The sequence below is a fragment of the Blastococcus sp. SYSU DS0616 genome, from assembly GCF_054051015.1.
Genome location: NZ_JBJHAJ010000024.1, coordinates 1 through 56,983, shown reverse-complemented (window position 1 = coordinate 56,983; position 56,983 = coordinate 1). Strand labels below are relative to the sequence as shown.

At 74.2% G+C, this 56,983-nt stretch carries 50 protein-coding genes, 1 tRNA gene and 1 pseudogene; 22 read left to right on the top strand and 30 right to left on the bottom strand.

Annotated features, from left to right (window positions below):
* Window positions 1-14: 14 nt before the first annotated feature.
* The 3 genes from ACI79K_RS16550 to ACI79K_RS16540 form a co-directional block, all read right to left on the bottom strand.
* A complete protein-coding gene (locus ACI79K_RS16550) occupies window positions 15-347 on the bottom strand; it encodes a hypothetical protein (protein WP_456590628.1) in 333 nt (110 codons plus the stop codon).
* Window positions 348-433: 86 nt separating this feature from the next.
* Entirely contained in the window at window positions 434-1,324 is an 891-nt protein-coding gene (locus tag ACI79K_RS16545; RefSeq protein WP_456590627.1) for a 1,4-dihydroxy-2-naphthoyl-CoA synthase, read from the bottom strand.
* An 82-nt stretch (window positions 1,325-1,406) separates the two neighbouring features.
* Window positions 1,407-1,883, bottom strand: coding sequence for an NUDIX domain-containing protein (locus ACI79K_RS16540; RefSeq protein WP_456600240.1), 477 nt, complete (start codon window positions 1,881-1,883; stop codon window positions 1,407-1,409).
* Between the two features lie 245 nt (window positions 1,884-2,128).
* Here ACI79K_RS16540 and ACI79K_RS16535 point away from each other — a divergent pair, with 245 nt between their 5' ends.
* The 4 genes from ACI79K_RS16535 to ACI79K_RS16520 all read left to right on the top strand — a co-directional run bounded on the left by ACI79K_RS16535 (window position 2,129) and on the right by ACI79K_RS16520 (window position 5,404).
* Window positions 2,129-2,587 (top strand): MaoC family dehydratase, encoded by a 459-nt coding sequence (locus ACI79K_RS16535; RefSeq protein WP_456590625.1) that lies wholly within the window; start codon window positions 2,129-2,131, stop codon window positions 2,585-2,587.
* Window positions 2,588-2,684: 97 nt separating this feature from the next.
* Window positions 2,685-3,257 carry an LOG family protein gene (locus ACI79K_RS16530; RefSeq protein ID WP_456600239.1) on the top strand — a complete coding sequence of 191 codons (573 nt, stop codon included), beginning with the start codon at window positions 2,685-2,687 and terminating at the stop codon, window positions 3,255-3,257.
* 50 nt (window positions 3,258-3,307) lie between these two features.
* Window positions 3,308-4,243: an alpha/beta fold hydrolase gene (locus ACI79K_RS16525; protein ID WP_456600238.1), complete on the top strand. Its 936-nt coding sequence runs from the start codon at window positions 3,308-3,310 to the stop codon at window positions 4,241-4,243.
* A gap of 27 nt (window positions 4,244-4,270) precedes the next feature.
* A complete protein-coding gene (locus tag ACI79K_RS16520) occupies window positions 4,271-5,404 on the top strand; it encodes a geranylgeranyl reductase family protein (protein WP_456590622.1) in 1,134 nt (377 codons plus the stop codon).
* Here ACI79K_RS16520 and ACI79K_RS16515 read toward each other — a convergent pair.
* The 6 genes from ACI79K_RS16515 to ACI79K_RS16490 form a co-directional block, all read right to left on the bottom strand.
* A complete protein-coding gene (locus tag ACI79K_RS16515) occupies window positions 5,401-6,441 on the bottom strand; it encodes a GGDEF domain-containing protein (RefSeq protein WP_456600237.1) in 1,041 nt (346 codons plus the stop codon). The two genes, ACI79K_RS16520 and ACI79K_RS16515, sit on opposite strands and share 4 nt — an antisense overlap.
* An 80-nt stretch (window positions 6,442-6,521) precedes the next feature.
* Window positions 6,522-7,784, bottom strand: coding sequence for an alkaline phosphatase family protein (locus ACI79K_RS16510; RefSeq protein ID WP_456600236.1), 1,263 nt, complete (start codon window positions 7,782-7,784; stop codon window positions 6,522-6,524).
* 17 nt (window positions 7,785-7,801) lie between these two features.
* Window positions 7,802-9,472, bottom strand: a complete 1,671-nt coding sequence (locus ACI79K_RS16505; protein WP_456597314.1) for an alkaline phosphatase D family protein — start codon at window positions 9,470-9,472, stop codon at window positions 7,802-7,804.
* 98 nt (window positions 9,473-9,570) lie between these two features.
* A complete protein-coding gene (locus ACI79K_RS16500) occupies window positions 9,571-10,419 on the bottom strand; it encodes a hypothetical protein (protein WP_456600243.1) in 849 nt (282 codons plus the stop codon).
* A 419-nt stretch (window positions 10,420-10,838) separates the two neighbouring features.
* Entirely contained in the window at window positions 10,839-13,103 is a 2,265-nt protein-coding gene (locus tag ACI79K_RS16495; RefSeq protein WP_456590618.1) for an immune inhibitor A domain-containing protein, read from the bottom strand.
* Between the two features lie 337 nt (window positions 13,104-13,440).
* Window positions 13,441-13,528 (bottom strand) — tRNA-Ser (locus ACI79K_RS16490).
* Between the two features lie 276 nt (window positions 13,529-13,804).
* Between ACI79K_RS16490 and ACI79K_RS16485 the strand changes: the two genes are divergently transcribed.
* Entirely contained in the window at window positions 13,805-14,881 is a 1,077-nt protein-coding gene (locus tag ACI79K_RS16485; protein ID WP_456590617.1) for an alpha/beta hydrolase fold domain-containing protein, read from the top strand.
* An 85-nt stretch (window positions 14,882-14,966) separates the two neighbouring features.
* Here ACI79K_RS16485 and ACI79K_RS16480 read toward each other — a convergent pair whose 3' ends face one another.
* Genes ACI79K_RS16480 through ACI79K_RS16465 form a run of 4 tightly spaced genes read right to left on the bottom strand, consistent with a single transcriptional unit; the run spans window position 14,967 to window position 18,432 of the window.
* Window positions 14,967-15,815 carry an ABC transporter ATP-binding protein gene (locus tag ACI79K_RS16480; protein ID WP_456590616.1) on the bottom strand — a complete coding sequence of 283 codons (849 nt, stop codon included), beginning with the start codon at window positions 15,813-15,815 and terminating at the stop codon, window positions 14,967-14,969.
* Between the two features lie 27 nt (window positions 15,816-15,842).
* Entirely contained in the window at window positions 15,843-16,616 is a 774-nt protein-coding gene (locus tag ACI79K_RS16475) for an ABC transporter permease (RefSeq protein ID WP_456600235.1), read from the bottom strand.
* Window positions 16,613-17,464, bottom strand: coding sequence for an ABC transporter permease (locus ACI79K_RS16470; RefSeq protein WP_456600234.1), 852 nt, complete (start codon window positions 17,462-17,464; stop codon window positions 16,613-16,615). The genes ACI79K_RS16475 and ACI79K_RS16470 overlap by 4 nt, the downstream gene beginning before the upstream one ends.
* Window positions 17,461-18,432 (bottom strand): ABC transporter substrate-binding protein, encoded by a 972-nt coding sequence (locus ACI79K_RS16465; RefSeq protein WP_456590612.1) that lies wholly within the window; start codon window positions 18,430-18,432, stop codon window positions 17,461-17,463. The genes ACI79K_RS16470 and ACI79K_RS16465 overlap by 4 nt, the downstream gene beginning before the upstream one ends.
* A 205-nt stretch (window positions 18,433-18,637) precedes the next feature.
* Between ACI79K_RS16465 and ACI79K_RS16460 the strand changes: the two genes are divergently transcribed.
* Together ACI79K_RS16460 and ACI79K_RS16455 are read left to right on the top strand one after the other, a co-directional pair.
* Window positions 18,638-19,441: an IclR family transcriptional regulator domain-containing protein gene (locus ACI79K_RS16460; protein ID WP_456590611.1), complete on the top strand. Its 804-nt coding sequence runs from the start codon at window positions 18,638-18,640 to the stop codon at window positions 19,439-19,441.
* Window positions 19,438-20,640 carry an MFS transporter gene (locus tag ACI79K_RS16455; RefSeq protein WP_456600233.1) on the top strand — a complete coding sequence of 401 codons (1,203 nt, stop codon included), beginning with the start codon at window positions 19,438-19,440 and terminating at the stop codon, window positions 20,638-20,640. Before ACI79K_RS16460 ends, ACI79K_RS16455 begins: the two co-directional genes overlap by 4 nt.
* 9 nt (window positions 20,641-20,649) lie before the next feature.
* Here the strand turns inward: ACI79K_RS16455 and ACI79K_RS16450 are convergent, their stop codons facing one another.
* Genes ACI79K_RS16450 through ACI79K_RS16430 form a run of 5 tightly spaced genes read right to left on the bottom strand, consistent with a single transcriptional unit; the run spans window position 20,650 to window position 26,234 of the window.
* On the bottom strand, window positions 20,650-21,687 hold the full coding sequence (locus ACI79K_RS16450) for an ABC transporter ATP-binding protein (protein ID WP_456590609.1): 1,038 nt from the start codon (window positions 21,685-21,687) through the stop codon (window positions 20,650-20,652).
* Window positions 21,684-22,775: an ABC transporter ATP-binding protein gene (locus ACI79K_RS16445; protein ID WP_456600232.1), complete on the bottom strand. Its 1,092-nt coding sequence runs from the start codon at window positions 22,773-22,775 to the stop codon at window positions 21,684-21,686. The genes ACI79K_RS16450 and ACI79K_RS16445 overlap by 4 nt, the downstream gene beginning before the upstream one ends.
* Window positions 22,772-23,770, bottom strand: a complete 999-nt coding sequence (locus tag ACI79K_RS16440; protein WP_456600231.1) for an ABC transporter permease subunit — start codon at window positions 23,768-23,770, stop codon at window positions 22,772-22,774. Before ACI79K_RS16440 ends, ACI79K_RS16445 begins: the two co-directional genes overlap by 4 nt.
* Window positions 23,767-24,708 (bottom strand): ABC transporter permease, encoded by a 942-nt coding sequence (locus ACI79K_RS16435; protein WP_456590637.1) that lies wholly within the window; start codon window positions 24,706-24,708, stop codon window positions 23,767-23,769. Before ACI79K_RS16435 ends, ACI79K_RS16440 begins: the two co-directional genes overlap by 4 nt.
* Window positions 24,705-26,234, bottom strand: a complete 1,530-nt coding sequence (locus tag ACI79K_RS16430) for an ABC transporter substrate-binding protein (protein WP_456590606.1) — start codon at window positions 26,232-26,234, stop codon at window positions 24,705-24,707. Before ACI79K_RS16430 ends, ACI79K_RS16435 begins: the two co-directional genes overlap by 4 nt.
* 137 nt (window positions 26,235-26,371) lie before the next feature.
* Here ACI79K_RS16430 and ACI79K_RS16425 point away from each other — a divergent pair, with 137 nt between their 5' ends.
* Both ACI79K_RS16425 and ACI79K_RS16420 read left to right on the top strand, forming a co-directional pair.
* Entirely contained in the window at window positions 26,372-27,391 is a 1,020-nt protein-coding gene (locus ACI79K_RS16425; RefSeq protein WP_456600230.1) for a dipeptide epimerase, read from the top strand.
* A complete protein-coding gene (locus ACI79K_RS16420; RefSeq protein ID WP_456600229.1) occupies window positions 27,388-28,431 on the top strand; it encodes a DUF1611 domain-containing protein in 1,044 nt (347 codons plus the stop codon). Before ACI79K_RS16425 ends, ACI79K_RS16420 begins: the two co-directional genes overlap by 4 nt.
* Before the next feature lie 6 nt (window positions 28,432-28,437).
* On the opposite strand, the gene ACI79K_RS16415 is transcribed toward ACI79K_RS16420, so the two are convergent.
* The 7 genes from ACI79K_RS16415 to ACI79K_RS16385 form a co-directional block, all read right to left on the bottom strand.
* Complete coding sequence (locus ACI79K_RS16415) at window positions 28,438-28,596, bottom strand: hypothetical protein (protein ID WP_456590603.1); 159 nt, start codon at window positions 28,594-28,596, stop codon at window positions 28,438-28,440.
* Between the two features lie 14 nt (window positions 28,597-28,610).
* Window positions 28,611-29,738, bottom strand: coding sequence for a class E sortase (locus tag ACI79K_RS16410; protein ID WP_456600228.1), 1,128 nt, complete (start codon window positions 29,736-29,738; stop codon window positions 28,611-28,613).
* 169 nt (window positions 29,739-29,907) lie between these two features.
* Window positions 29,908-31,494 carry a fibronectin type III domain-containing protein gene (locus ACI79K_RS16405; protein ID WP_456600227.1) on the bottom strand — a complete coding sequence of 529 codons (1,587 nt, stop codon included), beginning with the start codon at window positions 31,492-31,494 and terminating at the stop codon, window positions 29,908-29,910.
* A 337-nt stretch (window positions 31,495-31,831) separates the two neighbouring features.
* Entirely contained in the window at window positions 31,832-33,046 is a 1,215-nt protein-coding gene (locus tag ACI79K_RS16400) for an acyl-CoA dehydrogenase family protein (RefSeq protein WP_456600226.1), read from the bottom strand.
* A 106-nt stretch (window positions 33,047-33,152) separates the two neighbouring features.
* Window positions 33,153-34,007 (bottom strand): MaoC family dehydratase, encoded by an 855-nt coding sequence (locus ACI79K_RS16395; RefSeq protein WP_456600225.1) that lies wholly within the window; start codon window positions 34,005-34,007, stop codon window positions 33,153-33,155.
* Between the two features lies 1 nt (window position 34,008).
* Window positions 34,009-35,364: a 3-oxoacyl-ACP reductase gene (locus tag ACI79K_RS16390; protein ID WP_456600224.1), complete on the bottom strand. Its 1,356-nt coding sequence runs from the start codon at window positions 35,362-35,364 to the stop codon at window positions 34,009-34,011.
* A 129-nt stretch (window positions 35,365-35,493) separates the two neighbouring features.
* Entirely contained in the window at window positions 35,494-36,789 is a 1,296-nt protein-coding gene (locus tag ACI79K_RS16385) for an acetyl-CoA C-acetyltransferase (protein ID WP_456600223.1), read from the bottom strand.
* Between the two features lie 60 nt (window positions 36,790-36,849).
* On the opposite strand from ACI79K_RS16385, the gene ACI79K_RS16380 reads away from it, so the two are divergent.
* Both ACI79K_RS16380 and ACI79K_RS16375 read left to right on the top strand, forming a co-directional pair.
* On the top strand, window positions 36,850-37,587 hold the full coding sequence (locus ACI79K_RS16380; protein ID WP_456600222.1) for a TetR family transcriptional regulator: 738 nt from the start codon (window positions 36,850-36,852) through the stop codon (window positions 37,585-37,587).
* A complete protein-coding gene (locus ACI79K_RS16375; protein ID WP_456600221.1) occupies window positions 37,584-39,623 on the top strand; it encodes an acyl-CoA dehydrogenase family protein in 2,040 nt (679 codons plus the stop codon). The genes ACI79K_RS16380 and ACI79K_RS16375 overlap by 4 nt, the downstream gene beginning before the upstream one ends.
* A 99-nt stretch (window positions 39,624-39,722) precedes the next feature.
* Here ACI79K_RS16375 and ACI79K_RS16370 read toward each other — a convergent pair whose 3' ends face one another.
* Window positions 39,723-42,470: a SpoIIE family protein phosphatase gene (locus tag ACI79K_RS16370; RefSeq protein WP_456600220.1), complete on the bottom strand. Its 2,748-nt coding sequence runs from the start codon at window positions 42,468-42,470 to the stop codon at window positions 39,723-39,725.
* 178 nt (window positions 42,471-42,648) lie between these two features.
* Between ACI79K_RS16370 and ACI79K_RS16365 the strand changes: the two genes are divergently transcribed.
* The 4 genes and pseudogenes from ACI79K_RS16365 (at window position 42,649) to ACI79K_RS16350 (ending at window position 45,932) form a co-directional block, all read left to right on the top strand.
* Complete coding sequence (locus ACI79K_RS16365) at window positions 42,649-43,746, top strand: EAL domain-containing protein (RefSeq protein ID WP_456590593.1); 1,098 nt, start codon at window positions 42,649-42,651, stop codon at window positions 43,744-43,746.
* 22 nt (window positions 43,747-43,768) lie between these two features.
* The gene (locus ACI79K_RS16360; protein ID WP_456590592.1) at window positions 43,769-43,942 is read left to right on the top strand and encodes a DUF1059 domain-containing protein; all 174 of its coding nucleotides are present in this window, start codon (window positions 43,769-43,771) and stop codon (window positions 43,940-43,942) included.
* A 305-nt stretch (window positions 43,943-44,247) separates the two neighbouring features.
* A pseudogene (locus tag ACI79K_RS16355) lies at window positions 44,248-44,547 on the top strand (HU family DNA-binding protein); the annotation flags it as partial.
* 128 nt (window positions 44,548-44,675) lie between these two features.
* Complete coding sequence (locus ACI79K_RS16350; RefSeq protein ID WP_456600219.1) at window positions 44,676-45,932, top strand: serine hydrolase domain-containing protein; 1,257 nt, start codon at window positions 44,676-44,678, stop codon at window positions 45,930-45,932.
* A 100-nt stretch (window positions 45,933-46,032) separates the two neighbouring features.
* Here ACI79K_RS16350 and ACI79K_RS16345 read toward each other — a convergent pair whose 3' ends face one another.
* The gene (locus ACI79K_RS16345; RefSeq protein WP_456600218.1) at window positions 46,033-46,494 is read right to left on the bottom strand and encodes a MaoC family dehydratase; all 462 of its coding nucleotides are present in this window, start codon (window positions 46,492-46,494) and stop codon (window positions 46,033-46,035) included.
* Between the two features lie 69 nt (window positions 46,495-46,563).
* On the opposite strand from ACI79K_RS16345, the gene folP reads away from it, so the two are divergent.
* From folP to ACI79K_RS16330, 3 genes are all read left to right on the top strand, one after another.
* The gene (gene folP, locus ACI79K_RS16340) at window positions 46,564-47,424 is read left to right on the top strand and encodes a dihydropteroate synthase (protein ID WP_456600217.1); all 861 of its coding nucleotides are present in this window, start codon (window positions 46,564-46,566) and stop codon (window positions 47,422-47,424) included.
* Window positions 47,425-47,560: 136 nt separating this feature from the next.
* Complete coding sequence (locus tag ACI79K_RS16335) at window positions 47,561-47,986, top strand: PaaI family thioesterase (RefSeq protein ID WP_456597344.1); 426 nt, start codon at window positions 47,561-47,563, stop codon at window positions 47,984-47,986.
* A gap of 87 nt (window positions 47,987-48,073) precedes the next feature.
* Window positions 48,074-49,672, top strand: a complete 1,599-nt coding sequence (locus tag ACI79K_RS16330) for a 4-coumarate--CoA ligase family protein (protein ID WP_456597345.1) — start codon at window positions 48,074-48,076, stop codon at window positions 49,670-49,672.
* Here the strand turns inward: ACI79K_RS16330 and ACI79K_RS16325 are convergent.
* A complete protein-coding gene (locus tag ACI79K_RS16325) occupies window positions 49,656-50,681 on the bottom strand; it encodes an AraC family transcriptional regulator (RefSeq protein WP_456590586.1) in 1,026 nt (341 codons plus the stop codon). The genes ACI79K_RS16330 and ACI79K_RS16325 overlap by 17 nt on opposite strands.
* 158 nt (window positions 50,682-50,839) lie before the next feature.
* Here ACI79K_RS16325 and ACI79K_RS16320 point away from each other — a divergent pair, with 158 nt between their 5' ends.
* Both ACI79K_RS16320 and ACI79K_RS16315 read left to right on the top strand, forming a co-directional pair.
* Window positions 50,840-51,523: an NAD(P)-dependent oxidoreductase gene (locus tag ACI79K_RS16320; RefSeq protein ID WP_456600216.1), complete on the top strand. Its 684-nt coding sequence runs from the start codon at window positions 50,840-50,842 to the stop codon at window positions 51,521-51,523.
* A 179-nt stretch (window positions 51,524-51,702) separates the two neighbouring features.
* On the top strand, window positions 51,703-52,695 hold the full coding sequence (locus ACI79K_RS16315; RefSeq protein ID WP_456600215.1) for an NAD(P)H-quinone oxidoreductase: 993 nt from the start codon (window positions 51,703-51,705) through the stop codon (window positions 52,693-52,695).
* A 59-nt stretch (window positions 52,696-52,754) separates the two neighbouring features.
* On the opposite strand, the gene ACI79K_RS16310 is transcribed toward ACI79K_RS16315, so the two are convergent.
* Entirely contained in the window at window positions 52,755-53,975 is a 1,221-nt protein-coding gene (locus ACI79K_RS16310; RefSeq protein ID WP_456590583.1) for a cysteine desulfurase-like protein, read from the bottom strand.
* 86 nt (window positions 53,976-54,061) lie between these two features.
* Between ACI79K_RS16310 and ACI79K_RS16305 the strand changes: the two genes are divergently transcribed.
* Window positions 54,062-54,610, top strand: coding sequence for a bacterial proteasome activator family protein (locus tag ACI79K_RS16305; RefSeq protein ID WP_456590582.1), 549 nt, complete (start codon window positions 54,062-54,064; stop codon window positions 54,608-54,610).
* Between the two features lie 132 nt (window positions 54,611-54,742).
* The gene (locus ACI79K_RS16300; RefSeq protein WP_456600214.1) at window positions 54,743-55,015 is read left to right on the top strand and encodes a hypothetical protein; all 273 of its coding nucleotides are present in this window, start codon (window positions 54,743-54,745) and stop codon (window positions 55,013-55,015) included.
* A gap of 65 nt (window positions 55,016-55,080) precedes the next feature.
* Here the strand turns inward: ACI79K_RS16300 and ACI79K_RS16295 are convergent, their stop codons facing one another.
* Complete coding sequence (locus ACI79K_RS16295) at window positions 55,081-56,721, bottom strand: methyl-accepting chemotaxis protein (protein WP_456600213.1); 1,641 nt, start codon at window positions 56,719-56,721, stop codon at window positions 55,081-55,083.
* Window positions 56,722-56,983: the final 262 nt, after the last annotated feature.

Here is a 56,983-nt window from a genome sequence, read left to right as displayed (position 1 = left end):
GGAGGACCGCCTGGTCAGGCGCCCGCGGCGCTCTCGATGTGCACCCGCAGGTTCGCCCCGTCCTCGGACAGCCAGCCCTGCGCCCGGGCGCCGGCGATCATCTGGTCCCACCGCGCGTCCCAGTCCGGGGCGGTGGCCCGGGGCGCCGCGGCAGCCCGCAGCGCCGCCACGTCGAGGGTGGCCGTCTCGGCGTCCTGCAGCCGGCCGAGGCCCGATCGCTCCAGCGCCTCGGCGGCCTCCTCGTCGGTGACCGCGCCCAGGGCCAGGTGCAGCCGGCCCAGGTCCTCGACGTCGACCACCCGCGCCTCGGGTCGCTCGTCGGCGCCCGTCATCACCTCGACGATCATTTCGAACTCCTCATGGATGACAGGTTATGGCCCCGTCCAGGGCACCGCCCTGGACGTGCGAGGGGTGGGGAGGAGGGGTCCTTCCGCTAGACATGCCAGGGGAAGCGGCCGAAGTCGGGGTCCCGCTTCTCGAGGAAGGCGTCGCGGCCCTCGACGGCCTCCTCGGCCATGTAGGCCAGCCGGGTGGTCTCGCCCGCGAACAGCTGCTGCCCGACCAGGCCGTCGTCGATCAGGTTGAACGAGTACTTGAGCATCCGCTGGGCGGTCGGGCTCTTGGCCACGATCCTCTTGCCCCACTCCAGGGCGGTGGCCTCGAGCTCCGCGTGCGGGACGACGCGGTTGACCATGCCCATGGCGTGGGCGTCGGCCGCGGTGTACTCCTCGCCCAGGAAGAAGATCTCGCGGGCGAACTTCTGCCCGACCTGCCGCGCGAGGTAGGCCGAGCCGAAGCCGCCGTCGAAACTGCCGACGTCGGCGTCGGTCTGCTTGAACCGGGCGTGCTCGGCGCTGGCCAGGGTGAGGTCGGCGACGACGTGCAGGCTGTGCCCACCGCCGGCGGCCCAGCCCGGGACGACGCAGACGACGACCTTCGGCATGAAGCGGATCAGCCGCTGGGCCTCCAGGATGTGCAGCCGGCCGCTCGAGCGACCCTTGTCGTGCTCGTAGCCGTACTTCCCGCGCACCCGCTGGTCGCCGCCGGAGCAGAACGCCCAGCCGCCGTCCTTCGGACTCGGCCCGTTGCCGGTGAGGAGCACGCACCCCACGTCGGTGGAGAGCCGCGCGTGCTCCAGCGCGGTGATCAGCTCGTCGACGGTCTGCGGCCGGAAGGCGTTGCGCACCTCCGGGCGGTCGAAGGCGATGCGGACGACGCCGGCGTCCACCGCCCGGTGATAGGTGATGTCGCTGAAGTCGAAGCCCTCGACCGGCGCCCACGCGGAGCTGTCGAAGATCTCGGAGACGTCGTCGCGGGCGCTCATGCGCCGAACCTAACCCGCGGGGCGGGGTGGACCGGCAGCCGCCGGGTCACCCGCCCCGCCGGGAGGGCCGCCCAGGACCCGGCTACGCGTCGTCGCCGGCGAGCAGCGGCCGCAGCCGGTCCAGCGAGGCGGCCAGCCCCGGGTGCAGGGCCACCGCGGCCAGGCCCGCCAGCGGCACCCACGCCACGCCGTCGCTCTCCCCGTCCAGCCGGAGGTCGACCGCCTCGAACCGGCGCACCGGCCGGGCCAGGACCGTCGTGTACGCCCAGCCCCCGTGGTCGTCCACCGACTGCGCGCCCAGCACGACGTCGCCGGCCGTCAGCCCCAGCTCCTCGGCCACCTCGCGCAGCGCACCGTCGGCCGCCGACTCGCCCACGTGCAGCGCGCCGCCCGGCGTCCCCCAGGTGCCGCCGTGGTGCGACCACCAGGCCCGGTGCTGCAGCAGCAGCTCGACGCCGTCGGGACCGTCGCGGTGGATCAGCAGGCCGGCCGCGCCGGCCCGCCCCCAGTGACGGTGCCCCTGGCTGCAGGCGGTCCAGCCGTCGGTCGAGGCGAGCACCCGCCCAGTGAACCCGCTCGCGCGGGCGGCCGCCGGGGGCACCCCGCCGGAACTCGTGCCCTGCCCACCCCCGCGGGCAGGGCACGAGCATCCCGGGAGAGGACATCCGCACCCGCCGCACCCGCACGCGCGCCGTCGCGCCGGGCCGGGCAAGGTGTGCGGCGGAACCTCTGCCTCTGAGTGCCCTGGTGATCAGAGGCAGAGTGTCCCCAGGAACACCGCCCACCCCAGGGAAGGACGACCACGTGAGCACCACCACGACCATGGCCGAGCTGAACGGGCTGATCGGCACGGAGCTCGGCACCAGCGACTGGCACGAGGTCACCCAGGAGCACGTCAACCAGTTCGCCGAGGCGACCGGCGACCACCAGTGGATCCACGTCGACGTCGAGCGCGCGAAGAAGGAGAGCCCGTTCGGTGGCCCGATCGCCCACGGGTACCTGACGCTGTCCCTGCTGGCCCCGCTCTCCTCGCAGGTCCTCGTCGTCACCGACACGGTGATGGGTGTCAACTACGGCCTGAACAAGGTGCGCTTCCCCTCCCCCGTCCCGGTGGGCTCCCGGGTGCGGCTCACCGCGACCCTGAAGTCGGTCGAGGAGGTGGCCGGCGGCCTGCAGCTGACGCTGGCCGCGGTCATCGAGCGGGAGGGCGGCGACAAGCCCGTCTGCATCGCCGAGCCCGTCTACCGCTACTACGGCGGCTGAGGAAGGACCCCGTCCTCCAGACCGCTCGCAGGCTCGCGGCGGTGCCCGGGACGGGGTCGACGGCAGCTCGCGCCGGCACCCGGCATAGCCTCGTCCGGTGCGGATCGCCGTCTTCACCGGGTCCCACGCGGGGCCACCGGCCCACGCGGAGGCCGTCGCGTCCTTCGCCACCGGGCTGGCCGAGGCCGGCGTCGGGATCGTCTACGGCGGGGGGCGCGTCGGGATGATGGGCGTCGTCGCCGACGCCGCGCTCGCCGCCGGCGGTGAGGTCGTCGGCGTGATCCCGCAGCACCTCGTCGACGACGAGCTGGCCCACCCCGGCCTCCCGCGGCTCGAGGTGGTCTCCTCCATGCACGAGCGCAAGGCGCGCATGGCCGACCTGTCCGACGCGTTCGTCGCGCTCCCCGGCGCCGCCGGCACGCTGGAGGAGCTGTTCGAGGCCTGGACGTGGGGCATGCTCGGGCTGCACGCCAAGCCGGCGGCGCTGCTGGACGTCGACGGGTTCTGGCAGCCGCTGCTGGCCCAGCTCCGCCGCATGGTGGACGACGGCTACCTCGACGGCCCCCGGCTCGACGCGCTGGGCGTGGTCCGCGACGCCGCCGGGCTGCTGCGGTTCGTCGAGGGCTACGAGCACCCGCCGCGGAAGTGGACGGCACCCGCACCGGCCTGACCAGCGCCGTCGTGACTGCAGAGCAACAAGAACCGTGGTGCACTGGGGCCGTGGCAACCGGTCAGGTCCGAGAGTCGCGGATCGTCCACGGGCACAAGCGGGCCTTTCTCCGCGCGGGGGACGGCCCGCCGCTGCTGCTGCTGCACGGCATCGGGAACAACTGCCAGACGTGGGCCGGGGTGATCGACCGCCTCGCCGAGTCGCACACCGTCATCGCCCCCGACCTGCTGGGGCACGGCGACTCGGACAAGCCGCGCGGCGACTACTCGATCGCGGGCTACGCCAACGGCGTGCGCGACCTGCTCGCGGTGCTCGACGTCGAACGGGCCACCGTCGTGGGGCACTCGCTGGGCGGCGGCATCGCCCTGCAGTTCGCCTACCAGTTCCCCGAGCGCTGCGAACGGCTGGCGCTCGTGGGCAGCGGCGGGCTGGGCTCGGAGCTCTCCGCGGGGCTGCGGGCGGCCAGCCTGCCCGGGGCCGAGCTCGTGGTCACCGCGCTGGCCGGGATCTCCGGCCCGCTGCGCATCGGGCTGCGGGCCGTCGACCAGCTCGGGGCGCTCGCCGGCTGGCGGCGGGTGCGCGACCTCGCCGAGGCCGGCGACGCGCTGCTGGCCCTGCAGGACGCCGAGGCGCGGCGGGCGTTCCTGCGCACGCTGCGCGGGGCGGTCGACGTGCGGGGGCAGGCGGTGACCGCGCTGGACCGGCTGTACCTCGCCGACTCCGTGCCGATGCTGGTCATCTGGGGCGGTCGCGACCCGATCGTGCCGGCGCAGCACGCCGAGCCGGTCCGGGCCGCGGTCCCGTCGGCGCGGATCGAGGTGTTCGAGGACGCGGGCCACTGGCCGCACCTCGACGAGCCCGACCGCTTCTGCGACGTGCTGCTGGACTTCGTCGCCACGACCGAACCGGCGCACCACGACCTGGACAGCTGGCGGCGGCTGCTCTCCCAGAACTGGGACGGCGTCCCGCGGTCGGTCGCGCGGTGAGCCCCTCCACTGCCTAGCGTCGGACGGGTGGAGCACTGGGACGTCGTCGTCGTCGGTGGTGGGCCGGCCGGTGCCGCCGCCGCCCTGGCCGCCCGTCGGGCCCGGCCCTCGGCGCGGGTGCTGGTGCTCGACCGCGCCGAGTTCCCCCGGGACAAGGTGTGCGGCGACGGCATCGCCGCCGAGGCGTTCGACGTCCTCGCCGGCCTCGGCCTGCGCCCGGCCGCCCTCACCGCCGGCTTCCCGCCGGTGCCGCGGCTGCGGCTGCGGTCGCCCGGGGGGACGACGGTCGAGCGGGCCACCGCCCGGCCCTCCCACGTCATCCCCAGGGCGGTGCTCGACGCGCGGCTGATCGCGGCCGCCCGCGACGCCGGGGCGGTGCTGCGCCGGCACGTGGTCCGGCGGATCGCGGTGCACGCCGACGCGGTCGAGGTGGACGGGTCCGTCACCGCCGGGGTGCTGATCGGCGCCGACGGCGCGGAGTCGGTGGTGCGCCGGGCGCTGGGCACCCGGCGCAACCGGCCCGACCAGCTCGCCGTCGCCCTCCGCGGCTACGCCCCCGAGCCCCCCGGGCAGCGCGGCGTCCAGGTCATCACGACCACCGACCAGCGCTGGCCGGCCTACGCGTGGTCCTTCCCGCTGGGCGACGGACGGGCCAACGTCGGGTACGGGGAGCTGGTGTCCGGCGGCGCCACCCGGGTCGAGCTCGTCGCCGGGATGCACCGGCTGCTGCCGGGAGCCGAGCCCGAGCAGCTCCGCGCCCACCGGCTGCCGCTGAGCACCGGCCGGCCCCGCCAGCCCGATGGGCGGGTGCTCCTGGCCGGTGACGCCGCCGCGTTGATCAACCCGCTGACCGGTGAGGGCATCTTCTACGCCGTGCTCTCCGGCGCCCTCGCCGGGCAGGCCGCCACCCGGGGGGCGGACGCGGGCGCAGCCTACCGGCGCGCGCTCGCCGACCGGCTCGGCCGCCACCTCCGGCACTCGTCGGTGGCCTCCCGGCTGAGCCGCTGGCCGGCGCTGATGGACTCGGTGTTCCGGGCCGCCGCCGGCTCCCAGGGCGTGTTCGACGACGTGGTCGACCTCGGCCTCGCCGACGGCCGGCTCAGCCTGCGGGCGCTCGCGGGCGCCGCCCGCTCCCTGCGCCTCCCCTCGCCGGCCGGTTAGGCCGCCGCAACCTCCACCCGGCCCCGCCCGGCGCGCTTGGCGGTGTACAGGGCGACGTCCGCGGCGGCGTAGAGCTCACGCAGATCGGTGGCCGCGCCGGCGAGGTGCGACACCCCGACGCTCACCGACATGCCCAGGCTGCTCCCGTCGGAGAGCACCAGGGGCGCCCCGCACACGGCGTCCAGCAGCTGCTCGGCGCGGCGCACCGCGGTGGCCCGCGAGCAGTCGCGCAGCAGCACCGCGACCTCGTCCCCGCCGAGCCGGCTGACCAGCGCGTCGGCGGCGCGGATCTGCTGCTTGATCACGGTGGACAGGTGCACCAGGGCGTCGTCGCCGGCCAGGTGGCCGTGCACGTCGTTGATCATCTTGAACCGGTCGACGTCCATGAGCAGCAGCGCGGTGCCCTGGGACGACGCCGCGCCGGCGCCCCCGGCATCCAGCGCCTCGTCCAGGACGCGCCGCGTGACCAGCCCGGTCAGCGTGTCGACGTCCGCCTGCTCCTGGAGCGCCGCCACCAGGCGCTCCTGCTTGTCGGTGGAGCGGATAAGCAAGCCGCCGATCACACCGAGCATGGCGCCGAAGAACGCGAAGTCGGTGAGGGCACCGCTGAAGGGCGCGGCGTCGAACAGCATGACCCCGCCGGCCGCCACCGCGACGACCGTGGCGACCACCGCGCCCGCCGTCCGCAGGTGGAAGCCCGCGTAGAGCACGACGAACGCCAGAAACGCCTGCGCGCGGGTCGACGTCCCCCCGTTCACGACGGCCAGGACGCACAGCACCGCCACCCCGCCGACGGCCAGGACGACGAACGCGCCGGCGCGGTCCAGGCGCTCCGCGGGCACGCCGTGGAAGAGGGCCGCCACCCCGGCCAGCCCGATCACGCAGGCCCAGACCACCGCCGGGCTCGCGTCGCCGTCCGTGGCGGGCCCCAACAGTCCGACCAGCGCCAGCATCCCGGCGCAGATGGCCAGGACGACGACGGCCGTGCGCGCGGCAGCGGCGGGCTCGCGTGCTCGCAGCGACGGCGGGAAGGTCACCTCCCCCGCATCGGCACGGCGAGCCCGGCAGCGGAGCGCCGCGTCCCCCCGAGGGGTGGGCAACCCCCCGCTGCGATCGGCTACCGCCGCCCGGACAGCCGGGTGAACGCCTCCGTGCGCGCTGCGCCGTCGTACCCGCCCCGCGGTGCACCCAGGCCGAACAGCGCGCCGACGGTCGGCGCGACATCCACCGTGCGCGCGGGCGCCCCGCTGACCGCGCCCGCCCGCACCAGGGGGTGCCCGCCCGCCACCAGGAACGGGATCGGTTCGGTGGCCGGGTGCCCGTGGTTGCCGGGGATGGGGTTGGACAGCGGCGTCGGGTCGGTGAAGCGCCAGCCGGCCCGGCAGTAGGCGACCAGGTCGCCGGCCTCCCGCCCCAGCCGCAGCTCCGCCGGCCGGTGCACCGACAGCACGCCGGGGTGGGCGGAGACCAGCCGCCGCACCTCCGCCAGCCCGGCGGCCCGCTGCGCGGCCGGGCCGGTCCAGTAGAGGAGGTCCGCGCCTCCGTTCTGGGCGATCTGCACCGACTGCCGCAGGTCCGGGCGCGGCCGCAGGACGGCGTCCACCGAGACGAGGTTCGTCGGCACCGACCAGTCCATCGAGTGGTCGGCGAGCACCACCAGCACGCTGCCGGCCCACCGGCCGGTGCGCTGCAGGTGCGCGACGAAGCGGCCCACCTGCAGGTCGGTGCTGCCCAGCGCGAGAGCGCGCGCCACCCGCAGGGTGCTGCCGGTCAGATCGCTGTGGCCGACCCGGTCGATGTCGCCGAGGTTGACGAAGACCAGGTCGGGGTCGGCCTCGTCGACCATCGCGATCAGCGCGTCGGTGGTCGCGGCGTCCGGCGCGTGCCCGGTGACGGGGATGACCGGGAACGGCTCCCAGCGGTAGGTGGCCCGCTCACCGAAGATCCCGTACAGGTACTCCTTCGACAGCACGGTGCCCGTGGTGCGGCCGGTGGCGTTCACCCGCTCCAGCAGCGTGGGGAAGCGGAGGTCCGAGGGGCGGTCCAGGTCGCGGACGGCGCCCTCGGCCCGGTCGTACACGGAGTTGGCCGGCACCCCGGACCGGTCGGGCCGGACGCCGGTCATCATCATCACGTGGTTGGGGATCGTCTCCATCACCGGCAGCGAGCGCGCCGACGGGAACCAGGTGCCCCCCGACTTCAGCCGGTGCAGGTTCGGCGTGACCAGCGGGGTGATCTCCTCCGGCCGCGTCCCGTCGACGACCAGCACGTAGACCCGCAGCCGGTCGGCCGCCCGCGCCCGCGGCGCCCCGAGCGCCGTCGACAGGACGACGGCCGCGCCGCCCGCGGCGGTGACCCGGAGGAACTGCCGGCGGTCCATGCCTTGCACCGGGCCGCTCACGCCAGCCGCCGCGGCGCACGCTCGACGCGGCCGGTGCCGGCCGGCGTCCGCCAGGACGTCGACCAGACCGCGGCCGACGCCGGATCGGTGCGGTCGGTGAGGACGTACCAGTCCATCTGGACCGCCTCCGGGGTGACGTCGAGGACCGAGAAGCCGTGCGAGTCGAAGTCCAGGTGCTTCACGTGCGGATTGGCCACCCGGATCGCGGTCTCCACCGCCAGGGACGTCGTCCGGGGCGGGGCGCCGAGGATGTCGTCGAGGTTGTCGCTGGTCACCGAGGTGCACACGAGCTCCACGCCGAGGCTGTCGCGCGTCAGCGGGTAGGTGGCGTCGTCCGCCGGCAGCTCGGCCGCCCAGCCGGAGTGGATGTCACCGGTGAGGAAGACGGTGCCGCGCAGCGCGCGGTCGCGCAGGTGCGCCCGCACCCGGTCCCGCTCGGCGGGGTAGCCGTCCCACTGGTCGACGTTGTAGGGCAGGCCGGTCACCCGCGGGAGGTCCACGCCGACCAGGCCGGCGATCGCCTGGGTCGCCCGCAGGTCCAGCCCGTTCGGGAACCGCACCGGCGCGATCATCACCGGGTTGCCCACCAGCTTCCACTGCACCGCGTCGTCGGCCAGCCCGTCGAGCAGGAACTCCAGCTGCTCCGGCCCGGTCAGCGTGCGGCCGGGGTCCCCGAGGGCGGGGTCGAGCGGTGAGGCGGCCTGCTGGTCGCGGTAGGTGCGCAGGTCGAGCATCGACAGGCTGGCCAGCCGGCCGAAGCGCAGCCGCCGGTAGAGCCGGCCGCCCGGCGTGTAGCGCACCGGCATCCACTCGGCGTAGGCCTGCTGGGCGGCCCCGCGGCGAGCCGGCCAGGCGCCCTCGGCGCCCTCCGTGTGGTTCTCCGCGCCGCCGGACCACGCGTCGTTGGCGCTCTCGTGGTCGTCCCAGGTGACCACCCACGGCGCGGCGGCGTGCAGGGCCTGCAGGTCGGGGTCGGCCTTGTACTGGGCGTGCCGGCGCCGGTAGTCGGCGAGGGTGACGATCTCGTGCGGCGGGTCGTGCGGCCGGACGACGACGTCACGCGCCTGGTACTCCCCCGGCGCGTACTCGTACAGGTAGTCACCCAGGTGCACCACGAGGTCGAGGTCCCCGCGCGCGGCCAGGTGCCGGTAGGCGGTGAACCAGCCGGCCTGCAGGTTGGCGCAGGAGACCACCGCCATGCGCAGCCGCGGCACGGCGGCACCGGTGGCGGGCGCCGTGCGGGTGCGGCCCACCGGGGAGGTCGCCCCCCGGCAGCTGAAGCGGTACCAGTAGCCGGTGCCCGGCCGCAGCCCGGCGGCGTCCACCTTCACCGTGTGGTCGGTCGCCGGGCCGGTGCGGACCCGGCCCCGGCGGACGACGCGGCGGAAACCGGGGTCGGTGGCCACCTCCCAGCCGACCTCGACGACGGGGCCGGCACCGGAGCCCGGCGTCGACCGGGCGTCGGGCGTCACGCGGGTCCAGAGGACCACGGCGTCGGGCAGCGGATCGCCGGAGGCGACCCCGTGCGCGAACGGCCCGGGGATGCGGGCGGGGGACGGCGCGGCGGCAGCGGGCCCTGCGGACACCGCGCCTGCGACCCCGGCGCCGGTGACGGCGGCCAGCTGCAGGGCGGTGCGGCGGGAGAACGGCGGCGTGCGGGTGATCACGGCCCGTCCATTGAGCGGCCCGGCCCGCGGTTACGGCCCGGACGCAGCGTTCACCGAGCGTTCGCCACCGGTTCCGCGTCGCCTCGTGGGAGCGGCGCTCAGCGCAGCGCGGTCACCAGGGTGACCCCGGTCGCCCCGACGGTCTGAACGACGAAGCCGAGCTCGGCCAGCGTGTCGGCGAGGGCGGCGGCCATGACCTCCTGCACGACCACGTGCGCCGCCTCGCCGCGCGAGTGCTGCACGCCCATCCGGTCGTGCGTCCGCCAGCTGACCAGCACCCCGCAGGACGCGGTCTCGGGCACCAGGCAGACCCCGCCCGACGTTCCGCTCCCGGCGGCGTCGTGCAGCGGCAGCCCGGCCTCGACCAGCGCCGCGGCGACCTCCACGACCAGGGTCGTCAGCGGGTCGGTGTCGGTCAGCAGCGCATCCCAGTCCTCGGGTAGCCGGTCGAGCTGGTCGCCGAGCTCGGTCAGCCAGACCCGGTCCGCCGGCGAGGGGCGCGGGGCGATCGTGCCGTCGGCCCGGGGGACGCCGAACACGGTCACGGCCGCCAGCTCACCCGCCAGCGCCGCCCAGTCGGCGTCGATCCGGTCGGCGAAGGGGCCGGCCACGGCCTGCGCCGACCCGTCGACCAGCCACCAGCCGTTGGCGGCCCCGGGAGTGGGGCCGGCCGGCCGCGCGGGCGCGGGCGCCGCGGCGGGCCGGACGGCGAGGGCGACCGCCTGGGGGCTCCGCTGGGTCCCACGCCCGGCCGGGGCGGGGGCGGCGCGGCGCCCGGCCGGGTGGGTGCCGGCGGCCCGCGCCGCCGCGCGCTGGACCTGCTGGGTGGCGGCCGCGCCGGCGTACTCGTACCGGGCGGTGGAGCTCGCGCCGAGCGCGACCACGACCGCGGTGCACAGCAGGAAACCGAGCACCGCCGCGGCGGGCCACAGCAGCATCGTGCCCATGATCACCGGGAACTCCTCCGTGCCTCGTCGCGGCCGGGGAAGGTGCCGCGATCACGGGAGAAGTTACGGCGCACCGACCCCGCGATCGGCGGGTTCGGCGCCTCACCGGAAGGCCCGTCACCGGATCGTTGCGACCGCCCCTGCCGCGGCACGGTGACCCGTCCCGCGGGCCACCGCCATGTCGACATGCACCGCGTCGACCAGCGTGGATGCCGTCGGCGGGCGGACCGGTCACCCCTCGCCGGCGCTGCCGCCCGGCATGTCGGGCGGCCGCGCCGAGGGGCCGCGATGCGCGCTGCGGGCGCCGTCCCCGGGGTCGCGCGCCGCGCCCGCACGTCGCTGCCCGGCGCACCGTCCCGGGGACGCGGAACGGCCCGCCGGCGGGTGCCGGCGGGCCGTTCGCGTGCTGCGCTACCGGGTCAGTTGACCCGGACCTGCATGAGCGCACCCTGCGCGCTCATGCCGGTGACGGTGATCGTCGTGCCGGTCTTCGGCACGTCGACGCCGGTCCAGCCGTTGGCGTCGGGCTGCTCGCCCGGGGCCACCCACCAGTCGAGCGTGTCGTCGAAGGTGCGGACGGCCGGGAGACCGCCGACCCGGCCGGCCACGCCGGTGTCCGGGTCGTGCAGCGTCAGCTTGTCCGTCGGCTGGAGCCCGAAGGTCGAGTCGTAGGACTGGACCCGCGGCCGCCAGCTCTCGCCGTTGGTGCGGTCCTCACCCTCGTCGTCGGTCGGCTCGTAGAGCAGGCCCGGGTGGGCGTCGACCGGGAGGACGAGGCCCGCACCGGGGTGGGCGCCGACGTTGTTGTCGTTGTACTGGGTGTTCCAGTAGCTGATCAGCAGGCCGTCCTGGTACGGGAAGTGCTCCACCCAGTCCGGACGCCGCGGGTCACCGAAGTTGTACGGCCCCGTCTTCAGCCCCGTGTCGTAGCCGGTGTAGGCCCGGTTCTCGAGGATGTAGGCGTTGAAGTACGAGTTCGTCGTCGTGCCGGTGGTCAGCTCGAAGCCGTCCAGCGTCCAGTCGGTCACCGGTGCGTCGTCGATGGCCACGGCGTCGACCTGCAGGCCCGGCTCGGTGGCCGCGCCGTCGGTCCAGTACCGGAAGCCGACCTGCGCCCCGTCGGGCACGCCCGCCAGGCCGGCCGTGAGCTCGACCCACTCGCCACCGGTGCTGCCGGTGATGCCGTGGCCGAAGTTCTGGCCGTTGGGGTCGGTGGTCGTCGACAGGTTGGTCGGGATCGACGTGAAGGTGGCCCCGCCGTCGGTGGTGTACACCGCGTACGCGTAGTCCCAGTCCGCCTCGATCTCGTACTTGACCTGGGCGGTCAGCTCAGCCGCCCCCGCGGGCTTGGGTGCCAGCATGCTGTGGTCGAGGTTGTCGCCCGAGCCGGAGTACCAGAAGTCCTCGCCCTCGAACGGGGTGCCGATCGTGGTGGTGACCTCGTTGTCCGGGAGGACGACGACGGCGGCCTGGTTCTCCTTGGAGTTGTACGCCGCCGGGCCGAGGCGCAGGTTCGCGCTCTCGCCGGGCTGCACCACCTCGTAGTTGAGCCAGCCCAGCTGCAGCTTCTCCCAGGCGCCCATGTGGATCGGCTGGGTGCCGATGCCGTCCTCGGGGCGGCCGGAGTTGCCGTAGGAGCCGGAGCTCATCAGCGTCCAGAAGGCGGTGCTGTTCTCCGCGCCGCCGCTGTTGCCGGAGGTGTCGTACAGGTCGGGCAGACCGAGGTCGTGGCCGAACTCGTGGGCGAAGACGCCGACGCCGCCGTTCTCGGGCTCGACGGTGTAGTCACCGATCCAGTACTTCGACCCACCGACCTGCGTGCCGCCGAGCGGGTTGACCGCACCGTTGACCGTCGGGCCGGCGGTTCCGATCCGGTTGGTCTGGTTGTACCAGCGGTGGCTCCAGATGGCGTCGTCGCCGAGGACGCCGCCACCGACCTCCTCACCCTCGCCGGAGTGCACGGCCTGGAAGTGGTCGATGTAGCCGTCGGCCTCGTCGAAGTTGCCGTCGCCGTCGGAGTCGTAGCGGTCCCAGACGTCGAACTGCGAGAGGTACTCGTCGATCTGCTCGGCCGTCTTGCCGGCGGCCAGCTGGTTGGCGTACCAGGTGTTGACCGAGTCGTTGATGAAGCCCCAGACGGCGCTGTCGCCCAGGTCGTTGTCGCCGTAGGAGGCGCCGGTGCCGGGCACCTGCACCCAGTCCTCGACCTCGCCGGTCACGGTGTAGCGGCCCGAGGAGAGCTGCTCGTAGAAGTTGGCCACCGAGTTGACGCCCGGCTCGGAGCTGTACAGCAGGGTGTCGAAGTAGCCCTGCGAGAAGTCCGGGGTCCAGATGGTGGTGTTGTCCACCGACCGCTTGGGCTCCGGGATCGAGTTGTGCGGCAGGTCGCTGAACTCGCCGAGGACGGTCCAGATCGCGTCGCTGTCCTCCTGGGCCAGCTCGACGTAGCGGCCCCGGGCGACCTCGACCACCTTGTTGTTGCCGCGCGGCGTGGCCTGCCCGGTGAGCACCTGCTCGAGTGCCTCGGCACGCAGCGCCTGCTGCGTCTCGGCGAGCGGGTTGGGCAGGTCGTGGGCGCGCTGCGGGGTCGCGGGGGCGTCTTCTGCGGGGGGTGCGGCGGAAGCCGTCACGGGAACCGCCATGACCAGGGCGGCACCGGCGACGACGGCCAGAGCTCTCTTCAAGGATGGTTCTCCTGCGTTCGGAGGAAGACCGTCCAGCCGGACGGTGGGGGGCCACCGGCGGCCGCTCGCGGACGGTCGAGCGGGACGTTAGATGCGGCCTGCACGTGTGTCTACATATCGACACCGCCCGGTTACGCAGGGGCCGCACCCCGCGGGGGGCGACTACGGATCCGACCAGGCTCTTTACCGTTGCGAAACAGTTTCCGGACCGCCGGATCCGACCCGGCAGCGTCCCACTGTCTGGGACGATCGGGTGCGGGGTGGGATCCGCCGCAGGTCAGGCGGCAGCGCGGAGACGTGCCGGGGCGAGGTGACGACGCCCTGCGGCACCGCAGCGCGGAGGGCGTGGGATTCGAACCCACGAAGAGGGGTTACCTCTTAGCGGTTTTCAAGACCGCCGCCATCGGCCACTAGGCGAGCCCTCCTGGCGCCGTCGAGGCTAGTGCGTCATCCCGGACGCCCGCTCCCGGCCCACCGCGCCGACCCGGCGCCGGACGCCGTGCGCGGACCGGCAGGAAGCGCGGCTCGATCTGCCGATCGGCACACACGCTCGACTCCCGCGGCGGCGCCGCATCGCCCGGGCCCAGCCGGTTTCCAGTGAGTGGAAGCTGCTCCTCGTGTCCGGCCGAGGGTGTGCCTAGCCTCACACCACCCACGCTCCGCACCGGCAACGTCGCCACCAGGAATGGAGTCCGGATCCCATGCAGCACACCGCACGTGCGCCCCGACGACAGGGCGCGATCACCGCCGCCTGCGGCCTCGCCGCCGCCTCCACCGTCGTGCTGGCCCTGGCCACGCCCGCCCAGGCGGCACCGCCCGCTCCCGAGCCGACCGTGATCAGCGACCTCGCCTACGGCCCGGCCACCCCGGGTAACCTGCTCGACCTGCACCTCCCCGGCACCCCCCGCCGGCACGCCCTGCCGCTGGTCGTCTGGCACTCCGGTTCCGCGTGGTTCAGCAACGACGTGAAGACCGGCGAGCAGGCGCTCGACGTCGTCGAGGAGTTCACCGGCCGCGGCTACGCCGTCGCCACCATCAACGTGCGCTCCAGCGCCGACGCCCGGTTCCCCGAGCAGGGCTACGACGTGCGGGCCGCCGTCCGCTACCTGCGGGAGAACGCCGCGCAGTACGGCCTCGACCCGGACCGCTTCGCGTTCATGGGCAACTCCTCGGGCGGCTGGTCGGCGGCGTTCGCCGCGACGACGAGCGACATCGAGCAGCTGCCCGGGGAGACGGGCGTCGACGGCACCTCCAGCGCCGTGCAGGTGGCCGTGCCGTTCTTCCCGCCGACCGACTTCCTCTCCATGGACACGTTCGCCGCGGAGAACGACCTGCCGATGCAGCCGGGGATCTACCCCCACGATGCCCCGACGTCCCCGGAGAGCCTGCTGATCCACTGCGCCGGCGAGGAGTTCCCGGGCCAGCTGAGCATCCAGGCGTGCCCGGAGGAGACCGAGGCCGCGGACCCGAGCAGCTACATCGAGGGCGAGGAGATCCCGGTGTGGGTGCTCCACGGCCTGGCCGACCCGCTGCTGCCGTACAACCAGAGCCGGCTCGTCTACGACACGACGACGGCCGAGGGGAACGAGGCGAGGTTCACGCTCGTGCCGGACGCCGGCCACTCGGTCGACGACATCATCGGCGCCGAGGTCTCCACGACGTGGATGACGAACCACGCCGGGCGCGAGCGGGTGGTCAACCGCGCCGCACCGACGTGGCACGACATCGACAGGTTCCTGCGCGCCGGCTTCGCCCAGGCGGAGCGCGCCAACCGCTGAGCCCGCGAGAGACGGCGAACGGGGCCCCGGCGCAGCTGCCGGGGCCCCGTTTCGCGCGTCTCGCGCCGGGCCCCTCGGGGAGCGGTCAGAACCCCGAGTGGTCGGGTGCGGCCGGTGCGGGCCCGGTCACCGGACTCGCGGCCACCGGCTGCGCCGGCTCCTCGGCCGGCTCGTCCTTGGGCCGGTGGATCTGCTCGTAGACCCGCGCGCGGAGCTCGGCGAACCGCGGGGACGAGCGGGTGGTGAGCTGGTCGCGCTCGTCGGGCAGGTCGATCACCAGGTCGTCGCGGATGACCGTCGGCGAGTTCGACAGGATGAGCACCCGCTGCCCGAGGTAGACCGCCTCGTCGATGTCGTGGGTGACGAACAGCGTGGTGACGCCGAACTTGTGCCACAGGTCGCGGATGAGGTCCTCGAGGTCGGCGCGGGTCTGCGCGTCGACGGCGGCGAACGGCTCGTCCATGAGCAGCACGTGCGGCTCGTAGGCGACCGCGCGGGCGATGGCCACGCGCTGCTGCATCCCGCCGGAGAGCTGCCACGGGTAGGCCGCGTGCGCCTCGGCCAGGCCGACGGCGGCCAGCGACTCCTCCACCAGCTCGTTGCGGCGGGCGGCGGGCAGCTTCTTCTGCTTCAGCGGCAGCTCCACGTTCTCCCGCACCGTCATCCACGGGAAGAGGCTGCGCCCGTACTCCTGGAAGACCACGGCCATCCCCGGCGGGGGGCCGTTGACGACCTCGCCCTCCATGCGGACCTCGCCGGACGTCGGCTCCAGCAGGCCGGACATGATCTTCAGCAGCGTGGTCTTGCCGCAGCCGGAGGGCCCGACCAGGCAGGCGAGCTCCCCGGCCGGGAGGGTGAACGTGAGGTCGCGGACGGCCTCGACCGTGCGGTCCTTGCTCTCGTAGACCTTCTTGATGCCGCGGACGTCGAGCATGGGGAACCTTCCAGGTGGTGAAGGAGGTCAGGAGGAGCGCTGGGCGCGGCGCAGGCCGTGGTACCAGGCGAGCTGCCGGCTCTCGACGATCCGGAACAGCAGGGCCAGCAGGAAGCCGAGCAGGCCGAGCATGAGCATGCCCGCCCAGGTCTCCGCGATGGCGAAGCTGCGCTGGGCCTGGACGACGGCGTAGCCGAGCCCGTTGGTCGCGGCGAAGAGCTCGCTGATGACCATGAGGATGATCGCGACCGAGAGCCCCTGGCGGAGCCCGGCGAAGATCTGCGGGCTGGCGCTGGGCAGCACCAGGCGGCGCAGCCGGGACCAGCCGCGGAGGCCGTACACGCGGCCGGTGTCGCTGAGCACCTCGTCGACGGCGCGCACGCCCTCGACGGTGTTCAGCAGGATCGGCCACATGCAGCCGAAGGCGATGACGACGATCTTCATGCCGTCGCCGAGGCCGAACAGCAGGATGAAGATGGGCACCAGCACCGGCGGCGGGATGGCCCGGAAGAACTCGAACACCGGCTCGGTCACCGCCCGCACCGTGCGGGAGGTGCCGATGAGCACGCCGAGGGCCAGGGACACCGCGACGGCCAGGGCGTAGCCGGCCGCCAGGCGGTAGAGGCTCGGCCAGACGTCGGCGGCCAGGCGCGGGCCGAGCCACTCCTCGACCAGGCTCTCGAGGATCTCCGACAGCGGCGGGAAGAAGAAGTTGGTGCTCCCGGCGCTGGCGAACCACCAGGCGGTGAGCAGGATGACCGGCAGGCCGAGGGTCATCGCCACGCGACGCAGCACGCTCATGCCGCCACCTCCGCTCGCTGGGACGGGTGCCACGACAGCGCCCGCCGTTCGACGGCCCGGAAGACCAGGTTGACGATCACGCCGAGGATCCCGGTGACGACGACGATCGCGTAGGTGGCCGCCACCGCGCCACTGCTCTGCGCGTTGTTGAGCAGCTGCCCCAGGCCCGGGGTGCCGATGACGAGCTCGGCGGTGACCGCGAGGATCAGCGCCACGGCGGCCCCGAGGCGCAGCCCGGTCATCACGTACGGCAGCGCGGTGGGCCAGGTGACGTGCCGCACCCGCGCCCAGGGGCCCAGCCCGTAGGCGCGCGCGGTGTCCTGCGCGACCGGGTCGACGTCCTGCACGCCGTAGAGGACCTGGATGAGGATCTGCCAGAAGGAGGCGTAGACGACCAGGAGCAGCTCGCTCTCCAGGTCGTTGCCGAACAGCAGGACGGCGATGGGGATCAGCGCCACCGACGGGATCGGGCGCAGGAACTCGATGGTGGAGGCGGTGAACTCGCGGGCGAACCGGAACGTGCCGAGCAGCAGCCCGAGCAGCACGCCGGCCACCGCGGCGATCGCCAGGCCGATCGCCCAGCCCTCGAGGGTGTCCAGGACCGCGGTCCAGAACTCCGGGCGGCCGAACTGCACGAGCAGCTCGGCGCCGATCTCCGAGGACGGCGGGAACCAGCGCCGCGGAACCAGGCCGATCCGCGGCGCGATCTCGACCAGCGCGATCAGCGCGAGCAGGCCCAGCAGCCCCAGGGCCCAGGCCGGCACCTGCCGCCGCCGGCCCGCCTGCGGAGAGCGGGCCGGCGAGGCGGCGGGATCCGCCGACGCCCGGGTGGCGGTCGACCCGGTCACGGCAGCAGGGCGTCCAGATCCGGCGCCTCGTCGAGCAGCCCGTCCTCGACCGCGAGGTCCGCCAGGGTCTGCACCGAGTCGCGGTTGATCTCGGCCGGCCACGCCGGCAGCGTCATCTGCTCGGCGACGGCCGGGTCGATCTGGGTGTACTCGCCGAGGATCTCGCGGACGGCGTCCGGGTTCTCCTGGGCGTACTCCAGCGACTGCGCCATCGCGTCGCTGAAGCACTCGACGGCCTCGGGGTTCTGCTGGGCGTACTGCTGGCTGGTGAAGTACGTGGCCACGGTGAGGTCGTCGGCGGTGTCGACGAAGTTCGACGTGACGACCTGGGCGCCCTCACCGGTCGACAGGGCCAGGAAGGGCTCCACCACCCAGGCGGCGTCGACGTTGCCCTGCTCGAGGGCGGCCGGCATCTCCGGGAACGGCAGCTCGACGAACTGGATGCTGTCCGGGTCGCCACCGGCGGCCCGGACCGACTCGCGCACCGTCGTCGTCCCGATGTTGTTCAGCGTGTTGACCGCCACGGTGCGGCCGGCGAGGTCGGCGGCACCGGTGATGCCGGAGTCCGGGGTGGTGACGACGGCGCCGAAGTCGGCCCCCTGCTCACCGGTCGAGGCGACGCCGTTCGCGACGACCTGCAGCGGCAGGCCCTCGCTGGCGGCGAGCAGCAGCGAGGTGACGTTGCTGAAGCCGAACTGCGACTGGCCGCTGACGACCGCGGGCACGATGGCCGCGCCGCCCTGACCGGTCTCCAGGGTCAGGTCGAGGCCGCACTCCTCGAAGAAGCCCTGCTGGTCACCGAGGTAGATCGGCGCGACGTCGACGATGGGGATGACGCCGACCGACACCTGCTCGAGCCCGCCGCCCTCGCCACCACCGGTGGTGCCGCCCGCCTCCTCGTCGGAGCCGCCGCAGGCGGCGACCAGCATCAGCGGCGCGGTGACGAACGCAGCGACGGTGCGGCGCATGAGATCTCCTTCGATGACGACCGAGCGTCACATGTGTTCGCTCTGCGAACGCATGTGTGCGATGTGAACGAAGGAACGCTGACACGTGAGCGCTGTCACGTCAAACGGTCGTGACCGTGCCGTATCCGTGCGCATACCGCACGCGCGTTCCCGATGCGCACCGTACAGTGATGCCGCTCACCACCGATCCGACCGAAGGAGCGCCGTGACCTCCGTGCCCGACGAGCGGCCGGTGCCCGTCCGGGACGGCACCTTCGTGCAGTCCCTCGACCGCGGTCTCGCCGTCATCCGCGCCTTCGACGCCCAGCACCCGAGGCTCCAGCTGAGCGAGGTCGCCCGCGCCACCGGGCTCACCCGGGCGGCCGCCCGCCGCTTCCTGCTCACGCTGGTGCAGCTGGGCTACGTGCGCGCCGACGGCCGGGAGTTCTCGCTGCGCCCCCGGGTCCTGGAGCTGGGCTACTCCTACCTGTCCGGGCTCACCCTGCCCGAGGTCGCGCAGCCGCACCTGGAGGCGCTGGTCGCCCGGGTCGAGGAGTCCTCCTCCCTGTCGGTGCTCGACGGCGACGACGTCGTCTACGTGGCGCGGGTGCACACCAAGCGCATCATGACCGTGATGATCACCGTCGGCACCCGCTTCCCGGCCCACGCCACGTCCATGGGCCGGGTCCTCCTCGCCGGCCTGCCCGACGAGGAGCTCGACGCCTACCTGGCGCGGGCGGAGCTGCCCGCGCTGACCTCGCGCACCGTCACCGACGCCGCGGAGCTGCGCCGCGTGCTGGCCACCGTGCGGGCGCAGGGCTACGCGATGGTCGACCAGGAGCTGGAGGAGGGGCTGCGCTCGGCCGCCGCACCGGTCCGCGACCGCAGCGGCGCCGTCGTCGCCGCGGTGAACCTCTCGGTCAGCGCCAGCCGCACCTCGCTGGAGCAACTGGAGGACGAGTACGTGCCGCCGCTGCTGGAGACCGCCACCCAGATCGAGCACGACCTCGGCCGCAGCTCCCGGTCGTGACCGGTACCGGCACCCGCACCCGCCCCGCATGGCGGCTGGCCCTGCCGGCCGTGGCGATGGTCCTGGTCGCGCTCTGCCTGCGCGCGCCCTTCGCCGCCGTGGGCCCGCTCCTCGGGGAGCTCGGCGACGAGCTGACGCTCTCCACGGGCGCGCTCGCCGTCGTCACCGCCCTGCCGCTGGTCTGCTTCGGGCTCATCTCACCGTTCGCCCCCGCTCTCGCCGGCCGCGTCGGCGTGCACCGCGCCGTGCTGCTCGGCGTCGCCCTCCTGGCGATCGGGATCCTGCTGCGACTGGCCGCCACGCCCGGGCTCTACGTGGGCACCGTGCTGCTCACCGGGGGCATCGCCATCGCCAACGTGCTGCTGCCCGCGGTCGCGCGTGCGGAGTACGGCGCGCGCAGCGCGGTGGTCGTGGGGATGATCGTCGCCTCCATGGCGGCGTCCGCCAGCATCGGGGCCGGGCTGGCGCAACCGCTGGCCGCCGCGGCCGGCAGCGCCGTGGTCGGCCTGCTGCTGTGGGGCGTGCCGGTGCTGGCCGCCCTGGTCGCCGTGGCCGCGCTCGCCCGTGCTCGGCGCGACGTCCCCCCTCCGCCGCCCGCCCCCTCGGGCGCCCGCACCGCGGTGCTGCGCGACCGGGTGGCGCTCGCCGTCACGCTGTTCTTCGGGCTCCAGTCGCTCTCGTTCTACGCGATGCTGACCTGGCTGGCCGACATCCTCCAGGCCGAGGCCGGCGTCTCCCCAGTCGCGGCCGGCGGCCTGCTGGCGCTCGCCGCCGCGCTGGGCGTCCCCGCCTCCCTGGTGGTCCCGCCGCTGGCCGCGCGGCGCCCCGGCCAGCAGGGGTGGGTGCTGGTCGGCACCGTGCCGGTGATCGTGGCGATCGTGGGGCTGCTCGTGGCCCCGGCCGCGGCCCCGCTGCTGTGGACGCTGCTCTACGGCATCGGCACGGGAGCGGCCTTCCCGCTGGCCATGGCGCTGATCCTGCAGCGCACCCGCGACGTCGCCCAGACCGGCCGGCTGTCCGCGTCGGCGCAGAGCGTGGGCTACCTGCTGGCCGCCACCGGCCCGCTGGGCGTCGGCCTGCTGCACGAGGCCACCGGGGAGTGGGTCCCGGGGCTGCTGCTCCTGCTGGTCGTGGTGGTGGGTCAGACGGCCGTCGGGATCGCCGCGGCCCGCCCCCGGCTGGTCGGCCCCGCCGTCTGACCCCGACCCTCAGGGGTCGGCGGTGACGCCCTCCGGGGTCTTCGTCACCGGGGTGCCGGCGACGCCGTGCAGGTGGCATGCGGCCAGCTGGCCGGGCGACCCGGCCGGCTGCAGCGCCGGGTCGACGTCGTCGCACGGCTCGAAGACGTACGGGCAGCGGGTGCGGAACCGGCAGCCCGAGGGGACGTCGGAGGGCGAGGGGACGTCGCCGTGCAGCACGATCCGCTCCCGCGCCCGCTCCTGCGCCGGGTGCGGCACGGGCACCGCCGACAGCAGCGCCTGCGTGTACGGCATCTGCGGCTCGCTGCCCACGGCGGCCGCGGGCCCGATCTCCACGATCCGCCCCAGGTACATGACCGCGATCCGGTCGGAGATGTGCCGGACGGCGGAGAGGTCGTGGGAGATGAACAGCAGGGTGAGCCCCAGCTGCCGCTGCAGCCGGCGCAGCAGGTTGAGCACCTGGGCCTGCACGCTCACGTCGAGGGAGGCGATCGCCTCGTCGCAGACCAGGAAGTCCGGCTCCCCCGCCAGCGCCCGGGCGATGCCGACGCGCTGGCGCTGCCCACCGGAGAACTCGTGCGGGTAGCGCCCGGCCACCACCGGGTCCAGGCCCACGAGCTCCAGCAGCTCGCCCACCCGCGCCGCGCGTTCGCGCTTGCCCGAGCGCAGGCCGTGCACCTCCAGCGGCTCGCTCACCGTCTGGGCCACGGTGCGCCGCGGGTCGAGGGAGGCGAACGGGTCCTGGAACACCATTCCGGCCCGGCGGCGCATCTCCTTGAGACCGCGGCGGTCCAGCGAGGTGACGTCGGTGCCGTCGAAGGTGATCGTCCCCCCGGTCGGCGGCACCAGCCGCAGCAGCGCGTTGCCCAGCGTCGACTTCCCGCAGCCGGACTCCCCCACCAGGCCAAGGGTCTCGCCGCGCAGGATGTCCAGGTCGACGCCGTCGACGGCGCGCAGCACGCTCGCGGGCGCCCGGCGCAGGCCGCCGCCCCCGACGGGGAAGTGCACCTCCAGGCCGCGGGCGGAGACCAGCACGTCCTCGCTCATGCCGGGCTCCCCCCGTCCGTGCCCTCGGTGCACCAGGTGGCCGCGCGGTGCGGCAGCCCCGCGCCCTTCCCCGACCCTTCGCCGGCGTAGGCGCTCGACGCGGTCGCGCCCACCGGCCCGCCGGCCGCGGCGCGGGAGACGACCGCCAGCGGCGGCTGCTCCGTCTCGCAGCGCGGATCGGCCCGCACCGGGCAGCGCGGCCAGAACACGCAGCCCGGCGGCAGGTCGGTGGGGGGCGGCGGCAGACCCGGGATCGCGGTCAGCTCGGGCACCTCGCCGTCGGGGCCCACCGGTGCGGCCAGGTCGGGCAGCGAGCCCAGCAGCCCACGGGTGTAGGGGTGTGCCGGGCGCTCCAGGACGTCGTCGACAGTGCCGTCCTCCACGCACCGGCCGCCGTACATGACCAGCACCCGGTCGGCGATCCCGGCGACCACACCGAGGTCGTGGGTGATCCAGATGACGCCGGTGCCGTGCTCGGCCTGCAGCTTCTCGACCAGGTCGATGATCTGCGCCTGCACCGTGACGTCGAGCGCGGTGGTCGCCTCGTCGGCGATCAGCAGCGACGGGGAGTTGCTCAGCGCGATCGCGATGACCACCCGCTGGCGCATGCCGCCCGACAGCTCGTGCGGGTAGCGGTCCAGCGCCTTCTCGGGATCGGGCAGGCCGACCTCGCGGAGCAGGTCCGCCGCGCGGGTCCGGGCGTCGGCCTTGGAGACGTCGCCGTGCGCCCGGATGCCCTCGACCAGCTGCCGGCCGATGGTGAGCACCGGGTTCAGCGAGGTCATCGGGTCCTGGAACACCATGCCGGCGCCCGGGCCGCGCACCTGGCGCAGCCGCTCGGGTGACATGGTCAGCAGGTCCTCGCCCTGCAGCAGCGCCCGGCCGGTCACCGTCGCCACCCGGGCGGGGAGCAGGCCGAGCAGCGCCAGCACCGAGACGCTCTTGCCGCTGCCGGACTCCCCGACCACGGCGACCGTCTCCCCCGCGCCGACGGTGTAGCTCAGCCCGTTGACGACGTCGGCCGGCCCGCGCGGGGTGCGCAGCCGCACCCGCAGGTCCTCGACCTCCAGCACCGGCTCGCCGCTCACTTGCCACCCCCGGCCATCAGGGTGCGCTGCCGCGGGTCCAGCGCGTCGCGGAGCCCGTCGCCGAGCAGGTTGAAGCAGAGCACGGTCAGGAAGATCGCCATCCCCGGGAAGAACGCCAGCCACCAGGCCAGGTCGATGTAGCCGCGTCCCTCGGCCAGCATCAGCCCCCACGAGGGGTTGGGCGGCTGGGTGCCCAGACCGAGGAACGACAGCGCCGCCTCGGCCAGCACCGCGAACGCCAGGCTGATCGAGGTCTGCACGATGATCGGCGGCGCGGCGTTCGGCAGGATGTGCCGGGTGAGGATCCGCCAGTCCGAGGCCCCCACCGACCGCGACGCCCGCACGTAGACCTCCTCGCGCACGCCCAGCACGCTCGCGCGGGTGACCCGGGCGAAGATCGGCGTGTAGACGATCCCGATCGCCAGCGCGGTGTTGCCCGACCCGGGTCCGCGGACGGCGAGGACGGCGATCGCCAGCAGCACGGCGGGGAACGCGAAGAGCATGTCCATGAACCGCATCAGGACGTCGTCGACCCACTTGCCGTAGTAGCCGGCGAGCAGGCCGATCAGGGTGCCGACGACGAGCGCGAAGCCGACGGCGAGGAAGCCCACCCGCAGCGACACCGAGGCGCCGAGGATGACCCGGCTGAGGATGTCCCGGCCGAGGTCGTCGGTGCCGAACGGGTGCTCCCAGCTGGGCGACTGGAGCCGGTCGGTCACCGAGATCTCGTTGGCCCCCTCCGGGGCGAACGTGTCGTCGAAGAAGGCCACGACCACGATCAGCAGCAGGACCGCCGAGGCGATCGCCGCCGTCGGGTTGCGCGCCAGCAGGCCGAGCGTCTCCCGCCAGCGCGGGCGGGCCGGGCGCAGCGTGGGCGGCGCCGACCGCGACTCCCGCTGCGGCGATCCGCCCGGGGGCTCCTCGGGGGCCTCCGGGCGGCGCTCGCCGCTCGGCTCCTGGTAGGGCGGCGGCCCGGGGGTCGGCTGGATGCTCATCGGCGGATCCGCGGGTCGATGGCGGTGTAGAGGAGGTCGACGACGAGGTTGATCACCAGGAAGACCAGCGCGAACAGCAGGATGGCACCCTGCAGCACCGGGTAGTCGCGGGCCTGCACCGCCTGCAGGGCCAGCTGACCCAGCCCCGGCCAGGAGAAGACGATCTCCACGACGACCACCCCCGACAGCAGGTAGGCCAGCTGCACGCCGGTCACCGTGACCAGTGGCAGCAGGGCGTTGCGGAGCACGTGCCAGGAGAAGACCTGCCGCTGCGGCAGCCCCTTGGCCTGCGCCGTCCGCACGTGGTCGGCGCCCAGGGCCTCCAGCATGCTGGACCGGACGAACCGGGTGATCACCGAACCGGAGACCACGCCGGTCACCAACGCCGGCATGAGCAGCCGCTGGAACCAGGCTCCGGGGTCCTCGCTGAGCGGCACGTACCCGCCCGAGGGCAGCCAGCCCAGCGTCCCGGCGAAGACCAGGATCAGCACGATCCCCATCCAGAAGTCGGGCACCGAGATGCCGAACTGGCTGATCACGGTGGCGACCCGGTCGACGAGCGAGCGCGGGCGCAGCGCCGAGATCGTGCCCAGCGGGATGGCGATGAGCAGGGCGACCAGGATCGCGGCGAACGCCAGCGTCAACGTGGCCGGCAGCCGCTCGGCGATCTGGGAGGTCACCGTCTCGCCGCTGCGGAAGCTGACCCCCAGGTCCCCGGTCAGGGCCCGGCCGAACCAGCCGAAGAACTGCTCGACCAGCGGCTGGTCCAGCCCCGACCGCTCGCGGAGGGCGTCGTAGCTCTGCTGCGAGAAGCGGGTGCCCAGGGCGAGCCGCACCGGATCGCCCGGTACGAGGTGCACCAGGCCGAACACGATGACGCTCACTCCGGCGAGGACGACCGCCGACTGGCCGATCCGCCGGAGGACGTAGCCGGTCAGGGCAACTCCACGCCTTCGAAGTTGATCGCCTTGTCGGCGCGGATCTCGTACCCGGACAGCCCCGGCGCCCAGGCCTGCACGACGTCAGGGTTGTAGAGGTACACGTAGGAGACGTCGTCGACGATGAGCTGCGCCGCCTGGTCGTAGAGGTCCTTGCGGGTGTCCTCGTCGGTCTCCGTCGACGCCTCGGTGAGCAGCCGGTCCACCTCGGGGTTGCTGTAGCCCTGGTAGTTGTTCGAGCCGTCGGTGATGTGCTGCGAGTGGTAGTAGTCGAACGGGTCGATGTTGCCCAGCCAGCCGAGCATGAAGGCGTCGAAGTCGCCCTGGCTCTGCCGGTCCAGCCAGGTCGCGAAGTCCACGGTCTGGACGTCCACGTTGATCCCGATCGGCTGCAGCTGGCTGGCGATGACCTGCGCGGCGGTGACGGTCTCGGGGAACTCGTCGGTGACCATCAGGCCCATCGTGATGGGCGTCTGGACGCCGGCCTGCTCCAGCAGCGCCTGCGCCTCCTCGGCGCTCGGCTCGAACGGGGCGTAGTCGTAGTAGTAGAAGCTGTCCTCGGGGATGGCGGTCTGGTTGGGCTGCGCCGCCCCGAACCGGGCCGCCTCGGTGACCGCGGCGCGGTCGATGGCGGTGGCGATCGCCTGCCGCACCTGCGGGTTGCCGAAGGGCTCCCGGTCGTAGTTCATGCTCATGTACCAGTAGTCGACGCTGGGCGTGGTGGCCAGCTCGACGGCGTCGTCGCCCTCCAGCGACTCGATCTGCTGCGGCGGGATGTTGTCGGTCCACTGCACCTCGCCGTTCTGCAGCGCGGTGAGCGCCGCGGCCGGCTCGGTGATGTAGCGGAACTCGACCCCGTCGAGCGTGGGCTCCTGGCCCCAGTACTCGTCGAACCGGGTCAGCACCGTGCTGCTCGCGTCCGAGCTCTCCAGCTGGAACGGGCCGGTGCCGACCGCCTCGGTGTTGAGGTCGAACTCCTCGGCCGCGCCCTCGGGCAGGATCGCCATGCCCTTGAAGCCGCCGATCAGCGCCGGCAGGTTGGGCGTCGGCTGGCTGACGGTGATCTCGACGGTCTGCGGATCGGCCGCCTCGACCGACTCCACGTTGGCGAACCGGTACGAGTTGGCGAGCTCCTCGTCGATGATCCGGTTGTACGAGTAGACGACGTCGGCGGCGTCGAACTCGCTGCCGTCGTGGAACGTGACGCCCTCGCGGAGGGTGAACGTCCAGGTCAGCCCGTCCTCGCTGGTCTCCCAGCTCTCGGCCAGGCTGGGCTCCATCGTCAGGTCGTCGGCGGCCGGGACGACGAGGGTGTCGTAGACGTTCTCCAGGATCTGGAACGCCGGGTAGGCCGTCGTCGTGTGCGGGTCGAGCTTGTCGGGCTGCGCGCTCACCGCGGCCACGAGCACGTTGTCCCCGCCGCCGCCACCGCCGCCACCGGTGTCGACGCTCTCCCCACCGCCGCCGCAGGCGGAGAGGGCGAGCGCGCCGACGGCGCCCAGGGACAGGAGTCGGGTGGTGCGCACGGGAACCTCCGGGGTCGGGGCAGGTCGTCCACCTCCGACCTTGACCCCGTCGCTGCCGGCCGACAACCCGAACCGACCGCTGAGCAGGATCGTTGCCTGTTCGAGACATCCCGGCCGTGGCCCGCCAGACTCACCCCGTGGAACTCACCTGCCGTCGCCTGACACTGCGCCTGCGCGACACGTTCACCATCGCCCGCTCGTCGGTGGACACCGAGGAGGTGCTCGTGGTCGGGCTCGCCGACGGGGGCGTCCGCGGGTACGGCGAGGGCGCGCCGGTGGCCTACTGGGGCGAGTCGGTGCCCGCGATGGCCGACGCCGTCGCCGCGGACGGGCGCGCGCTGCTCGGCGACGACCTGCGCGACCTGGAGGGCATCGCCCGCCGGCTGCGCGCCTGGGACGGCCCGCAGGGCGCGAAGATGGCCCTCGACGGGGCGGTGCACGACTGGGTGGGCCGCCGCTACGGCCTGCCGGTCTGGCGGCTGCTGGGGCTGGACGGGGTGCTCCCGCCGACGAGCTTCACCATCGGGATCACGACCGTGGCCGAGACCGCCGCCCGGGTCCGGCGCGCCCCCGGCTTCGCCGTCTACAAGGTGAAGGTGGGCGGGCCGGAGGACCTCGCCCGGCTGGAGGCGATCCGGTCGGTCACCGACGCCCCGCTGCGGATCGACGGCAACGAGGGCTGGACCCTCGACCAGGCCCGCGACCTCCTGCCCCGGCTGCGCGAGCTGGGGGTCGAGATGATCGAGCAGCCGTTCCCGGCAGCCGACCTGGACTCGTTCGCCCGCTACCGCGAGTTGCCCGGCCGGCTCCCGGTCTTCGTCGACGAGGGTTGCAAGGACCTGGCCTCGGTGGCCGGCATCGCCGGTTACGCGGACGGCATCGTGGTGAAGCTGGCCAAGTGCGGCGGCATCCGCGAGGCCCACCGCATGATCGCCGCGGCGGCCGCGCTGGACCTGCGGGTGATGCTCGGCTGCATGATCGAGTCGCAGCTCGGCATCGCGCAGGCCGCCCAGCTGGGCCCCCTCGCCGATCTGGTCGACCTGGACGGCCACCTGCTGATCAGCGACGAGCCGTTCACCGGCCTGGGCTTGCGGGACGGGCGGCTGGTGCTGCCGGACGCACCGGGGCTCGGGCTCGTCACGGAGGATGCGGCGTGAGCGCCGAACGGCTCGCCGTCCTCACCGGTGGCCAGCTCGCGGAGTCCTACGCCAAGACCGCCCACGGGGTGCTGCGCTACGGCGCCCGCGAGGTCGTGTGCGTGATCGACGACGTCCACGCCGGGCAGCGGGCGGTGGACGTCGTCCCGTTCTGCGCCCGCCCCGTGCCGGTCGTCGCCGACGTCGCGGCGGCCCGGGAGCTCGGCGCGACGACGGTGCTGCTCGGCGTGGCCCCGCTCGGGGGCCGGCTGACCGACACCTGGCGGCGGACGCTGCTCGCGGCGCTGCGCCTGGGGATGCACGTCGAGGCGGGGCTGCACACGGATCTGGGCGCCGATCCTGAACTGGCGGCGGCCGCCCGGGCGGCCGGGGTCCGGATCCGGGACCTGCGGGCGGTGCCGGACGACCTCGGGGTGCCGCTTACCGGGCCGGTCGGGGCCCGGGTCGTGCACACGGTGGGCTCGGACTGCGCGATCGGGAAGATGAGCGTCGTCCTGGAGCTCGACCAGGCCGCGCGGGACCGCGGGCTGCGCTCGGTGTTCGTGGCCACCGGGCAGACCGGGGTCGCCATCTCGGGGTGGGGCATGGCGGTGGACCACGTGATCTCCGACTTCGTCGCCGGCGCCGCCGACCGGCTGGTGCGCGAGGGGGCGACCCGTGGTGATCTGCTCTGGCTGGAGGGCCAGGGCTCGATCCACCACCCGGCCTACTCGGGGGTGACGCTCGGCCTGCTGCACGGCTCCTCGGCGGACGCGCTGGTGCTGTGCCACCGGGCCGGGCGCACCGCGATCGCCGACTACCCGGGCACCGCGCTCCCGTCGCTGGGCGAGATCGTGCGCGGCTACGAGCAGGCCGCCGGGTGGGTGCGCCCCGCGCGGGTCGCCGCCGTCGCGCTGAACACCGCCGGGCTGGACGACGCCGACGCCCGGGCCGCGGTCGGGTCCGCCGCGGCGGAGACCGGGCTGGTCAGCGACGACGTCGTCCGCTTCGGCGCGACCCGGGTGCTCGACGCCGTGCTGAGCGCGCTCGACCGGGGGTGAGCCGGGTCAGCCGTCGACGGTGACGTCGTTCCAGGGCAGCTGCGGCTCCACCCAGGGGAAGACGACGAAGAGCAGCAGGGCGCAGACGGCGAGCGCCAGCACCAGCGCCTCCAGCGTCTTCGCGCCCCTCCCGCCGGGCAGGGAACGCCAGATCCAGCCGTACATCGCAGCCTCCTCGGTCAGCTCTCGCGCAACGCCGGCGGGCCGTCGGGCATCTCCGCCTTGGGGATGCCCGCGCCGTCGAGCTCCGCGTGGATGATCAGCCGCTGCTTCGCGGAGAACCGCGGGTGGCAGGTCGTGAGCGTGAGGTAGGAGCCCGTCGGCCCGACGGCGACATCGGCGTTCGGCGTCGGGGCGATGACCGAGACGTCGCTCGGGCTGACGATCTGCATGCCGGGGATCCCGCTGGGGTCGGCGTCGACGTCGCCGGTCGCCGGGTCGCCCAGCACCCGGTACACGAACCAGGTGTCGGCGGTCTCCACGACGATCGGGTCGCCGGCGCGCATCGCGTCCAGCTCCAGGAAGGGCGAGCCCTTGCCCACGCGGTGGCCGGCCAGCGCGACGTTGCCGGGCTCACCGGGCATCGCCGTGTCGGCGTAGTGGCCCGGGCCCTGCGAGAGCTCGTTCTCGGTGGTCCCCTCGAGGATGACGCGCGCGTAGTCCTCGCCCAGCCGCGGGATCCGCAGGACGCCGAACGCGTCCCCGATCTCCACCTGGACCAGGCCGGCGTCGGCGGGGGCGTCCTCCCAGCGCTCCTGCAGCTCGGCGCTGAGCTGGCCCTGCCGGCGGTCGGTGAGCAGGTCGGTGACGTACACCTCGTAGACGACGAACAGGAGCAGCACCAGACCGGCCGTCACGAACAGCTCGCCGATGCCGCGGGACACCACCTGCCACCGCGGTTCGCGGCGCCGGGGGCCGCCGGCCGGCTCCTCGCCGTCGTCGTCCCACGACGGGTCGTCCCAGGACTGGTCGTCCCACGACTGGTCGTCCCAGGAGCCATCGACCGAGGTGCCGCCGTCCGAGGGGATGTCGTCCCAGGACCCGTCGTCCGAGACGAGCTGGTCCCAGTGCTCGTCCCACGGCCCGTCGTCCCACGGGCGTTCGGCCGAAGGGGCGTCGGCGACGGTGCCCGCCGGGCTGCCACCCCCGGCCGGGCGCGCGCCGTACCGCGGCGCGGCGGCGCGACTGGATACCGGCGGTACGGGCGGGCGACCGAGCACCGGCACCACGTCGGGCTCGGCGACGCGGTCCCACCGCTGCGTGGGACGGGTGTCGTCCTCGCGCCGTCCCCGGTCCGGGTCCGCCATACCGTGCCCCCGGTCGTCGGCCTGCGTGCACGCCCGTGGCGCGCCTCGCCAGATGTTAAGTGACGGAACAGGTGCTCAGCGTGATCCGACGCGCCGTGGGACGCCGGAGGCCCGGGCCCGCCGGTGAGGGCGGGACCCGGGCCCCAGATGCGTCGTGCGGCCGTACGGATCAGGCGGCGCGACGGCGGGCGGCACGCAGCAGCGCGCCACCCGCGGCGAGCGCCACCAGTCCGCCCACCACCGGCACGGCGATGTCGGCACCGGTGGAGGCCAGCGTGGTGCCGGCGCCGGTGGGCGCCGTCGTCTCGTCCTCGGCGGGTGCGGCGACGGTGACGTCCAGGCGGAGGAAGCGCTCCGTGCCGTCCGGCGCGAAGCCGGAAGCCACCAGGCTGTGCTGGCCCGCCGCGAGATCGGCCGGCACGGTCACCGCCGTGCGGAAGTCGCCGTTGCCATCGGTGGTCGCGGTCCCCAGCAGCCGCGGCTCGGAGTAGATGACGATGGCCACCGTCGAGTTCGGCCGGAAGCCCGTGCCGATGACGACCAGCTCGTCGCCCGGGGCGGCGCTGGTGATGTCACCCTTGTCGGTGGTCAGGGTCAGCGACGTGGTGGGGACCGTGGCCGGCACCCGGGGGGTGTCCGCCTTCTCCTCCGGGGTCGGCTCCGGAGCCGGCGGGGTGCTCATGACCGGGGCGGACGGCGTGACGGTCAGCGCGTTGCTGATCGCGCCCGGTCCCCGACCACTGGTGGCGCGCACGACCACGATCGCCGGCGTGCCGTTGGTCAGACCCGGGACCGTGCCGGTACGCGCGCCATCCTTGGTCGAGGTCGTGGTCAACGGTGCCCAGGCGTCCTTGTCCACCCGGTACTCCCAACCGGTGACCGCCGTCCCCGTGTCGGTGCCGGGGGTGAAGGCGACCGTGGCCGAGCCGTCGCCCGCGGTCAGGGCCGTCAGCGTCGGAGCGTTCGGCGCGGGGCAGTCGACGTAGTTTCCGCTGACCGAGCCGTTGCCGCCGATCTCACTGACACCGTTCACCGTGGCCGTCTCGGGCGCCAGATTCGAGCCACCACCGCCACCGGCGCCGTCCTCACCGTCGCTGCCCCCGGCGCCGCCGCCGTAGAGGCCGCCGCCACCACCGCCCGCATTGTGGCCCGTGGCCGCACCACCGACCCCGCCGATGCCGTCGCCGCCCGTCCCGGAGCTCCAGCCGGACGCGCCGCCGGCGCCGGGCGCCGAGGCCGTGCCGCCGGTGCCGCCGAGGACGCCCGCCGACTCGTCGACGCCCTTCACGCCGACCGGGCCGGCGTTCCCCCCGCCGACGTAGTAGCCGCCACCACCGCCGCCGCCGGCGATGATCAGCGGCGAGCCGTCGAGGAGGAGTGCGCTGCGCCCGCCGCCGCCACCGCCGAAGTGACCGTTGCCACCACTGGGCTGACCGCCGCTGCCGCCGCCTAGTCCCTCGAATCCCGGGATGTCGAACGGGGCGCCGCTCTGGCCGGCCACCAGTTCGAAGACCTGGCCGGGGGTCGCGGGCAGGCGGGCCTCGACGCGCCCACCCAAACCGCCGTTGCTGTGGTTGCCGCCGCCACCGGACGCCCCCGACACCACCCAGTCGACGGCGCACACGCCGGCCGGGATGGGCTCCGTCATCGTCGACGCCGACGTGGTGCCCCAGGAGATGTCGGTGGGCAGGTCCGCCTGCGCGACGCCGCCGACCGCGAGAACTGTCGTGGAGAGGCCCATCGCACCGACGGCCACGAGGCCCAGGGCACGACGAGATGGAGACGTGGAACGCACGCCGACCCCCGTGATGATCGAACCCGGGACGCCGGGCGCGGACGCCCGGAGCCGGGCGACGGAGCACGGGACCACGCGCACTCCGGCGCTCCGGTGGCGCAACGCCGCCTGGCACGGGCGTGCCTGCGCGTTACCCGTTCGTGATCCTGGATCGCCGACGACCGGCCGACGCGCTCGTGGATGCAGTCGAAACTGTGCCGAACGCCGTCCGGCGGGTTGTCAGGTCACGGGACGCTCGTCGGGCGCCCGGCGGGTGCCCGACGCCGTCGTCACCACCCTGCCGGGGCGGCGACTCGCGTCACCGGATCTGCACGCCGGAGATCGTGCGGGCGATGACCAGGCGCTGGATCTCCGAGGTCCCCTCGAAGATGGTGTAGATCTTCGCGTCCCGCGCCATGCGCTCGACGGGGTAGTCGCGGGTGTAGCCGTTGCCGCCGAGGATCTGCATCGCCTGCTCGGTGACCCGCACCGCGGTCTCCCCGGCGACGAGCTTGGACATCGAGCCCTCGGCCGCGGTGAACTGCTGCCCGTTGCGCGCCATCCACGCGGCCCGCCAGACGAGCAGGCGGGCGGCGTCGATCCGCGTCCGCATGTCGGCGAGCTGGAAGGCGATCGCCTGGTTCTCGATGATCGGCCGGCCGAACTGCACCCGCTGCTTCGCGTAGTCAAGCGCGTAGTCGTAGGCGGCCCGCGCCACCCCGACGGCCTGCGCGCCGACCGCCGGCCGGGTGCGCTCGAAAGTGGCCATCGAGGGCTGGGTGCGCCCGCTCTTCGCGCCCTCGCGGGCACGGGCGAGGCGCTCCTCCAGCCTCTCCCGCCCGCCGAGCAGGCAGTCACCGGGGATGCGGCACTCGTCGAGGACGACCTCAGCGGTGTGCGAGGCGCGGATGCCGTGCTTCAGGAACTTCTGCCCCTGGCTGATGCCCTTCGTGCCCGGCGGGACGACGAAGCTGGCGTGCCCGCGCGCCTTGAGCTCGGGGTCCACGACGGCGGTGACCACGTGGATGTCGGCGATCCCGCCGTTGGTCGCCCAGGTCTTGGTGCCGGTCAGCACCCACTCGTCGGTCGCCTCGTCGTAGACCGCCCGCGTCCGCATGGCGCCGACGTCGGACCCGGCGTCGGGCTCCGAGGAGCAGAAGGCGGCGACCTTCGGCTGGGCTTCCGTGCCGAACATGGCCGGGATCCACTGGCCGACCTGCTCGTCGGTGCCGTTCGCACGCACCGAGGCCGCGGCCAGCGTGGTGCCGACGATCGCCAGCCCGATGCCGGCGTCACCCCAGAAGAGCTCCTCCATGGTGAGCGGGATGCCGAGGCCGGATTCGTCGAACCACTGGGTGGCGAAGAAGTCGAGCGAGTAGAGCCCGATCTTCGCCGCCTCCTGCAGCACCTCCCAGGGGAAGGCCTCCCGCTCGTCGTACTCGGCGGCCGCCGGGCGGACGACGGTCGCGGCGAACTCGTGCACCCACTTCTGCAGCTCGACCTGGTCCTCGGTGAGCTCGAACGACACGGCCATGCGGGTTCTCCTGTCAGTGCAGCCCGTTGATCATCGGCATCTGGTGGCCGTCACCGGCGTGTCGACCGGCCATTCGCCGATGATCGACGACGGAAAGAGCCCCTGGTCAGCGCGGACGGATGGTCCCGACCAGGTGTTCGGTGCCGGACTTCGCGTTGCGGACGGCAGCATCCCAGCCGCCGTCGGCCTGCGCGGTGGCGAGGGTGACCGTCGAGGGCAGGAACAGCGGCTTGCGGAAGGCGACGTCGACGCCGAACGCCTCGGGCAGCCGGTTGCCCACCGCCGCCAGCACGCGGGCCTTCACCCACATGCCGTGCGCGATCGCCCGCTTGAAGCCGAACGCCTTCGCGGTGAGCCCCGAGAGGTGGATCGGGTTCACGTCGCCGGAGACCGTGGCGTACCGGCGGCCGGCGTCGGCCGGGACCCGCCAGGTGGCGACCGGGCGCTCCAGGTCCCCCACCGCTACCGTCACATCGCTTTCCGGTGCACCCTCGGGAGCGCTGGCTCCCCGCGCCAGGTACGTCGAGCGGCTCCGCCAGACCTCCTCGCCGCCGGCCGAGACCGACGCGCACAGGTCGACCGTCGCCCCGCGTGGATGGCGGGCGAACCGCTCCGCCCACACCTCGAGGTCGAGCTCCTCGGTGACGCCGACCGGCCGCAGCACGTCGATCCGGTTGCGCACGTGCACCAGCCCGGGCAGGGCGAGCGGGAACGCGCGGTCGGTCATCAGCGCCGTCTGCAGCGGGAAGGTGAGCACGTGCGGGTAGGTCGCCGGCAGCGAGTCCGTCAGCGGGAACCCGCAGACGCGCGCGTAGTCGGCGAGGTGCGCGCCGTCCACCGCCACCCCGGTGCGCGCCAGCCGGGTGTTCGGCAGCTCCCCGCCCCGGCCGCGCGCGGTGAGCGCCGCCTTCGCGAACAGCGCCGCCATGTTCGGCGGCCCGTCGAACTCCGTCGTCGCCACCTCAGGCCCCCAGCATCGACTGGCCGCAGACCCGCACGGTTCGCCCGTTGACCCCGGCGCTGGCCGGCTGCGACAGCCAGGCGATCGTCTCGGCGACGTCGACCGGCAGCCCGCCCTGCTGCAGCGAGTTGATCCGCGAGCCGATCTCCCGGGTGCCGAAGGGCATCTTCGCCGTCATCTCGGTGACGATGAAGCCCGGCGCGACGGCGTTGATCGTGGCGTTCCGGCCGGCGAACTCCGGCGCCCAGGCGCGCACCATGCCGATGACGCCGGCCTTGCTCGCCGCGTAGTTGGTCTGGCCACGGTTGCCCGCGATGCCCGACTGCGAGGAGACGCAGACGACGCGGGCGCCGGGCCTGAGCGCGGCCTCGGCGTCCAGCAGCGCCTGGGTGATGTCCAGCTGCGCCTGCAGGTTCACCGCCATCACCGAGTTCCAGCGCGCGGCGTCCATGTTGACCAGCAGCTTGTCGCGGGTGATCCCGGCGTTGTGCACGACGACGTCGACCCCGCCGTGCCGCGCGACGAGCTGCTGCACCAGCCGCGGGCCGGCGTCCTCGGCGGTGATGTCCAGCGCCACGGCCGTGCCGCCGATCTCGTTCGCGACCTTCGCCAGCTGCTCCCCCGCGGCCGGGACGTCGACGGCCACCACGTGGGCGCCGTCCCGGGAGAGCACCTTCGCGATCGCCGCGCCGATGCCACGCGCGGCGCCGGTGACGACGGCGACCTTGCCGGCCAGCGGCTTCTCCTCGTCGGGGTTGGCCGGGACGTCGGCCGGCGAGACGGTGAGCAGCTGCCCGTCGACGTAGGCCGAGCGGCCGGAGAGGAAGAACCGCAGCGGGCTCGCCAGCGACGCCTCGGCGCCCTCGGGGACGAACAGGGCGTTGGCCGTCGACCCGTTCAGCAGCTCCTTGCCGATGGAGCGGACCAGTCCGTCCACCGCCTGGCGGGCCGCCGCCTGCGCCGGGGAGCCGGCGTCCGACGGCGGGTCGGCCAGGACCAGCACCCGGCCGGAGGCGCGCAGCCGCTTGATCGCCGGGGCCAGGAAGTCGTGTGCGCTGGCCAGGTCGGCCGGCCCGGCCAGCCCCGTCGCGTCGAGGACGACCGCGCCGAGCTTCTCGCCGTCGGTGCCGCCGTCGGCGGTGACCGGCGACTGCACCGTCACCCCGGCGTCCCGGAGGACGGCGGTGACCGTGTCGCGCAGCCGGCCCTGGCCGGCGGAGCCGACCACCACCGGCCCCGGCAGCAGCGGCTGCCCGGGCTCGTAGCGGCGCAGCTCCGCCGGCCGCGGCAGGCCGAGCTGCTTGGTGATCGTGGTGCCGAAGCCGGAATTGGCGAAGTTCGTGTACCAGTCAGCCATTGTTCAGTGCCTCCAGGAAGGGGATCGGGAGCGCCTGCCCACCGCTGCGGCCACCCGAGCGGACGTGCAGCCGGGCCGTGGCGCGGCTGCACGTCCGGTCGTGCGGGTGGAGCCGGCGAGTGCGCGAGGTCAGGACTCGAGGATGGCGACGACGCCCTGGCCGCCGGCGGCGCAGATGGAGATCAGGCCACGCTTGCCGGGGCCCGCCTCGTGCAGCTGCTTGGCCAGCTGGGCGACGATCCGGCCGCCGGTCGCGGCGAACGGGTGCCCCGCCGCCAGGGACGAGCCGTTGACGTTGAGCTTGGTCCGGTCGATCGAGCCCAGCGGGGCGTCCAGGCCCAGCTTCTCCTTGCAGTAGGCCGGGTCCTCCCAGGCCTTCATCGTCGCGAGCACCGTCGAGGCGAACGCCTCGTGGATCTCGTAGAAGTCGAAGTCCTGCAGGGTCAGCCCGTTGCGGGCCAGCAGCACCGGGACGGCGTAGACCGGCGCCATGAGCAGCCCCTCGCCGCCGTGCACGTAGTCGACGGCGGCGGTCTGCGCGTCGACGAGGTGCGCCAGCACCGGCAGCCCCTTGGCGTCGGCCCACTCGTCGGAGGCCAGCAGCACGGCCGAGGCGCCGTCGGTGAGCGGGGTCGAGTTGCCCGCGGTCATCGTGGCGTCGGGGTCGCCCGTGCCGAACACCGGCTTGAGCTTCGCCAGCTTCTCGACGCTGGAGTCCGGGCGCAGGTTGTTGTCGCGGGCCAGCCCGAGGAACGGCGTCACCAGGTCGTCGAAGAACCCGCGGTCGTAGGCGGCGGCCATGAGCTGGTGCGAGCGGGCGGCGAGCTCGTCCTGCTCCTCGCGGCCGATCCCCCACTCCTTCGCGGTGATCGCGGCGTGGTCGCCCATCGCCAGGCCGGTGCGCGGCTCGGCGTTGCGCGGGATCTCCGGGGCGATCATGCCCGGGCGGATCCGGCCGAGGACCTTGAGCCGGTCCTGCCACGTCCTGGCGTTGTTCAGCGCGATGAGCACGCGGCGCAGGTCCTCGCTGACCGCGAGCGGGGCGTCGGAGGTGGTGTCGACGCCACCGGCGATGCCGGACTCGATCTGCCCCAGCGCGATCTTGTTGGCGACGAGGATCGCCGCCTCCAGCCCGGTGCCGCACGCCTGCTGCACGTCGTACGCCGGGGTGGTCGGCGAGAGCTTGGAGCCCAGCACCGACTCGCGGGTGAGGTTGAAGTCGCGGGCGTGCTTGAGGACGGCGCCGGCCACCACCTCGCCCACCGACTCGCCCTGCAGCCCGAAGCGGGCGACCAGCCCGTCGAGCGTGGCGGTGAGCATGTCCTGGTTCGACGCCTGCGCGTAGGCGGAGTTGGACCGCGCGAACGGGATCCGGTTGCCGCCGACGATCGCGGCCTTGCGGGTGGCCGGGTTCTGGGTAGCCATCGGGACCTCCGAAGTCGGTGGGACTGGCCGGTACCAACAGTACCCGGTACCGTAGGTTCCGTGAAACTCGAGGCCATGGGAGGGGGGGCGGTGGCCCCGTCGTCGGGGGAGGCGGCCGCGGCCGTCCGGGACCGGCGCAGCTCGCGGTGGGACGAGCACCGCCGTGCCCGCCGCGCCGCGCTGGTCGATGCCGCCGTCGCCGCGATCGGCCGGCACGGCGCCGGCGTCGGCATGGACGAGATCGCCGCCGAGGCCGGCACCAGCAAGACCGTCGTCTACCGGCACTTCGCCGACCGCACCGACCTGTACGTGGCCGTCTGCGCGCGGGTCGCCGAGCAGCTGCTCCCCCGGCTGCGGGCGGCGATGGAGCACGCAGGTTCCCCACGCGAGATGACCACCGCGGCCGTCGAGGCCTACCTCGCCTTCTGCGAGGCCGACCCCGAGCTGTACCGGTTCGTCGTCCACCTGCACCCGACCGACCGACCGGTCGATGCCGACCCCATCGACAACCTCTCCGACCTGGTGGGCGACGAGGCGGCCGGGCTGCTGCGCACCGCCCTGACCCGGGCCGGCCGCGACCCCGCGCCCGCCGGACCGTGGGGGCACGGACTGATCGGCCTGGTCCGCGCCGCCGCCGACTGGTGGCTGCGGGCCGACCGGCCGATGCCCCGGGCCGAACTGGCCGCCCACCTCACCGACCTGGCCTGGTCCGGGCTCACCGGCGTCGTCCCGGTGCCCGACCGCGGACCCGACCGACCCGCACCGACCGCACGACCGACGTCCCAGGAGGAACAGTGACGAGCACCCTGCCGACCACGGTCGACCCGACCTTGCTCCAGGAGGCCCTCGACGGCCGCTGGGCGCACGTGCGCCGCGACGCCCGCGAGAACCTGCACGACCCCGAGATGCTGCCGGTCTACGGCGAGTCGATGGCCGAGGCCCGGGAGCGGGTCACCCGCATGGCGGCGAAGCTGGCCGAGTCCGGCCGCGTGACCCTGGGCTTCCCCAAGGAGTTCGGCGGCGAGGCCGACGCCGGCGGCTCGGTCACCTCGATCGAGATGCTCGCCTTCGTCGACCTCTCGCTCATGGTCAAGGCCGGCGTCCAGTGGGGGCTCTTCGGCGGCGCCGTCCAGCTGCTCGGCACGCGCCGGCACCACGAGACCTACCTGCGCGACATCATGAGCTTCGACCTGCCCGGCTGCTTCGCGATGACCGAGACCGGGCACGGCTCCGACGTCCAGCAGCTGCGCACCACGTGCACCTACGACCCGGCGACGCAGACGTTCGACCTGCACACCCCGCACGAGGCCGCGCGCAAGGACTACATCGGCAACGCCGCCAAGGACGGGCGGATGGCGGTCGTCTTCGCGCAGCTGGTCACCCAGGGGAAGAACCACGGCGTGCACGCCTGGCTGGTGCCCATCCGCGACGAGGACGGCAACCCGATGCCCGGCGTCACCATCGGCGACGACGGCCCCAAGGCCGGGCTGCTCGGCGTCGACAACGGGCGGCTGACGTTCGACCACGTCACGGTGCCGCGCGACATGCTGCTCGACCGCTACGGCCAGGTCGCCGAGGACGGCACCTACACCTCCACCATCGAGAACGAGACCCGCCGCTTCTTCACGATGCTCGGCACGCTGGTGCGCGGCCGGGTCAGCGTGGGCGGCTCCGCCTCGGCGGCCACCAAGCTGGCCCTCGACATCGCCGTCCGGTACGGCAACACCCGCCGCCAGTTCGCCGCCCCTGGTGAGGAGCGCGAGGTCGTCATCAACGACTACCTGGTGCACCAGCGCAAGCTGCTGCCGGCGCTGGCGAAGACCTATGCGCTGCACTTCGCCCAGAACGAGCTGGTGAGCACCATGCACGACGTCCAGACGGCGGTGCACGAGCACGGCCAGGAGATCGACGAGCAGGCCCAGCGGGAGCTGGAGTCGCGCGCCGCCGGGCTCAAGGTGGCCCAGACCTGGCACGCCACCCGCACCATCCAGATGTGCCGCGAGGCGTGCGGCGGCGCGGGCTACCTGCAGGAGAACCGGCTCCCCCACCTCAAGGCCGACACCGACGTCTTCACCACCTTCGAGGGCGACAACACCGTCCTGCTGCAGCTGGTGGCCAAGGGTCTGCTGACCGGCTACCGGGACGCCTTCGGCTCGCTCGACGGCTGGGGCCGGGTCGGCTTCGTCGCCGACATGGTGCGCGAGACGGTGCTGGAGCGGACGGCGGCCCGCGCGCTCCTCCAGCGGCTGGTCGACGCCGTCCCCGGCCGGGACGACGAGGTGCCGATGCTCGACCGCGGCTGGCAGGCCAAGATGCTCGAGTTCCGCGAGAAGCACGCGCTCGAGGGCGCCATCCGGCGGCTGCGCAACAACTCCACCACCGAGGGCATGGCTCCGTTCGACGTCTTCAACGACGTCCAGGACCACGTGCTGAAGACCGCCGAGGCGCACATCGACCGGATCGTCCTGGAGGCGTTCGTCGAAGGTGTGGACCGCGTCAGCGACCCCGCGGCGAAGGCGCTGCTGGACACCCTGTGCGACCTCTACGCCCTCTCGACCATCGAGGCGGACAAGGGCTGGTTCCTGGAGCACGGGCAGCTCACCCCGGCCCGGGCCAAGGCGCTCACGGCCACGGTGAACGGTCTGCTCAAGCAGCTGCGGCCGCACCTGACCACGCTGGTCGACGCCTTCGCCATCCCGGCGGACTGGAAGGCCGCGGCGATCCTGGAGGAGGAGCCGGCCCGGCAGGAGGCGATGGCCGCCCGCGACGCCGAGCTGCGGGCGAGCACCCCCGCCGGGACGGCGACCGACCTGGACGTCCCGCCCGGCCAGTAAGAGGACCCCCGTGCTCCCCGGCCCTCGCAGGCTCGGGCCGGGGCCCTGCACGGGGGCCGCTCCAGCACGTCGCGACGAGCCGCCCCTCGCGGGCTCGGGTCAGCTCAGCCGGACGGCGAGGACGGCGACGTCGTCCTCCGCGTCGGGCAGGAACATGCGCTCGAGCACCCGGTCGCACAACTCGTCGAGGGGCAGCCCCTCGCACTCGCCGAGCACCTCCAGCAGCTGCTCGGTGCCCTCGTCGATGTCGCGGTCCCGCCGCTCGACCAGCCCGTCGGTGTAGAGCAGCACCGTGGCGCCCGACGCGAGGACGGCGACGTGGTCCTCCCGCGCCGTCTCCGGCGCCACGCCCAGCAGCAGGTCGGCCTGCTTGCCGTCGAGGAGGACGACGCTGCCGTCGGAGGCCAGCAGCACCGGCGGCGGGTGCCCCGCGTTGGCCCAGCGCAGCCGCATCCGGCCGGCCTCGTCGCCGGGCTCGGGCTCCAGCTGGGCCACCAGCGCGGTGGCCATCGTGTTCAGCGCCAGGCCGTGGACGGCCCGGTCGAGCTCGGTGAGCACCTCCGCCGGCGAGCCACCGCTGGAGTAGCTGATGCCGCGCAGCAGGCCGCGCACCTGGCCCATCGCGGCGGCCGCCCGGGTGTCGTGGCCGACGACGTCGCCGATCGCCAGCACGGTGGTGCCGCCGCGCTGCAGGAACGCGTCGTACCAGTCGCCGCCGATCTCGGCGCCCTCGGCGGCCGGCACGTACCGGACGACGATCTCGCAGTGCTCCGGCTGCGGCGGCTCGGTGAGCATGCTGCGCTGCAGGGCGTCGGCCAGGTCGCGCTGCTGCCCGTACAGCCGCGCCTGGTGGAGGGCCAGGCCCGCCCGCCGGCCGATCTCCACCGCGGTGTCCACCTCGGCCTCCCCGAGCGGGCCCCGGTGCTCAGCGGTGAACAGCCCGAGCGCGCCGAGCCCCTGCCCTCGCGCCACCAGCGGCACGACGACGGCGGAGGCGGCGCCCAGCCGGGCGAAGAGCTCCCGGGTGGCGGGGTCGGGCAGCGCGCGGGCGACGTGCTCGCCGTCGATGTCCGGCAGCACCATCGGGCGGCCGGTGGCGGTCACCTGCCGCGCGGCCGACTCCTCGGTCATCTCCGCGACCATCGCCCGGACGTAGGCCTGCACCTCCTCGCGGCGTGCGGGGTCGCGGTGGCTGCTGGCCAGCCCGTGCAGCCGGCCCTGCTCGTCGGTGACCAGGATCCAGCACCAGTCGGCCAGGGCGGGCACGACCAGCGCGGCGAGCTGACCGATCTGCTGGTCGATGTCCAGGGTGCCCGAGAGGACCCGGCCGGCGTCCGCGAGCAGCCGCAGCCGCTGGTTGGCCTGCGCCATCGCCGCGACCGCTGCACCGCGCTCGGCGTCGGCCTGCAGGCGCGAGACGCTCAGCGCGATCTGCGCGGCCAGCGCCTCGAGCACCTCGACGTCGTCGGCGGTGAACTCGTGCTCGGTGGTCCACGCCGCGAGGAAGGCCCCCAGGAGCCGCCCCTCGATGCGCAGCGGGATCGTCGCCAGCGCCCCCAGCCCGAGCAGCTCGACGACCGGCTCCAGCGCCGGGAACCGGGCAACCGCCTCGCCGGGGTCGCCGAGCAGCAACCGGCGCCCGTGCCGGGCCGCGTGCTGCGCGGGGAGCGCGTCGTCCATCGGGAGGACGACGCCGTCCTCGAGCCAGGCGTCCGGCGCGCCCTCCCGGACGGTGGCGACCATGTTGCCGGTCATGCGCAGCCGCAGCGGACCGCCCGACGAGTCGAAGACCGCCAGAGCGCTGGACTCCGCGCCCAGCACCTGCGCTCCGCGCAGCGCGATGTCGGCGAGCTGGTCCAGCCGGGCGGCGTTCGCCAGCTCGGCCGCCACCTCGGCGATGGCGGCGGCCCGCTGCACGGCGGTGAGCCGCCGCTGCGCCTGGCCGCGGGCCTCGGTGATGTCGACGGCCGTGCCGAGGACCCGCGCCGGTGCGCCGGTCGCGTCGGCGACCACGCGGCCGCGGGCGAGCACCCAGCGGGTGGCGCCGTCCTCGCGCAGCGCCCGGAACTCGATGGTGTAGTCGCTGCGGTCCTCGATCGCCACCCGCATGGCCTCGGCCATCGTGGCGTGGTCGTCGCGGTGCACGTGCGACTCGAGGACGTCGTCCAGCGAGTTCAGCTCCACCGCGGACTCCAGGCCGAACAGCGCCGCGCACCGGTCGTCCCAGTGGATCGTCCCGGTACGCAGGTCCCGTTCCCAGATGCCGACGGAGCTCGCCTCCAGCGCGACCTCGAGCCAGGCCCGCGAGGTGCCGACCGCCGACTGCGCCGCCGAGAGCTCCAGCTCGGCGACGACGGAGGCCGCCAGCTGCTCCAGCAGCTCGGCGGCGTCCTCGGACCAGCTCCGCGGCGCCGCGTCGTACACGGCCAGCGCGCCCACGACCTGCCCCGAGGCGGCCATCAACGGCGCGCCCAGGTAGGCCCCGACCTCGCCGGAGGCGACGGCGGGCAGATCCGCCACCCGCGGGTCCTCCGCGGCCGCCGCGACCTTCAGCGGCCGGCCCTGGCGAACCGTGATGGCCGAGAGGGCGCCGGTCGCCAGCGCCGGCCCCCCGACCACGCCGGCGGGCAGCCCGTACCCGCCGACGACGACGTCGTGGTCGGTGAAGAGGGTGACCTTCGCGTGGCCGGCGTCCACGAGCCGGGCGGCCAGCGCCGAGAGCCGGTCGAAGGCCGCGGGCCCCGGGACCTCCAGCAGCAGCCGGCGCGCCGCCGCCACGCGCAGCGGATCGGTGAGCGGGTCCGGCTCGACCTGCCCGTCCGGGACGGCGGAGCCTCTCGTGGCCACGCACCCTCCACCCGGCGTCCGCTGCCCCCGGGCCGGGGGCGTCCTCCGCACATGCTGGCACGGCTTCCCGACGGATCCGGACGGGTGTCCCCGCCGGCGGCGCGGCGCGTCTCCCCCCGCCGGGTGAGGGCGCGTAGCTGCGGTCAAGGAGCGGAGCGCACCGGTCGATCCCCTGACCATGCTGGGCACGCGCACGATCGGTCTGCCGGACTGCCGTCCGCTGCTCGCCGACGCCGACGACCTGACTCTCGTGTTCCAGCCGATCGTCGACCTCGCCGCGGCGAGCATCGCCGGCTACGAGGCGCTGGCCCGCTTCCCCGGCGCGGCCGGGCCCGACGTCTGGTTCGCCGCCGCCACCGAGGCCGGGGTCGCTGCCGAGCTCGAGGCGCTGGCCATCCACAAGGCGCTCGCCGCGGTCGACGCGCTGCCCGCCAACACCTTCCTGACGGTGAACGTCAGCCCGCACCTGCTGGGCACCGACGTGATCCAGACCGCCCTGGCCACCCGGCCCGACCTGCACCGCGTCGTGGTGGAGCTGACCGAGCACACCCCCGTCGACGACCTGTCCACCCTGCGCCAGCAGACCGACGCCCTGCGGCAGCGCGGTGCGCTCATCGCCCTCGACGACGCCGGCAGCGGCTACTCGGGGCTGCAGCAGCTGGCCGCCGTCCGGCCGCAGCTGGTGAAGCTCGACCGTGCCCTCGTCTCCGACGTCGACGGCGACCCGGTGCGCATGGCGCTGGTCGAGATGATCGGCGAGTTCGCCGGGCGCATCGACGCCTGGCTGCTGGCCGAGGGCGTGGAGACCCCCGCGGAACTCGCCGCCGTCACCCGCCTCGGCGTGCCGCTGGCCCAGGGCTGGCTGCTCGGCCGCCCGGCCCCGGAGTTCCGGCCACTGGACCCCGAGATCGCCCGGCTGGTGCGCGCCCACGTGGCACGCGCGCGGCTGACCGACAGCGTCGCCAGCCTGCTGCGCCCGGTGCGCCAGTACGTGCTCGGCGAGGACGTGCCCGCCACCCCGCCGGCCGTCGTGGTGGGGCCGCACGGCGAGCCCGCGGCGCTGCTGCTCTGCGACCCGCGGACCGGTGAGGTGCACACCGCGCCGGTCTCGCTGCGGGTGCACCCCTCGACCGACATCGGCGACGCGCTGCGCCGGGCGCTCACCCGACCGCCCGCCCACCGCTTCGACCCCGTCGTCTGCACGGACCCGACCGGCCACGTGCTCGGGCTGCTGCGGATCGAGGACCTGGCCTCCAGCGCCAGGTCCGATCGCTGACCCCACCAGAGGAGAGACCCCCATGAAGCGTTTCGCCTGCGGCGACGTCATCCCCGGCTGCGACGCCACGTTCACCGCGGCCGACGAGGACGGCATCTTCGCCCAGGCGGTGCCCCACGGCGCCGCCGCGCACGGCATCCACGAGGTCGGCCCCGAGCTGGTCGCGTCGGTCCGCTCGCACATCGTCGACGTCTGAGGGAGCTCCTCCGCCGGCGCGCTCCCGCGGGCCCCGGGCGCGCCCCCGGGGCCTGCCGCCCCGGCGCGTCGCCCGGCCCGCGGAGGGGCGTTACCGCTGTGACCGGCGGGTCTGCTGCGGGGTTTCGCGGTACCCCCCACTGGCCAGGACAGCAGGCGGCATGACACCGTGCTGCCGGCCCGGACTCCCGCGAGACGGGCCGGCCGCACCCCGCGACGAGCGCGGGTGCGGGAACCCCGGCGGCGCGCCGCGCGTCCGGGAGGGAAGACCCGGCTGAGTGCCGAGCACACGGCACCGCCACCGCCTACGAGAGGAAACACATGAACAAGGCCGAACTGGTCTCCGCCATCGCCAAGCGCGCCGACGTCCCGGCCTCGACCGTCGACTCGGTCCTCGCCGGCCTGCAGGACGAGCTGGTCGACGCCATCACCCGTGGCGAGAAGGTCGCCGTCTCCGGGCTGATCACCGTCGAGCGGACCCAGCGTTCCGCCCGCACCGGCCGCAACCCGCAGACCGGTGAGTCGATCGACATCCCCGCGGCCAACACCGTCAAGGTGACCGCCGGCTCGAACCTCAAGAAGGCCGCGAGCTCCGTCCCGGTCTGATCGCAGGTCGCGCCCGCAGCCGGGCGGACGCCGAGACCCCCGTGTGTCCCGGCTCACAACGGCGTGAGTCAGGATGCCGGTCGAGGCGTCGCCCGGCGGCGGACGGCGCCCGGGACCCGGAGGTGCGCGTGAGCGACGAACTGCAGGTGGTCACCGACCCGGCCGAGGTGGGCATGGACCCCGCCCGGTTGGGACGCCTGGACGGCCGGCTGGCCCGCTACGTCGAGGACGGCCAGCTGCCCGGCTTCCTGGTGACGGTCGCCCGGCACGGGAAGCTGGTGCACGTCGGGCGCTACGGCTCCCGCGACGTGGAGAACGGCCTCCCCGTCGAGCTGGACACCCGGTGGCGGATCTTCTCGATGACGAAGCCGGTCACCTCGGTGGCGGCGATGATGCTGTACGAGGAAGGCGCCTTCCAGCTCACCGACCCGATCTCGCGGTGGCTGCCCGAGTTCGCCGAGACCCGGGTCTACGTCGCCGGGTCGGCGATGAAGCCGGTGACCGCCCCGCAGGTGGAGCCGATCCGGATCTGGCACCTGCTGACCCACATGTCGGGGCTCACCTACGGCTTCCACCACGCCCACCCCGTGGACGCGATGTACCGCACGATGGGGCACGAGTGGGGCACCCCGCCGGGCGCGGACTCCGCCGAGGTCTGCCGGCAGTGGGCCTCGGTGCCCCTGGTGTTCCAGCCCGGCAGCGAGTGGAACTACGGCGTCTCCACCGACGTCCTGGGCAGGCTGGTCGAGGTCGTCTCCGGGCAACCGCTGGACGAGTTCCTCGCTTCTCGCATCTTCGGGCCGCTCGGCATGGCCCAGACGTCGTTCGGGCTGCGCCCCGAGGACGACCCCGACACCCTGGCCCGGCTCTACGCCGCCACCCCCGGGCAGCCGGGTGGCGCGCCCACGGGCTTCGCCCCGCTCGACGCCATGGGGCAGGCGGCGCTGAGCAAGCCCGCGTTCCTCTCCGGCGGCGGCGGGCTGGTCTCCACCGCCGGGGACTACCTGCGGTTCGCGGAGATGCTGCGCCGCGGTGGCGCCTACGACGGCGGCCGGCTGCTCGGCCCGCGCACGCTCGCGCACATGGTGCGCAACCACATCCCCGGCGGCCAGGACCTGGAGAGCTTCGGCCGTCCGCTCTTCGCCGAGACCCCGCTGCGCGGGGTGGGCTTCGGTCTCGGGGTCTCGATGGTGATCGACCCGACGCGCTACGGCGTCGTCTCGAACATCGGCGACTACAGCTGGGGCGGGGCGGCGTCCACGGCGTTCTACGTGGACCCGGTCGAGGACATCACCGTCGGCTTCTACACGCAGCTGCTGCCCTCGAGCACCCTGCCGATCCGCAACTACCTGCGCCAGCTCGTCAACCAGGCCCTCGTCGACTGAGGAAGGACCCCGTCCTCCTCACGCCTCGCACGCTCGGCGCGAGCCTCTGGACGGGGCCGCCCCGCGGGGACTTCCGGGTGCAGGAAGTCCCCGCGGGGTCTCAGAGGTAGCGGCGGTAGACGACGGTGGCGACCATCGCCGGCTTGCTGCCGCCCTCGACCTCCATGGTCACGGCGAGGTTCATCTGGATGCCGCCCTCGAACGGCGTCGCCGCCTCGAGCGCGGCACCGGCCCGCACCCGTGCGCCCACGGGCACCGGGGAGGGGAAGCGCACCTTCTCCGTGCCGTAGTTCACGCCCATGCGGAACCCGCCGATCTCCACGATCTGCGGCATCAGGGAGGGCAGCAGCGACAGCGTCAGGTAGCCGTGCGCGATCGGCCCGCCGAACGGGCTCTCCTTCTTCGCCCGCTCCGGGTCGACGTGGATCCACTGGTGGTCGCCGGTCGCCTCGGCGAACTGGTTCACCTGCTCCTGGGTGATCGTCACCCAGTCGCTGTGGCCCAGGTGCTGCCCGACCAGGCCCTGGACCCCCTCGACGCCGTGCGCCGTCGTCTGCGCCATCTGTCTGCCTCCTCGTGGACGGTCTGGTTGGCTGACTCCACCACACACCACGATCGGACGGGGAGCGGGTTGCTGCGACTGGGGGCCCTCGAGGTGCCGGACGGCGCGTTCGCGGTCATGGCGATCGTGAACCGCACCCCCGACTCGTTCTACGACCGCGGCGCCACCTACGAGCTGGCCGCGGCGGTGGAGCGCGTCGACCGGGTGGTCGCCGAGGGTGCGGACATGGTGGACGTCGGCGGGGTGAAGGCCGCGCCCGGCGAGGAGGTCTCCCCCGCCGAGGAGGTGCGCCGGACCGTCGACCTCGTGGCCGCCATCCGCGCTGCACACCCGGCGCTGCCGATCTCGATCGACACCTGGCGGGCGGAGGTCGCCCGGGAGGCGCTGGCCGCCGGCGCGGACATCGTGAACGACGCCTGGGGCGGGGTCGACCCGGAGCTCGCGGCGGTGGCGGCCGAGGCGGGCGCGGGGATCGTGTGCACCCACGCCGGCGGGCTGCCGCCGCGCACGCGGCCGCACCGGATCGCCTACGCCGACGTGGTCGCCGACATCGTCGCTCGGACGACGACCCTGGCCGAGGCGGCGGTCGCGGCGGGGGTGGCGCGGGAGCGGGTGCTGGTCGACCCGGGGCACGACTTCGGCAAGAACACCCGGCACTCGCTGGAGGCCACCCGCCGGCTGGGCGAGCTCGTGGCCACCGGCTGGCCGGTCCTCGTGGCGCTGTCGAACAAGGACTTCGTCGGCGAGACCCTCGACGTCCCCGTCGGGGAACGGCTCACCGGCACGCTCGCGGCGACCGCGGTGAGCGCCTGGCTGGGGGCGCGGGTGTTCCGCGCCCACGACGTCGCCGCGACCCGCCAGACGCTGGACATGGTGGCGTCCATCCAGGGCACCCGCCCGCCGCTCCGCACCGTCCGCGGCCTCGCCTGATGATCAGGTGACCTGATCGTTATGGGTCCTGGCTCAGCGTCGACGGTGAGCCAGGACCCCGCACGGTGAGCCAGGAGGTCGCCCGGCGAGGCGGGTGCCGGTCGCCGTCCCGAGGGCGCTCGCTACGTTGCCAGCCATGTCCGCCACCGGGTTCCTGACCGCCGACGAGCTCAACGACCTGCTGCCGGGCACCTTCCCGGGCCTGCTCGGCATCGTCGTCGACACCCACGAGCCCGGCCGGCTCACGAGCCACCTCGACATCCGGCCCGAGCTGCTGGCACCCAACGGCTACCTGCACGCCGGCACTGTCGTCACCCTGGCCGACACCAGCTGCGGGCTGCCGACGCGGGCGCTGCTGCCCGAGGGCTCCAGCGGGTTCACCACGATCGAGCTGAAGAGCAACCACCTGGGCACCGCGCGCGAGGGGCGCATCGCGTGCGAGGCGACCAACGTGCACGCCGGGCGGACGACCCAGGTGTGGGACGCCGTCGTGCGCAACGCCGACACCGGGAAGACCATCGCGCTGTTCCGCTGCACGCAGTCGGTGCTCTGGCCCCGCTGATCGGGCGAACCCGCCGGTAACCCCCTTGTGAGCGGGGACACCGCGGGTGTGAGACTGGCGCCACACACCATGCGAGGAGGAACACCCGTGGCGCTGTCCAGCCCTTATCCCGACGTCGAGATCCCGAACGTCTCCGTCCCCGAGTTCGTCCTGGCGGCCGGCCGGGAGAAGCCCGACGCACCGGCGCTGATCGACGGCCTCAAGGGCGACGTGATCACCCACGGTCAGCTGGCCCAGTACGTGGACCGGGTCGCCGCCAACCTGCACGCCCGCGGGCTGCGCAAGGGCGACGTCGTCGCCGTCTTCTGCCCGAACACCCCGTGGTTCCCGGTGGTCTTCCACGGCATCGCCGCGGCCGGCTGCGTGATGAGCCCGATCAACTCGCTCTACACGCCCGAGGAGATCGCCTTCCAGCTGAAGGACTCCGGGGCGAAGATGCTCATCACCATCTCGCTGTTCATGGACCGCGCCACCGCAGCCGTGGAGAAGTCGCCGGTCGACGAGGTCATCGTGCTCGACGGCGCCGAGGGCCACGCCAACCTGTTCGACCTGCTCGGCGCCGACGCCCCGAGCGTCCAGGTGGACATCGACCCGGCCAACGACCTGGTCACGCTCCCCTACTCCAGCGGCACGACCGGGCTGCCCAAGGGCGTCATGCTCACCCACCGCAACCTGGTGGCGAACGTCGCGCAGTGCCGCCCGCTGATCCAGCTGGGCGAGGAGGAGCGGATCATCGCCGTCCTGCCGTTCTTCCACATCTACGGCCTCACCGTGCTGATGAACCAGGGCCTGGCCTGGGGCGGCGCCGTCGTCACCCTCCCGCGGTTCGACCTCGAGGACTTCCTGCGCACCATCCAGGACCACAAGATCACCCGGGCGTTCGTGGCGCCGCCCATCCTGCTGGCCATGGCCAAGCACCCGCTGGTCGACCAGTACGACCTCTCCTCGCTGACCTCGATCCTCTCCGGCGCCGCCCCGCTCGACGAGCAGCTCGCGCTGGCCGCCCAGGACCGGCTGCGCAAGGGCGCCGACACCGGCGTCTCGGTCGGCCAGGGCTACGGGATGACCGAGCTCTCCCCGGTGTCGCACACCACGCCCGACCCGGGCGCGGAGCCGCCCGGCGTCACCAGCGAGGTGCCGAAGGGCTCGGTCGGCTACGCGGTGCCCAACACCGAGTGCCGGCTGATCGACCCGGGCACGGGTGAGGACGCCGCGCCGGGCGAGCGTGGCGAGCTGTGGGTGCGCGGCCCGCAGGTGATGAAGGGCTACCTCAACAACCCCGACGCCACCGCCGGCACCATCGACAGCGAGGGCTGGCTGCACACCGGCGACGTCGCGATCGTCGACGAGCACGGCCGCTACACCGTCGTCGACCGGGTCAAGGAGCTGATCAAGTACAAGGGCTACCAGGTGGCCCCGGCCGAGTTGGAGGCCGTGCTGATCAACCACCCGGAGATCGCCGACGCCGCGGTGATCGGGGTGCCGGACAAGGAGAGCGGCGAGGAGCTGCCCAAGGCGTTCGTGGTGCGGGCCCCCGGCTCGGAGCTCACCGAGGACGCCGTGATGGCCTACATGGCCGAGAAGGTGGCCCCGCACAAGAAGATCCGCTTCGTCGAGTTCATCGAGCAGGTGCCGAAGTCGGCGGCGGGCAAGATCCTGCGCAAGGACCTCAAGGCCCGGGCGTAACCGACGACGACGGCGCCGCATCCCCCCGGGGGCGCGGCGCCGTCGCGCGTCCGGGGGCGGATCCCTCCGGCCGGCCCCGGACGGTCACCGGCGGCACCGCCGTCACCCGCTTGTAGGCCCGGGAGAAGGCGGCCTCGGACTCGTAGCCCAGCTGCCGGGCCAGCTCGTTGACCCGGGCACCGCGGGCGAGCGCGGCCGTGGCGAGGTGCATCCGCCAGCGGGTCACGTAGCGCAGCGCGGGTTCGCCGGCGAGCTCGGTGAAGCGGGCCGCGAACGCCGAGCGCGACATCCGCGCCTCACGGGCGAGCCGGTCCAGCGTCCACGCCGCGCCCGGCTCGCGGTGCACCGCCGCGACCGCCCGGCCCACCTGCGGGTCGCGCAGCGCGCGCAGCCACCCGGGCCCGGTGGCCCCGGTGTCCAGCCACCCGCGGATCGCCTGCACCACGATGACGTCGGCCAGCCGGGTGACCACCGCCTCGGCGCCGGGCCGGTCCTGGCGCACCTCGTCGGCGATCATCCCCAGCAGCACCGACAACCAGCCCGCGCGCGCGTCGCCGGCCTCGACCAGCAGCACCGGGGGCAGCAGGTCGAGCAGGTGCAGCGCACCCGGCCGCTCGGGCTCGACCACCCCGCAGATCAGCCGGGACGGCGCCCCGCCGCCGTCGATCCGCAGCACCGAGTAGTGCTCGCCGAGGTAGTCCTGCGGCAGCAGGTCGGCCCGGCCCGCGATCGGCGCGCCCGGATCGCTGCGCAGCAGGTGCCCGCGCCCGTGCGGCACGAGCGCCAGGTCCCCGGCCCGTAGCTGGTGCACCGTGCCGTCGACCTCGAGCAGGCAGCCGCCCTCGGTGACCACGTGGAAGCTCATGCAGCCCGCAATCGCGGGCATCTCCGCGCCCCAGGGTGCCCGGCCCTCGGCGCGGCAGTAGAACGTGCCGCGCATGCGCAGGTCGCCGAGGACGCCCCCGAGCGGGTCGACGGGAGCCCAGGGGGCGGCGGGGTCGACGGCCATGCCGAGAGCCTGACCGCGCGGGGACCGCCAGTCCAGATCCGCTGGACGAACGGTCATGGAACGGCGACGGACGGGCGTTCTCCCGACTGCCCGTCCAGACCAGGGTGGACGACGTCGGCAACGCGCCGGCAGCACCTCCACCACCGAAGGAGCGGGTCATGCGAGTACTGGTCGTGGGAGCGACGGGCGGTTCGGGTCGGGCAGCGGTCGACGCCCTGGTCGCCCGAGGACACGAGGTCACCGCGTTCGCGCGGGCGGCGGGCACGGCGTTCGGCGGACGGCGCGGCGTCCGTGGGGTCGACGGGGATGCGACGAGCGCGGCCGACGTCGGCCGGGCCGTGGACGGCCAGGACGCCGTCGTGGTCGCTCTGGGCATCGCCGAGCCCGCGCTGAGGGTGCGGCTGCGCGGCAGTTCCGGCACACCCCTGGACGTGCGCTCGCGGGGGACCGCCACGGTGGTCGCCGCGATGCAGCGGCACGGCGTGCGCCGGCTCGTCGTCCAGTCGTCCTACGGGGTCGGCGAGACGCGCGACCGGCTGCCGTTCACCTCACGGGTGGTCTTCGCCCTGGTTCTCCGCCCGCAGATCGCCGACCACGAGCGGCAGGAGCAGATCGTGCGGGCCAGCGCGCTGGACTGGACGATCGTGCAGCCGGTCTACCTGACCGACGGCGACGAGGCCGCCACGACGTCCCGGACGGGCGGGACGGACGGGATGAAGGTGTCCCGCCGGGCCGTCGGCGCGGTGCTCGCCGACCTCGCCACCGCCAGCGACGCCGTGGGCAGCACCGTCGCCGTCTCCGGCGCGGCAACGGCGCCCGACGCTAGCCTGCGAGCGGCGTAGGGCAAGAGCGGCCCCCTGCCGGCGCCCGACGCGAGCCTGCGAGCGGCGTAGGGCAAGAGCGGCCCCCTGCCGGCGCCCGATGCGAGCCTGCGAGCGGCGTAGGGCAGGAGCGGCCCCCTGCAGGGGCCCGATGCGAGCCTGCGAGCGGCGGGGGCAGGGGGTCCTTCTAGGGTCGGGCCATGCACGCGGTGACGATCAGCGAACCCGGCGGCCCGGAGGTGCTCACCTGGGCCGAGGTCCCTGACCCGGTGTGCGGCCCCGGCGAGGTGCTCGTCGACGTCGCGGCCGCCGCGGTGAACCGGGCCGACCTGCTCCAGCGGCAGGGTTTCTACCCGCCGCCCAAGGGCGCCAGCGAGATCCTCGGCCTGGAGTGCAGCGGCGTCGTCAGCGAGGTCGGCGAGGGCGTGACCGGCTGGTCGGTCGGCGACGAGGTGTGCGCGCTCCTCTCCGGTGGCGGCTACGCCGAGCGGGTCGCCGTCCCGGCCGGGCAGCTGCTGCCCAAGCCCGCCGGGGTGGAGCTGGCCACGGCGGCCGCGCTGCCCGAGGTGACCTGCACGGTGTGGTCGAACGTGTTCATGCTGGCCCGGCTCGGCAGGGGCGAGACCTTCCTCGTCCACGGCGGGTCCAGCGGCATCGGGACCATGGCCATCCAGCTCGCCGCCGGCGCCGGGGCCCGCGTGCTCACCACCGCCGGCACCGCGGCCAAGCTGGACGTCTGCCGCGAGCTCGGCGCCGAGGTCGCGATCAACTACCGCGACGAGGACTTCGTGGAGCGCGTGCGCGAGGCGACCGACGGCCGCGGCGTCGACGTCGTCCTGGACAACATGGGCGCCAAGTACCTGGCCCGGAACCTGGAGGCGCTGGCCGTCGGGGGCCGGCTGGTGATCATCGGCATGCAGGGCGGGTCGAAGGCGGAGCTCGACATCGCCACGCTGCTGCGCAAGCGGGCGGCGGTGCACGCCACCGCCCTGCGTTCGCGGCCGGCGACCGGCCCCGGTGGCAAGGCCGACATCGTCGCCGCGGTGCGGCACGACGTGTGGCCCGACGTCGAGCGCGGGACGATCCGGCCGGTCGTCGACCGGCGGCTACCCATGGCGCGGGCGGCCGAGGCGCACCGCGTCGTCGAGGCGAGCGAGCACGTCGGGAAGGTGCTGCTCCTCCCCGGCTCCTGAAAGAGGACCCCGTCCTCCTCACCCCTCGCACGCTCGGGGCGAGCCTCGGGACGGGGCCGTCAGCGGGGACGCAGCCCCGCGACCGCGTCGATGATCCGGCCGACCTCGTCGGCGGTGTTGTAGTGCATGAGCCCCAGGCGCACCGCGCCCCCGCTCTCGTTAACCCCGAGGGCGTCGAAGAGTTCCCGGGCGTAGAAGTCACCGTCCCAGGCGCAGATGCCTGCCCGGGCCAGCTCTGCGGCCACCTGGCGGGGGCGCATGCCGGCGACGGTGAACGACAGCGTGGGGGTGCACCGCTCGGGCTCGCCGAGGACCTGAACGTGGCGCATGGCCCGCAAGGCCTGGTCCAGCCAGTCGAACAGGTCACCCTCGTGCCGGGCGACGGCGGCCATCGACGCCCGGAGCCGGTCGCGGCGACTGCCGATCGCCTCGGCGCAGAGCCCGGCCAGGTGGTCGACGGCGGCGCTCACCCCCGCGTACAGCTCGAACGGCGGCACCCCCGTCTCGAACCGGTCGGGCACCCGGTCCGACGAGGGCAGCAGCTTGTCCGGCCGCAGGTACTCCAGCAGCTCCGGGTCGGCCACCAAAGCAGCGACGTGCGGCCCGCACCACTTGTAGGCCGACACCGCCAGGAAGTCCGCACCGAGCGAGCCCTTGTCGAGGAACACGTGCGGGGCGGCGTGGACGGCGTCGACGTAGACCAGCGCACCGACCGCGTGCGCCTGTGCGGCGATGCCGGCGACGTCGGGCCGGGTGCCCAGTGCGTTGCTGGCGGCGGTGACCGCCACCAGCCGGGTGCGCCGGGTGAGCAGGTCGGCGTACTGCCAGGCGGGCAGCTCGCCGGTCTCGATGTCGACCTCCGCCCAGCGCACCTGCACCCCGGTGGTCGCGGCCAGCTGCAGCCACGGCCGGACGTTGGCGTCGTGGTCCAGCCGGCTGAGCACGATCTCGTCACCGGGGCGCCAGGTGCGGGCCAGCGCGCGGGCCATGCCATAGGTCAGCGCGGTCGCGCTCGGCCCGAGGACGACGCCGCCGGGCCGGCCGCCGACCAGGTCGGCCACGGCGGCCCGGGCACCGGAGACCAGCGCCTCGGCCCGCCCGGACGCCGGGAAGACCCCGCCCCGCTCGGCGATCGGCGTGCGCAGCGCGGAGCCGACCGCGTGGGCGACGTTCTCGGGGACCAGCGAGCCGGCCGGGCCGTCGGCGTGGACGTAGCCGTCGGACAGACCGGGGAAGAGACCGCGGACCCGAGCGACGTCCAGCCGGCCCCCCGATGCCATGGTCCGACCCTAGTTCCTGCCCCCGGTCGGCCCGCACTCTCCCGGCCCCCGGCGGAGCGTCCGCGCCACCGGGCAGGATGGGTGGCATGACTGCACCGCAGAACGGCAACGAGCGCCCCCAGCAGGTCGTCGTGGTCGGGCCGGACGGGCGTCCGGTCGGCACCGTGCCGATGCCCCAGGGGGCCGACGACGAGGGCAACGGGGGCATGGACGTCGGCGAGCTGGTGGAGCAGCCCGCGAAGGTCATGCGGATCGGCACGATGATCAAGCAGCTGCTCGAGGAGGTCCGCGCGGCCCCCCTCGACGACGCCAGCCGCAACCGGCTGCGCGACATCCACGCCTCCTCGATCCGCGAGCTGGAGCAGGGCCTGGCCCCCGAGCTGCGCGAGGAGCTGGCGCGCATCTCGCTGCCGTTCAGCGAGGGCGAGACGCCCTCGGACGCCGAGCTCCGGATCGCGCAGGCGCAGCTCGTGGGCTGGCTGGAGGGCGTCTTCCACGGCATCCAGACGGCGCTCTTCGCCCAGCAGATGGCCGCCCGGGCCCAGCTGGAGGAGATCCGGCGGAAGGCCCTTCCCGGCGGGCAGCACCCGGCGGGCCAGCCGGACCTCCGTCCGGGTGGCGGCCAGTACCTGTAGCGCGCGATCCGACCGGAACCCACCGGTTCCCCTGACCGGGTGACGCTGGTCGCCGGCGGTTTCCGGGGGCGGGCCCGCGCTCACTGACGGTCCGGCGCCGGGACCGCCCCGGCCCCATCCCGGGAGGATCCCGTGACCACTCAGCAGTCGAGCAGCCCGTCCACGCGCAGCGGCCAGAACGGCCTGGCGATCGCCTCGCTCGTCACCGGCGCCGTCGGCGTCGTCTTCGCGATCCTGTTCGCGATCATCGGCCTGGCCCTGGGCGTCGTGAGCGTGAGCCTGGGCGTCGCCGCCCGGCGCAACAGCACCCGCACCGGCCAGGCCACCGCCGGTCTGGTGCTCGGTGCGGTGGCGGTCGTCGCCGCCGTCGTGAACATGGTGATCGCCTACAACGTGCTCACCTGAGCCGGACGCGCGACGGCGCCGCCCCCCGGGTCGGGGGACGGCGCCGTCGGGCGTGCCGGGTTGGTTCAGACGGTGAAGCGGGCGACCGCCTCCTGCAGCTCCCCGCTCATCCGGGCCAGCTCCGCGGCGGCCCGCTGCGCGTCCTCGACCCGCTGGTTGGTCTCCTGCGTCCCCGCGGCCAGCCCCGAGATCGCCGCGGCGATGTCCTGCGAACCACTCGCCGCCTCGGCCACGTTGCGGTTCATCTCGTTCGTCGTCGCCGTCTGCTCCTCCACCGCCGCAGCGATCGTCGCCTGGAAGTCGTTGATCTCCCCGATCACCGCACTGATCTTGCCGATCGCATCCACCGCACCCGCGGTGTCACCCTGGATCGCCTCCACCCGCTTGGAGATGTCCTCGGTCGCCCGCGCCGTCTCCTGCGCCAGCTCCTTCACCTCGCTGGCCACCACCGCGAACCCCTTGCCCGCCTCACCGGCGCGCGCGGCCTCGATCGTGGCGTTCAGCGCCAGCAGGTTCGTCTGCTCCGCGATCCCGTTGATCAGCTTGATCACCGTGGCGATCTCCTGCGAGGAGTCACCCAGCTTCCCCACGGTCTTCGTCGTCGTCTCCGCCACCGTCACCGCCTGACCCGCCACCCGGGCCGCCTCGGTCGCGTTGTGCGCGATCTCCCGGATCGCCGACTCCATCTGCGACGACCCCGTCGCCACCGTGTCCACGCTCGAGGCCACCGCACCCGCGGAGGTCACCACCTCATCGGCCTGGCCGGCCGCCGCCCGGGCGTTGGCGGCGATGCCCTCGGCGGCGCCGTCGAGCTTCTGCGAGGCGTCGGCCAGTCGGTTCGCGGAGTCGCCGACCAGCCGCAGCACCCCGCCGATCGAGTCGAGGGTCCGGTCGACCGAGGCCGAGACGCGGGCCAGCTCGGCGCCGCCGGTCGGGCCCACCCGGACGCTGAGGTCGCCGTCGGCCACCCGGTCGAGCACCTCGCGGATCCGCTGCACGGGCCGGGTCACGCCGCGAGCGACCACCATCGCCAGGACCACGGCGACCAGCAGGCCGGCGGCGATGATCAGCAGGGTGAGCGTCCGCGCCGTCTCGTAAGCGTCCTTGGCGTCCTCCGCCGTCGCCACCGCAGATGCGGCCGCGGCGTCGGTCGCCTCGATCAGCGACTCCTCGATGATGGTCTCGTTCTCGGCCATGGTCTGCAGCAGCCCCGGCATCGCAGCGGGGTCGGTCCCGCTGACCGCCTGGAGCTGGGCGAGGGCCGCGAGGTAGTTCTGGGTCGCCGTCGCGAACGTCTCGTACGCCGCCCGGGCCGCCGCGTCCAGGGGCATCTCACCCACCGCGGCGATGTGCTCGGCGAGCGACTCGCTGGAGGCCGCGGTGCCCCGCTGCGCCTTGGCGATCGTCTCGGGGGGCAGCGTGGGGATGGAGGCCCGCGCAACATTGGTCGACAGACGCCACCAGTCGCTCTCGAGCTCCTGCAGCCCGTGGAGCGGGACGGCGCCGTTGTCGTAGACCTGCTTGGACTGGTCACTGAGGGTGGACATCCGGTCGATGCCGAAGGCGCCCACCCCCACGGTGGTCAGCGCGACGACGAGGATCGAGCCCAGCAGGCGGCCGCGCAGCCCGATGCCGGACAGCCCCCGGGGCTGCTGGTCGTCCCGCGCCGTGTTCGCCGCGGTGTCGGGGTCCTGCACGCGCTCCATGCCTGCTCGCTCTCCTGGAAGTCGGTCGGTCCGAGAGGACCGTCGTCCTGCTCATCGGCAGGCCGAACGGTGGAGTTCACCCCAGTCGTGGAACGGCTCCACCGGTAGGGGTGCGCGGGACGCGCGACGGCGCCGCCCCCGGGTCGGGGGACGGCGCCGTCGGGCGTGCCGGGTTGGTTCAGACGGTGAAGCGGGCGACCGCCTCCTGCAGCTCCCCGCTCATCCGGGCCAGCTCCGCGGCGGCCCGCTGCGCGTCCTCGAC

What these genes read in the sequence shown, in the direction of transcription:
- ACI79K_RS16400 (WP_456600226.1), bottom strand. Translation starts at nt 33,046, where the DNA reads ATGGCCGTGTCGTTCGAGCTCACCGAGGACCAGGTCGAGCTGCAGAAG.
- ACI79K_RS16415 (WP_456590603.1), bottom strand. Translation starts at nt 28,596, where the DNA reads ATGTACGGCTGGATCTGGCGTTCCCTGCCCGGCGGGAGGGGCGCGAAG.
- ACI79K_RS16310 (WP_456590583.1), bottom strand. Translation starts at nt 53,975, where the DNA reads ATGGCATCGGGGGGCCGGCTGGACGTCGCTCGGGTCCGCGGTCTCTTC.
- ACI79K_RS16550 (WP_456590628.1), bottom strand. Translation starts at nt 347, where the DNA reads ATGATCGTCGAGGTGATGACGGGCGCCGACGAGCGACCCGAGGCGCGG.
- ACI79K_RS16345 (WP_456600218.1), bottom strand. Translation starts at nt 46,494, where the DNA reads ATGGCGCAGACGACGGCGCACGGCGTCGAGGGGGTCCAGGGCCTGGTC.
- ACI79K_RS16545 (WP_456590627.1), bottom strand. Translation starts at nt 1,324, where the DNA reads ATGAGCGCCCGCGACGACGTCTCCGAGATCTTCGACAGCTCCGCGTGG.
- ACI79K_RS16360 (WP_456590592.1), top strand. Translation starts at nt 43,769, where the DNA reads ATGAAGCGTTTCGCCTGCGGCGACGTCATCCCCGGCTGCGACGCCACG.
- ACI79K_RS16295 (WP_456600213.1), bottom strand. Translation starts at nt 56,721, where the DNA reads ATGGAGCGCGTGCAGGACCCCGACACCGCGGCGAACACGGCGCGGGAC.
- ACI79K_RS16410 (WP_456600228.1), bottom strand. Translation starts at nt 29,738, where the DNA reads ATGGCGGACCCGGACCGGGGACGGCGCGAGGACGACACCCGTCCCACG.
- ACI79K_RS16480 (WP_456590616.1), bottom strand. Translation starts at nt 15,815, where the DNA reads ATGCTCGACGTCCGCGGCATCAAGAAGGTCTACGAGAGCAAGGACCGC.
- ACI79K_RS16325 (WP_456590586.1), bottom strand. Translation starts at nt 50,681, where the DNA reads ATGGCCGTCGACCCCGCCGCCCCCTGGGCTCCCGTCGACCCGCTCGGG.
- ACI79K_RS16335 (WP_456597344.1), top strand. Translation starts at nt 47,561, where the DNA reads ATGTCCGCCACCGGGTTCCTGACCGCCGACGAGCTCAACGACCTGCTG.
- ACI79K_RS16390 (WP_456600224.1), bottom strand. Translation starts at nt 35,364, where the DNA reads ATGGCTGACTGGTACACGAACTTCGCCAATTCCGGCTTCGGCACCACG.
- ACI79K_RS16500 (WP_456600243.1), bottom strand. Translation starts at nt 10,419, where the DNA reads ATGGGCACGATGCTGCTGTGGCCCGCCGCGGCGGTGCTCGGTTTCCTG.
- ACI79K_RS16510 (WP_456600236.1), bottom strand. Translation starts at nt 7,784, where the DNA reads ATGGACCGCCGGCAGTTCCTCCGGGTCACCGCCGCGGGCGGCGCGGCC.
- ACI79K_RS16385 (WP_456600223.1), bottom strand. Translation starts at nt 36,789, where the DNA reads ATGGCTACCCAGAACCCGGCCACCCGCAAGGCCGCGATCGTCGGCGGC.
- ACI79K_RS16475 (WP_456600235.1), bottom strand. Translation starts at nt 16,616, where the DNA reads ATGAGCGTGCTGCGTCGCGTGGCGATGACCCTCGGCCTGCCGGTCATC.
- ACI79K_RS16465 (WP_456590612.1), bottom strand. Translation starts at nt 18,432, where the DNA reads ATGCGCCGCACCGTCGCTGCGTTCGTCACCGCGCCGCTGATGCTGGTC.
- ACI79K_RS16450 (WP_456590609.1), bottom strand. Translation starts at nt 21,687, where the DNA reads ATGAGCGAGGACGTGCTGGTCTCCGCCCGCGGCCTGGAGGTGCACTTC.
- ACI79K_RS16315 (WP_456600215.1), top strand. Translation starts at nt 51,703, where the DNA reads ATGCACGCGGTGACGATCAGCGAACCCGGCGGCCCGGAGGTGCTCACC.
- ACI79K_RS16305 (WP_456590582.1), top strand. Translation starts at nt 54,062, where the DNA reads ATGACTGCACCGCAGAACGGCAACGAGCGCCCCCAGCAGGTCGTCGTG.
- ACI79K_RS16365 (WP_456590593.1), top strand. Translation starts at nt 42,649, where the DNA reads ATGCTGGGCACGCGCACGATCGGTCTGCCGGACTGCCGTCCGCTGCTC.
- ACI79K_RS16485 (WP_456590617.1), top strand. Translation starts at nt 13,805, where the DNA reads ATGCAGCACACCGCACGTGCGCCCCGACGACAGGGCGCGATCACCGCC.
- ACI79K_RS16320 (WP_456600216.1), top strand. Translation starts at nt 50,840, where the DNA reads ATGCGAGTACTGGTCGTGGGAGCGACGGGCGGTTCGGGTCGGGCAGCG.
- ACI79K_RS16440 (WP_456600231.1), bottom strand. Translation starts at nt 23,770, where the DNA reads ATGAGCATCCAGCCGACCCCCGGGCCGCCGCCCTACCAGGAGCCGAGC.